This is a genomic window from Kitasatospora sp. NPDC127116, from assembly GCF_042677365.1.
Taxonomy (GTDB): Bacteria; Actinomycetota; Actinomycetes; order Streptomycetales; family Streptomycetaceae; genus Kitasatospora; species Kitasatospora lactacystinica.
Map to the genome: position 1 here is coordinate 1 of NZ_JBHXTL010000042.1, position 56,520 is coordinate 56,520.

The following is a 56,520-nucleotide window of genomic DNA, read 5'->3' on the forward strand; positions in this document are numbered from 1 at the left end:
CCGCCGCCGCGCATCCGGGAGCCCCCGGGGGTGCCGCCGCCGCGGACAGCGGCGCGCAGATCGGCACGGAGGCGCGCGCCGCCTCCGCCACCTCCGCCACCTCCGCCATCTCCTCCGCCGCCGATGTCGCGCACCTCGCGGCCAAGGACGAGAAGAAGAAGAAAAAGGGCTTCTTCGCCAAGCTGGGCAAGTTCCTGCTGGTCGTGGTCATCCTGCTGATCCTGCTCGTCATCCTGCTGATCGTCGGGATCGTCTACGCCGCCAAGCGGATCTTCAGCCGCCGCAAGTAGCCGCGCTCCGCCAGCGTCGGTCGTGCACCGGTCGTGCACCGGCCGTTTACTGGCCGAGTACACCGCGCAGCGCGCACGGCCGCGACCCGGGCGTTCGCCGCCGCCCGCCGGGCGGTGGAGCCGGAACGACCGCCCGGGGCGGGCCACTTGACGCCGATTGGCCCTGGCCGGGGTGCCGGGGCCGCCCGAGGATGGGCGCCATGAGCGACTTCCGCACCCACGAGAGCCCCGAAGGTCTGCGCCCCGAGAGCAGGGTCGTCCACCCGCCGCTCGCCGAGGTCACCGGCAGCCGTCCGCTCGGCGTCCCGCTGCACCAGGGCCACCTGTTCGCCTTCGACACCGGCGGCGCACTCGCCGGGGCCCACGACGGACCGGACGGCGCCTTCCTCTACAACCGCTTCGGCAACCCCACCGTCCGCTCCCTGGAGCAGGCCGTCGCCGGACTGGAGGGCGGTACCGGCGCCCTCGCCACCGCCTCCGGCATGGGCGCGATCAACACCGCACTGCTCTCCCTGCTGCGCGCCGGCGACCACGTGATCGCCCAGCGCAGCCTGTACGGCGGCACCGTCGGCGCGCTGACCGACCTCACCGAGCGCTGGGGCGTCGAGGTCGACTACGTGAGCGGCGACGACCCCGCCGGGGTGGCGGCCGCGCTGCGGCCCCGCACCCGGGTGCTGCTCCTGGAGACCGTCTCCAACCCCACCACCCGGGTCACCGACCTGCCCGGGCTGATCGCCGTCGCCCGGCACGCCGGGGTGGTGAGCGTGGTGGACAACACCTTCGCGACCCCGCTGCTGTGCCGCCCGATCGAGCACGGCGCGGACATCGTGATCCACTCCGTGACCAAGTACCTGGGCGGGCACTCGGACGTGCTCGGCGGGGTCGCCGTCTTCGCCGACCCGGAGCTGCACCGGCGGGTCTGGCGGCGCTCGCTCGAACTCGGCGCCTCCGCCGACCCGTTCGCCGCCTGGCTGACCCTGCGCGGCATGCAGACCCTCGCCCTTCGGGTCCGCCGCCAGTGCGAGACCGCGCTCGACCTGGCCGGCCGGCTCGCCGCCCACCCCGCGGTCACCGCCGTCCACTACCCGGGCCTGCCCACCGACCCCGACCACGACCTCGCCCGCCGGCTGCTGCCCGACGGCCACGGCGGCGTCCTGGCCTTCGACCTGGCCGGCGGCCGGAAGGCGGCCGGCACGTTCACCGAGTCCGTCCGGCTCGCCTCGCTGGCACCGTCCCTGGGCGACGTGCACACCCTGGTGATCCACCCGGCCAGCACCTCCCACCGGCAGCTGTCGGACGAGGAACTGGCGGCGGTGGGCATCGGGCCGGGGACGGTGCGGCTGTCGGTGGGCATCGAGCACCCGGAGGACATCTGGGCGGACGTCGCGCGGGCGCTGGCGAAGGTGTGAGCCCGAGCGGTGCGGCCGCCGGAGCGGGTGAGTGCGGGCCGGCCCGGGCCCCGTGCTCGGCGTCCGGGGCGCCGCCCGGGTCCGGAGCGCGGTGGAGGCGGGCGCGCCGCCCGGCCCGTCAGCGCTGCCGGGGCCGGGCCACCAGGAGCGCGATGTCGTCCTCGGCGGCCCGGGCCGGCGGCGGGGCGAGGGAGCGCAGGACGGCGTCGAGCAGGTCGTCGAGGTCTCCGGCGGCGGGCAGCCGCAGCGCCGCGAGCCGCTCCAGCGAGACGTCGATGTCCTCGCCCCGGCGCTCGACCAGGCCGTCGGTGTAGAGCAGCAGGGCCTGCTCCGGCAGGAGCGGGTGGGCGGTCTGCTCGTAGCCGCCGAGACCGGTGCCGAGCGGCGGGCCGGTGGGGACGCGCAGCAGCTCGGTCGGCCGGCCGGGGGTGATCAGGGCGGGTGGCAGGTGGCCCGCGCTGGAGAGGGTCCAGCGGCCGCGGCCCGGGTCGGCGAGGGCCAGTAGGCAGGTGGCCGGGCGGGCGGAGTCGTCGGCGGAGATGATGTTGTCGAGCTGACGCAGGATCCGGTGCGGGGGCAGGTCCATCCCGGCGAGGTCGCGCAGTGCCGAGCGGTAGTGGCTCATGTCGACGGCGGCCTCGACGCCGTGCCCCATGACGTCGCCCATGGCGAGCAGGGTGCGCCCGAACGGCAGCCGGACCGTCTCGAACCAGTCGCCGCCGACCACCGAGGCGCTCCCGGAGGGCAGGTAGCGGGAGGCGAGGACGAGGTTCTGGTGCGGGTTGCCGGGTTCGCTCAGCAGCGCCCGCTGGAGTTCGAGGGCGATTCCCTGGGAGCGGGCGAAGCGCCGGGCGTTGTCGAGGGCGGTGGCGGCGCGGGCGGCGAGGTCGCCGAGCAGGGCGGCCTCGTCGGGGGTGAAGGCCGGGCCGGCGGCAGTGCGGCCGAGGGTGAGCAGCCCGATCAGGCGGCCCCGGGCGGCCAGCGGCAGGACCAGCAGCGAGGCCGTACCCGCCGGACAGCTGTCCTCGGGGCCGGGCTCGGTGAGCACGGCGACACCGCCGGCCAGGCTGCGGGCGGCGGCCGAGCCCTCCCGGTGGCGGATCGATTCTCCGGACCGGGGCAGCTCGGCGAGGGCGGCGGCCAGCGCGGGCACGGACCGGGCGCCGGCGCGGCGCAGCCGCTGGGGCGTGCCGTGGCCGGCCCGGGCTGGTTCGGCCTCGGGCGGCAGCAGGTCCACGACGGCGAGTTCGGCGAGCCGGGGCACGGCGAACGCGGCGAGCTCCGCGCCGGTGGTGGCGATGTCGAGGGTGGTGCCGATCCGTTCGGTGGCGGCGTCCAGCAGGGCGAGCCGGGCCCTGGCCCGTTCCAGCTCGCGCAATTGGTCGCGGGCGGGGTCGGGGTCGTCCAGGACGACGACGACCACCCCGGTGGTCCGCCCGGAGCGCCGCAGCGCCCGGTAGCGCACCCGCAGGCCGGGCGGCACGGGGGCGCCCGCCCCGTCCGGGCCTCCGGTGGCGTGCTCGCGGGCGAGGCCGTCGGCGAGCACCCGGCGCAGGATGCCGAGGGCCCCGGCGAAGGCGGTGGTCCCGGCGGCCCGGCCGAGCAGGTCCGCGCGGCGCAGCCCGGTGGCGGTGGTGAACGCCGCGTTCAGGTACTGCCAGCGCAGGCGCTCGTCGAGCAGCGCGACGCCGACGGGGGCGGCGGCCAGGACCTCGCGGAGCCGCTCCGGATCGTCGCCGCCGCTGTCACCGCCGCTGTCACCGCCGGTGATCGCGCCGAGCCGGGCGGCGAGGGCCGCCGCGGTCGCCGCCAGGGACCGGGTGTCCGGTGTCGCGGGCCGCGGACCCTCTGCTCGGTTGCCGTGCCGGAAGTGCATACGCCCATGATCACGCGCCCGCGCGCGGCACGCCCACAGGTGGGTGAAACGTTGACCGGCCGGAGACGGTGCTGTAACGGAACGCTCGGACGGCTCGGACGGCTGTGGGGCCGACCGCGGCGGACATCCGCGCGGACATCCGTGCCGCGTACGGATACGGCAGGCGAACGCCGGATGATCTCCGGTCATACTTGGGCGGCGGCGCCCGACCCCGGACGCCGCGGGCCGGGCCGGGCCCACCCGGCCGTACCGACCCGGCCGTACCGACCCGGCCGCACCGCCCCGGCCCGCGCCCGAAGACCCAGACCGGAGGAACCCGATGAGCCCCCACCAGCCGACCAGTCGCCCGGCGGCCGGGGCCCCCGGGGTGCCGTGGAACCGGCAGCGGCTGCGCAGCAACAACGAGTGGCTCCTGCTGGAGCTGCTGCGCACGGGCGGCGGCTCCTCACGCGCCCAGCTGGCCCGGGACACCGGGCTGTCCAAGCCGACGGTCTCGGCCGCCCTGGCCGAGCTGGAGCGGGCGGGCCTGGTCCGGGAGGCCGGGCGGCTGGCCCCCGAGCGGGGCCGCACCGCCGTGCTGTACGAGGTCGACCCGACGGCCGGGCACGTGCTCGGCGTGGACATCGGCCGCGCCCGGCTGCGGGTGGCGGTGGCCGACCTGGCCGGGACGGTGATCGCCCGCCGGGACGTCGCCAACCGGGGCCGCTCGGCGAACGCCGTCGCGGACGCCGTGGTCGCCGCCGCGCACGAGGCGATCGCCGAGGCGGGCCTGGCCGCCGGGGACATCGTGCACGCGGTGATCGGCACCCCGGGGGTGTGGGACGAGCAGCGGCGCGGGGTGCGCTACGCCAGCAGCCTGCCCGGCTGGGGCAGGCCGGGACTGTTCGACCGGATAGGGGAGGGCCTGGGAACGGCCGTCTCGGTGGCCAACGACGCCAACCTGGCGGCGCTCGGCGAGTACACCCTGGGTGCCGGCCGGGGCAGCCGGATGTTCGCGTACCTGCTGGTCGGCACGGGCCTCGGGCTGGGTGTGGTGAAGGACGGCGAGCTGCTGCTCGGCGCCCACGGCGCGCTGGGCGAGATCGGCCTGGTCCCGCTGCCCGGGCGGTCCGGCGAGCCGGGCGCGACCATCGAGCAGGACGCCGCCGCGGACGCCGTGGTGCGTGCAGCCCGGGACTTCGGGCTGGACGGGGAGTCCGCGACGCGGCAGCTGACGGCGAAGCAGGTGTTCGAGCGGGCCCGGGCCGGGGAGCCCGCGGCGGTCCGGGCGGTGGAGCGGGAGGCCGAGCGGCTCGCCTACGCGGTGGCCGTGATGTCGGCCGTCCTGGATCCGGACCTGGTGGTGCTGGGCGGCGGGATCGGCAGCAGCGCCGACCTGCTCCTGGAACCGCTGGAGCAGGCCCTGCACCGGCTCGCCCCGATGCGTCCGACGCTCGCGCCGAGCCTGCTGGGGGAGGAGGCGGTGCTCCTCGGCGCGGTCTCCACGGCGCTGGAGACCGCCCGCCCCGAGGTGTTCGAGCGCCGGACGGCGGGGCTGCGCTGACGGTCGACCGGCGGGGCCGGCCGGGCGGCCGCGGCGTTCGGCTGCCGCATTCGGGCTGTTGCGTTCGGGCTGTTGCGTTCGGCCCGTGGCCGGAAGGTCTCGATCTGCCAACGAGTGGGGGTTCGGTGGACGGTGCGTGTGCGGTTCCTGCTTGAATCGCACGACTCATCCATACGGAACGGAGCGTTCTCCTCCCATGCCTTCACGGATAGCCGGCCGTCGTCGGGCCGGCCTGGCCGGATTCGCCGGACTCGTCCTCACCGTCGGTCTGGCACTGACCGGGTGCGACCCGTCGGCGGCCGACGGCGGTGCCACGGCCTCGGCCACGCCGACCGTCGCCACCACCACGACCGCGGTGACCACCCCGCCGGCGGCGCCCCCCGCCCCGGCCCCGGTCAGCAGCCCGCCGGCCCAGCCGGCCCCCGCGGCGCCGGTGGCCACGCCCCCGCCGGTCGCGCCTCCGGCCCAGCCCAGCGCCCCCGCGCAGCCGCCCGTCACCAAGGCGCCGCAGCCGAAGGTGACCACCGCCCAGCCGCCGACCGACCCGGAGCCTCCGGCGGCGGCCGGCGCCGGGTGCGACATCCGCTCGGCCGCGGGCAACTGCTACGAGGCCGGGCAGTTCTGCCGCACCGCGGACCTGGGCAAGAGCACCCACGAGGCCGGCGGCCGGGTGATCTACTGCCGGATGGTCAGCGGGAAGCCGCACTGGCAGGCCTGAGGCCCGGCGGGCCCGGGGCGCTCCGGGCTCAGGCGCCGATGACGCCCAGGGTGTCCCAGAACAGGTGCTCGTAGGCCTGGAGCAGCAGCCCGTACTCGTGTGCGGCGGCCAGGGTCGGCCCGTCCAGTCGGTCCGGGCCCAGGGCGTCGGCGGCCTGCTGCTCCAGCTCGGGCGCGGGCTGGGCGAAGAAGTCGAAGAACGCGCAGGCCTCGTCGGAGAAGCCGTACCGGCTGCGCAGCGCCTGCGCGATGGTGGCGCAGTAGCCGCCCCAGGCCGCGAAGTTGGCGACCAGGGCGGCGGCCGCCGGGTCGGGGTCGCTGTTCACGGCGAGCCAGGCGAGGAAGTGCGGGTAGGCCTGGCAGCCGGGCAGGGGCGGTCGGGACTCCGGCGCGTCGCGGTCGAGGCCGACGGCGGCGCCGAGCGCGGGCAGGGTGCGCAGCGCGGCGCTCTCGCCCTCGGCCAGGGCGGCGAACCAGGCGCTGACCGGCCGGTCGGCGCTGCGGCCGGCGAGCAGCAGCAGACTGCGGCGGTCGGAGCGGATGACCCGGTGCTGCTGGGCGCAGAGTTCGGCCAGCGCCGAGCGTGGTGCGGTGCCGTCGGCGAGTGCGGTGACCAGCGGCGGGACGGTGTCGCCGGGTGCCAACCGGGCGCGCAGGTCCTGGATCTGGTCGAGGATCGGGTGGTTCACCGGTGCCTCCGGGGTGCGGTACGGTCCGCTGCCATTCCTACCGTCCGACGGTGCCGGTGCGGCGGCGACAGGCCGGGGGCGGCGCCCCTGCCCCTCCCGGCCGGTCCGTGTGCCGGGCCGGGAGCCGGTGGAGCGGGCGACCGCCCCGTACCCGATCCCCCCGGGCCGCACGCCCTACTGCGGGGTGGGGGCGGTCAGTGGGGCGAAGGTCTGTCGGAGGTCGACGACCGTGGTCGGGCCCTTCACCCAGGCGAGAGGGGCGTGGTGCACCCGGACCCCGGCCGGTTCCCGGAGCAGCGCCTCGCCGGCCGCGTTCTGCGGCCACTCCACCGAGCCGGTGGCGGTTCGCGCGGGGATGAGCCAGTAGTCGCCCCGGGTGTACTCGCCGCCCGGTCGGAAGTAGACCTGGACGCCGTCCTCCAGGTCGAGCCAGGCGCCCTCCTGGAGCTGCAGGGCGCCGCCGGCCAGCGGCAGGGCGTTCCGGCCGCGGGGCGCCCGGTGGTCCCAGCGGCGCAGGAACGGGTGACGCTCGGCCGACCGCCCGACCTCCGGCCCCGGTTCGGCGGACAGTCGTACCCGGCGCCCCGGCAGGTCGGTCTCCTCCACCTGGAGCAGGTCCGCCGCCTCGCCCCGGCTGACGTACGCGCTGTCGGCGATTTCGATCCAGTCGCCGACCGAGAGGCTGAGTTTGTCGTCGTCGCCCAGCGTGGTGAGGTCGACCCAGACGCCCTCGATCGAGGCGATCGGCAGGACGACCGAGCCGTTCTCCCGGGACCACTTGAACGTGGCGCAGCCCTCCGCCGAGCCGCCGTGGTGGACCTCCACCCGGTACAGCTGGTTCTCCGGACCCCGGTAGCCGGCCTCGGGGTGGGCCAGGCACGGGTCCTCGCTCACCCGCTCCGGCCGCCGGGCGCGCGCGGCCAGCAGCCCGCCCGGCCGCTCGTGCGCGTCGGCCCACGTGTCGAAGGCCTCCCGCACCCGGGACGCCCCGCCGTCCGGAACGCTCAACTCCGAGGCGGGAAGGGTGAGTACCTGCCAGACGAGCTTGGCCCGGGCCGCCGTGTCGGGCATCGCCGCACCGAGCGCCACCTCGCGGATCTCCGGGTCCTCGACGGCGGTGACGCTGCGCTCCCAGACCTTCAGGTAGACCAGGAACGGGAACTCGCCGGGCAGCCGGTCGCCGTCGCGCTCCTGGTCCCGGTAGGCGTCCGGCTGGTCCCAGTACGTCCAGCCGGCGGGCGCCTCCCGGGCGTCGCCGCCGTCGCCCTGGCCGCCGTCGTCGGGCACGGCGATGCCGGGCTCGGGCCGGTCGGCCTCGCACAGGATGCCGTCCACGTAGTAGCGGCCGCCGCCGATGGTGAGGTCGTCCACGTCGTGGCTGCCCGGCACGTAGCCGATCGCGAATCCCGCCGCCCCGGCCGGTCCGCCGCGGCGGCCGATCAGGTCGGCGGCGAGCGTGCGCAGCTGGTACCGCTCGATCGCCGCCTGCTCGTTGGCGTCGGCGTCGAGCTGGACCCGGCCCTGCTGGGTCAGTACCGCGGAGTAGTGCTTGCCGGGCCGGAAGGTCAGGCGCGAGAAGTCTGCGTGCACGGTTTCCCTTTCGGAGTCATCGGGGCGGGTCAGGAGACGAAGAAGATCCCGGCGTCGGTGCCGGCCGGGGTGTACTCGGCCAGCCGCGCCCGCAGGTTGTCCTCGCGCTGGGGCTGGAACAGGTCGTGGAAGGCGCCGAGTTCGGAGCGGTCCTCGGCGCCGCGGGTGATCTCCGGGGCGCACCCGGCGGCCAACTGCCCGTAGCCGGGCGTGCCGTAGCGGAGGCTGGTGAACAGCGGGCGGACCCGCTCGGCCTCCAGCTCGCGCAGCCGGGCGGCCTGCGCCGGGTCCAGCTCGCCGCGCTCGACCAGCTCGGTCACCGCCGAGCGCACCAGGTCGGGTTGGCACTCGTACCGGCGCGGGGCGCGCGAGCCCGGTGGGACGTAGCAGAACCGCAGGCAGCCGAGCGAGCGGCGGGCCGTCCGCAGCCGCCCGGTGAACACGCAGTCCTCGGCGATCGGCACCGCGTGGGTGTGCACCTCGCCGACCACCGTGGAGCGGTGGGCGTGCAGCAGCGCGTGGGCGTGTTCGCAGTCGGGCCCGGAGAGCGCGGGCTGCTCGGGTCCGGTGGCGTCCAGGATGCTGTCGGCGAGGTGGATCTCCAGCGGGTCGGTGTCCACCTCGTCGCCGACGACCTGGATCGTGCCCAGGATGCTGCGCTCGATCGTCACGCAGGCGGTGGTGTGGTCCAGCACGAGGCTGGGCTCCTGCGGCGAGTGCGGCTCGCAGTGCGGCTCCAGCGACCAGCCCGGCACCAGGGTGCAGTGCCGCAGGGTGACGGAGGCCAGCGGTCCGGTGACGTTGACCCCGCGACCGGTGATCAGCAGCCCGTCCAGGACCAGCCGCCCGCCCGGGCAGACGCCCCGCACGTTGAGTGCGTCCGGCCGGTTGCTGTACCAGTCGAGCAGCCGGATCACCGGCCGGGTGCCCTCGGCGGCGCGCAGTTCGAGGCGGTCGTCCTCCGCCAGGTCGAAGTCCAGCTGTTCCTGGTAGGCGCCGCTGTGGGTGATCTCGATGACGGCGGCGCCGCCCGCGCTGCCGTCCTCCTGGTCGGCGCGCCACTGCTGGTAGGCGTCGTTGATCCGCTCGTACGGCCCGCCGGGGCCGACGCGGTAGAGCGCCCGGTGCCGGGCCTCCGGGCGGTCGCGCGGGTACTCCCCGCCGCCGGTGTCGTCGCCGAACGCGTGGTGGTAGTCGACCCGGACACCGCGGCGCGGGGCGGAGCGGGCGCCGAAGGCGATCCGGCCGAGCACCGGGTCGACGGCGACCTGGCCGCGCTTGGGGCGGTACGTCCAGTCGCTCAGGTCGGCCACCGTGATCTCGGCGGGCGGGACCGGCTCCTGGGCGCCGTCGCGCCAGATGGCGAAGCTCTTGCCGGGTCCGTAGTAGTCGGCCAGGCGCTCGGCGAGCTGCCGGCGCCGGATCGGGGCCGGCGCGTTGTCGAGCGCCGCGAGGTGGGTGGTCGACGGCTCCGGTTCGGGTTTGGTGACCAGCTGGGCGTCGTTGCCGAGGACCGAGAAGGTGAAGAGGTTCCTGGCCCGGTCGATGCAGTAGGCCGGCGCCCGGGTGACCGGGTACGGCTTCAGCCGCCAGACGTACAGGGCGACCCCGGCCGGCGTGTAGCCGCCCTGGCGGCGGGTGGAGGCGGCCCGGCGGACGTCGGCGGTGTGCGCCTGCCCGTCGAAGGGCCCGCCGAGCAGGTCGAGTTCGGCGCCGCGCCGCACGTCGACCAGCCGGCCCCGGCTCAGCCGCCGGCGGTCGGCCGCCTCCTCGTCGGGGCGCAGCAGCCGCACCGGCTGGGTGCCGCCGAGCAGCCGGGAGAGCTCCACCGCCCGGGCCGGCCAGTCGGCGACAGAGGCGGACAGCTCCTCCAGCAGGGCGAGCGTGCCCTTGCGCCGGCGGTGGGCGACGGTGTTCGCGACGTCGTGCCGCGGCGCCAGCCGGGCGGCGAGCCGGTCGCGGGCCGCGACCCGCTCCGGGGAGGCCCCGCCGTGCAGGCCGGTGGCGAGCACCTCCTCGTAACCGGGCAGGATCCGGTAGCCGACCAGGTCGCCGAGGTAGGCGACGGCCCAGTCGGCGGCGGTCTCGACGAACCAGTCCTGGTAGCCCTGTTCGATGCCGCTGCGCACGACGTCGACCTGCTCGGCGACGGCCAGCAGGGCGCGCAGCGGCTCGCCCGCCTCGGCGTCGCGCAGCCGGTGCCACTGCGGCAGCAGCTCCAGCAGTCCGTCCGGGTCGCGGCTCATCGGACGCACCTCTCGACGATTCGCTCTTCCCCGGCCGCCGGCCGGGGGGACCCCCGTCGCTCACTCATGCGCGGATCTCCTTGAGGATCAACGTGTCGGGAAGATTCGGTGACAGCAGGGCGAGTTGGGCCGGACGGATGCCACGGAACACCGTCACCACGCGGCCGGCCGGAAGCGGGCGGGTGTCGGTGACCGCCGGGTTGAGGCGCAGCAGCTCCGCGACGGAGATGCCGTTGCGGGCGGCGATGTCGGTGAGGGTCTCCCCGTCGGGGTCCCGCACCCGGTAGCGCTGCTCGTCGAAGCGGGCGAGCCGGGCCGGGACGGTCGGCTGCGGCTGCGCGAGCTGCTCGGACAGGTGCTCCAGGCCCTCCGGGGTGAGGCTGCCGGGCACACCGGTGAAGGCGTCGACGTCGACCCGGTCCACGCCGGGGACGGCCTGGGCGACGGCGAGCACCTCGGACAGGTGGGCGCTCTGGCCGAGTTGGCGCCCGGCGTAGCCGAGGCGGTCGAGCAGGGCGCGGCGCAGCGCCGGCTCGACCAGGTCCCAGGAGTGGTCCGGGTCGACCTTCACGTTCACGGCGACGATCAGCAGGACGAGTTCGCGCAGCGCGACCTCGACCGGCAGCTTCGGGTCCCCGTACGCGGTGAGCGAGGAGTGCAGGGTGCGGATCAGGTCGGAGTCGGCGGTGAGCGGGATGTCGTCCACCCCGGCCACCGTGACGTGGACGAGCTCCCGCCGGCCGTCCGAGAGCCGGGTGGCGCCGGCGCGCCCGATGCCGGCCCGGGAGCGGGTGAAGTCCTCGTAGTCGGGAACCGAGACCAGCCGGTCGAGTGCCGTGACGGCGAGCGGGATGTTGCGCCTGGCCGGACCCGGGCCGTCCGGGCCGGCGCCGCCGGTGGCGGGCAGCGGGTTGACGACGGCGGAGACGCCGAGCGGGCGGGTGGTGAGCTGGGTGATCCGTCCGGCGCCGACGTTGCCCGACTCGCCGATGCCGATCCGGTAGCGGGCGCGGACGTTCTCCCGGCCGGTGGGCAGGCGCGAACCGTGCACGCCGTCGCCGAAGGTGACGGTGGTGCGGCCGTCGGCCGCCGTCGAGGTGACGTAGACCCGTTCGTCGGCGCCGCGCCCGGCGAGGCTGTCGACCTCGTGCCAGCGCACCCCGTCGACCCGGATCTCCAGGGTGCTGCGCGCGCCCCCGGGGGTGTCGGCGGCCAGCCAGGTGAGCGGCGACTGCCAGAGCGTGAAGCGCTGGCCGGGGACCCCGGCGTCGCCGCTGCCGACGGCCTCGTCGCGCGTGGCCCCCTGGGTGGCGCGGACCACGTTGCCGAGGACCTGGACGGTGTCGCGCCGGTAGCGGTAGGCCAGCGGGGCACTGAGCGTGATCGCGGTGCGGACGGTGTCCCCGGGCAGGTACGGGTCGACGCTCTGCCCGACACCGGCGATCATGGCGAGTTCGGTGCCCCGGACCCCGGTGGTGTTCGGGATGTCGGTCCGCTCGCCGCTGACCGCGATCCATCGGCCGGGGGTCAGCCCGTCGTAGAGCCGGGCGAGTTCGATCCGGTCGCCGTGGACCTCCTCGGTGACGGGCTCGTCGGCGAGCCGCAGCGACTCGCCGCGGGCGTAGACGGTGGTGTCCCGGATGTCCGAGAGCTGGGTGTCCTTCTCGTCCAACCACGGCTGCTGCAGCGACAGTTCGGTCACCTTTCCGGTGATGCCGAAGTCGGCGCGGGAGATCACGCGCACGTCGGTCACCCGGGTGATGACCTCGGCGAGGTCGCGGCTGCCCGGGATGCCGCCGTCGATCCCCTTGCGCGGGCGCTGGATGACCACCCAACTGCCGGGCGCGATCTGGTCGTAGACGGCGTCGAGGGTGAGGACCGTGCCGGAGACCGGCTGCAGCTTGGTGGTGAACACCACCTCGACCGCGGTCGGCGACTCGTCGGTGGCGGTGTAGCGGTGGACCCGGACGTTCAGCTCGCCGGACTCGCCGGTCTTCTCCTGGCCCGGTTCGAGCTGGTGGTCGAGCGCGGGGCCGGGCCCGCCGTCCACCGTCACGTGGATGCGGCCGTCGGCCTGCGGGCGGGACACGAAGACGGTGCGTTCGGGCAGTTTGGCCAGGAACCTGGCGCTGACCCCGGCCTCCTGGTCGGGAGCGGGCACCGCGGCGCGCACGGCGGCGGCGTGCGGGTTCGGCGTCGGTGCCGGCGGCTCGGTGGTGACCACCTTGACCTGTCCGGGGCCGAGGGTGAAGGTGTGGTCCCACGGCAGCGAGAAGCCGTCGTGCGTCAGGCTGCCGGCCTCGACGTACGTGAAGTCGGCGGTCCTCGGGACGGTGCCGGCGGTGTCGAAGCCGATCCGGACTCCGATCAGCGTGCTGCCGGCGAGCGGCCAGTCCACGTAGCGGTCGATCCGGCCGTCGTTGCCGTAGACGGGCTTGAGCGGCGCGGTGGCGCCGAACGGGGTGGCGACCACCCGCATCGCCTGGATCTCGTGCACGGCGAGCGGCACCGTCAGGTCGACCCGCCGCCAGGCGGGGTAGAGGCCGTCGCGCAGCCGGGGGTCGAGTGCGGACAGCAGCTGCACGCCGAGGTCCGAGCCGGGCGCGAACAGGCGCTGCGGGTCGCGGGTGAGGTCCCGGGCGCTCAGCGGGGGCCGGGTGGGGGCGGTGCGCAGCGCCGCCAGCACCGAGCCGAGCCCGCGGACGGCCGGGTCGGCGGCTCCGGTGCCGGGAGGGTTCGGCCCGGGCTTGTCGGGGGCCTGCGGCGGCTCCAGCTGGTGGGCGCGGTCGCGCAGGCCGGACAGCTCCTCGCCGAGGCGTCCGAACCAGTCGGCCACCGGCTGCTGGGAGTGCGCCAGTTCGGCGGCCTCGGCCGCCCGGGCCATCACCGGGGTGAGCCGTTCGGCGAAGTCGGCCGGGGTGCTCAGCGGGCCGGACGGTCGGTCGAGGTCGGCGCGCAGCGGGGCCAGCACCTGGTCGTCGAAGTCCCGGATGATCCGGCTGTGCCCGGGCCTGGGATTCGGGGCGCCCTCGGAGACGGTGATCCGGTCCGCCAGTTCGGCGCGCAGGTCCTTGAGGGTGCGCAGGTCCCGGGGCAGCCCGATCACCGTGACGTCGTTCTCGCGGTCGAGCCGCACCTCGGGCACCAGCCGCATCACCCGGTGGACCGGGTCGGCGGCCTTGTCGGCGCTGAAGACGAACAGCAGCCGGTCGCCGGGCTTGATGTTGTTGGCGGTCCCGGCGGCGAACAGCTCGGCCCGCCCGCCGGGGTTCAGCTGTCCGGGTGTCAGCTGGTACGGGCGGCGGCGCAGCACGGCCAACTCGTTCCAGGCCGAGCGGGCGGCGAGGTCCTCGGCGGTCTCGAAGGACTGCGGGTCCTCGCCGGGGCCGGGGACGCTCTGGCTGCGGGCGCCGCGCGGGACGACGACGGTCGGGTCCTCGGCGGCCCGCGGGTCGTGGTCGAGGGTGTAGGCGAGGTAGGTGTCGGCGGCCACGCCGGGCCGGGGCCGGTGCCCGACGAGGCGGCCGAGCAGGGTGAGCGACTCCTCCTCGACGGCGGTGCGCAGGTAGCCCTCGTTGGCGATCCGCTCCGAGTAGAAGGTGAGCACGTCGGCGAGCACGGCCCAGGAGTCCAGCAGCGCGATCGCCGGGTCGTCCGGGGTGCGGACGGTCAGGTCGCGCAGCGCCGGGTAGGCGGGGCCGGACAGCCGAGCGAGCAGGCTGTCGAGGAACTCCCCGTAGCGGCCGACCCGGTAGCCGATGGCGTCCAGCCCGGGCGGGTTGAACAGCGGGGCCGGGGTCGCGGTGGCGGTGCCCGAGCAGCCGCAGGTGCACTGGCCGTTCATCGGCCGCCTCCGATCACGATCGAGAGCCGGCCGTTCTCCGGCCGGTCGGGGTCGTTGTCGCAGCCGGCGATCTCCAGCGCGCCGAGCCGCAGCAGCCCGTCGGCCAGCTCGCCGTCGTCCCGCCCGAACTGCCGTCGCAGCCGGGTGACCCGGGCGCTGACCACGCCCGGCACGGCGGCGGCGACGGCGACCAGCCGGGAGACCCGGACCGGCTCGCCGAAGCCCAGCGCGTCCGGGTGGAAGAAGCCGAGCCGTCCGTCCGGCAGGGCGCGGCTGCCCAGCACCCGGCGCAACTCGGCCAGCACGTGGCCGCGTTGGTGACCGGGGGCGGCGCAGACCTGCAGTTCGAGGTCGAGCGGTACCACCAGGGCGGGGCGGACGACCAGGTCGTGGCCGATCCGGCGGTACGCCTCCAGGCCGTCGCCGACCGCCGCCAGCAGGACGGTGTCGGCGGTGGCCTGCCCGTACGGCTCGACGGCGACGTGGACCTCCTGGACGCTGCCGGTCCAGCGGAGTTCGGCGGCGGCCCGCCGGACGCCCGGCAGGGCTGCGGCCAGCTCCGCGTAGTCGGCGGCGGTGACGGCGCGCAGCCGGGTGCGGCTCAGCGCGAGCGGGGCCGACTGCCGTACCTGGTCGAGGGGTTCAGGATCGGTGCCGCCGCTCGCGGGCATCGGGTTGCGGACCCGGAGCAGCGCGTCCTGCGGCGGTGTGACGGTGCTGCGTCCCTTCGCGTGGGGCGGCTGGTCCCGGCAGACCACCAGGTGGTTGACGGCCTCCGCGCCGACGTTGCCGGCCGTGCCGTTGCCGATCCGGTAGGCGACCCGCAGCTCCGCGCCGGGCCGGGGCGGCTGACCGTGCCGCCCGTCGCCGAAGCGCAGCGCGAGGCGGCCGTCGTCCTCCGGCTCGCCGACGAAGTGCCGGTCGCGCGGGCCGTCCGGGAGCAGGTCCCGGCGGGGCGTCCACTCCTGGCCCCCGGCGGTGGCCCGGACGGCCGGCAGTGCGGCACGGGGGTCCTGGACGGCGATCCCGGACGCCGGGCCGGCCGACGCGGGGGAGTCGGGGTCGAGCCCGGAGGCGTAGCGGCCGCCCCAGCTCTGGGTCACCTCCCAGACGCCGGGCCGCCGGAGCACCCCGCCGGCGCGGGCCCTGGCGGTGAGCACGTCGAGGCGGCGTAGCTTGGCGGCGAGCAGGCGGGTGCGGCGGGCCAGCAGTTCGCGCAGTCCGGCGGCGGGCCGCTCCGCGAGGCGCAGCTCGTGCACCGACTGGGCCCCGAACAGCACGGTCAGTTCGGCGAGTTCGGCACGGGAGAGGGGGTGGCCGCAGTCCGCCCGGTGCCACATCTCCTCCAGCCGCTGCCGGACCCGTTCGGGGATGCCGGCGAGCAGGACGGCCTGCCGGGCGCAGACGTGTGCCCGGTCCGGGTAGGCGGCCGCCTGGGTGACCGGCGCGTAGCGCAGCACCGGGCGGAAGGGCTGCGGCAGGACGGGGTAGCGGGTCTGGTCGAGCAGCGTCTCCAGCGTCGCCGCCTGGGCGTCGGCGGTGGGCGGCTCGACCGCGGCGCCCTGGCCGTCCTCGCCCTCCGCGCTCGCGCCCGGCGCGAGCTGGATGCTCAGCCCGGCCCGCCGCACCGCCGCCTCGCCGAGCAGCGCGTACAGCTCGCGGACCTGTCGCGGGCCGAGCTGGCGGCCGGTCCTGGTCCGGTCGAGCAGTTCGTGGATCGCCTCCGCCGCGGGGCTGCCCGGGACGCGGTCCGCGCAGCCGGACCCGCCCGGACCGCAGGACGCCACCCGGACCGGCTCCGGCGGCACGGTGAAGGTCTCCGGGGCTCCGCCGCAGAAGGTGAGCGAGCGGCCGTGGTCGACCAGCACGACGTTGCCGCGGGCGACGCTCACGTCGGGGATCGGGCCGCAGTCGCTCCCGCCGCGCGCGGACAGGCAGACCGGGAAGGTGAGCGCGTCCTCCGGCGCCCACTCGACCTCGACCACGGGCTGCTCGTACAGCTCGTCGACCAGGTGGGTGACCGAGGTGAGCCGGACGGCCTGGCGGTGCGCGGGGTCGGCGTCGGCGGCGGCGCCGGTGCGCGGGCCGAGCACCTCCTCGACGATCAGGAGGTCGCCGGGGCGCAGCGCCAGGTGCCGGGTGCGGTCCTCCGGCCGGTCGGCCTCGTGCCAGTCGTCGCGCAGGGTGGCGGAGGTCGCGCCCGTCGGCAGGACGCAGTCCTGGTCGCCCCAGGTCCAGAACCGGATGGTGTTGTGCGCGGGGTGCAGCACCAGGTCCGTTCCGCCGAGCGGCTCGAACACCTCGACCGCCGCGGTCCGGGTGAGCGCGTCCAACTGCTCGTCGGGGATCACCGTGGACAGTTCCGGGCGTTCCTGCGGGCCGAGCCGGCTGACGTCGACGGCGGCGAAGCGGAAGGTGCCGGGGTGGAGGGTGAGCGGGCGGTCCGTCGCCAGGGTGACGAACGCCCGGGCGTTGCAGCCGTCGTGCACGGCGTAGTCGATCAGCCGGACGTGCCGGCGCACCGACACCCGGCGCCGGGCCGTGTCGAGGTACGCCTCGGTGGCCACCGCGTCCTGCTGGTAGGAGAGTTGGTCGGCGGTGTAGGCGAGCAGCTCGACCAGGGTGACGCCGAGGTCGGGCAGGTGCCGCTCGGTCCAGCCGGGGGCGGTCAGGCTCATCCGGTCCAGCACGAGCCGCCGCAGGCTCTCGTAGTCCCGGGCGGTGCGGTCGATGACCGGGGCCGGTCGGACGGCGGGCGGGCAGTCCTCCTCGGTGCGGCAGTCGTAGGGGGAGGGGCACTCGGCGCCGAAGGAGAACCCGGTGCTCGCGTACCTCGGGTCGAAGCCCGGGTACGGGCGGGGGCCCGGCCGGCCGTGGGCGTCCGCCTCGACCACGGTCAGTCGGTAGCGGGAGGTGTCGCCGGTGCGGTCGAGGGTGACGTGCATCCGGTCGTCCAGCTCCGGGTCGTCCGCGCGCTCGATGTCGACCGCGACGGCGCGCAGGCCGGTGATCCGCCGGCCGCCGTCGACGCGGATGTTCTCCGGGCCCAGTTCCTGCGGCGCCCGGCCGAGGAAGGTCACGCTCAGCGTGCGCCGGTCGTCCTCCAGCTCGGCGCCGTCCACGCCCAGCAGGTGCGCCGCGCGCACGTCGGCGCGCCGCAGTTCCGTCCCGCACCGTGCCGTCGGACGTTCGGATCGCCCGGTCATGCCGCCACCCCGCCCTCGAAGACGTCCTGCCGCTGGGTACCGGTCCGGCGCACGACGTACGCCAGCTCGACCCGCACCACGTTGTCCTCGCTCTCCACGTCGAGCGCGGCGACCTCGATGACGTCGCCGAGCCACCGCTGCAGCGCCGCCTGGACGGACAGTTGCAGGGTGGCCGCCAGCTCCGGGCTGTTCGGCGCGAAGACCAGGTCGAGCAGTCCGCAGCCGAAGTCCGGGTGCATGACCCGCTCGCCCGGGCTGGTGAACAGCAACTGCTCGATCAGGTCGCGCACGTGGTCGTCGTACGCCGCCTCGGCAGTGCGCCCGCGGCTGTCGATCCGGAACGGGAACGCGATGTCGGTCCGGGCCGGGCCGGGCAGCGGAGCCGTCGGCCGGGCGCCGGGCCCGTCGAGCTGTGCGGTGCTCGTCGGGGTGCTCATACCCCCACCGCCCGCTGCTGGACGACGGTCACGACCGGCGGCCCCTGCGGGACCTGCTCGGCGCTCTGGCACAGCCCGACGGCGGACTGCGGCAGCGCGGGGGAGCCGTTCACCCGGATCCGGGCGGACGGCACCACCCAGCGGATCGTGACGCAGGGCTGGGGCTTGCCGGCCACGGTGAACGGGCAGCCGGTCACGGTGTACAGGTCGGCCGTGCTGGTGACGGCCTGGCCGGCGACCAGCACCCGGGCCTGGGCGGGCAGGGCCGTCGCCTGGGCGCCGTGCGGGCAGGTCACCGTCGCATTGACGTGCAGCAGATTTCCGGGCACGAGTCTCTCCCCCGTCAGGTCACGCTCAGGGCGTCCTGGTTGATGGAAACGGTGGCGCCGACGAGCGAGATCGAGGCGCCCTGACCGTTGCTGATCCGGATGCCCGAGTCGTTGATCACGATCGAGGCCCCGCTCGGTGTGCGGAGGGTGATCCCCGTGGTCGGGTCGTCGGACAGCACGATCACCCGCCGCCCGGTGGTCTCCAGCACCTGGTTCGGCACGCCCGGCGGGCCGGTCGTCGCCTCCGCCGGCACCTCGGAGGCGGAGCCGTACCAGCAGCCCGTCCAGATCGGATAGCTCTGGTCGCCCTGCTCGAACTCCATCCACACGCCCGCCCCCACCGGCGGGACGGCGTAGTGCCCCATTCCCGGGCCGGCCACCGGGAAGCAGGGCATCGCCCAGGTCGACGCTACCTCGCCCAGCACGTCGGGCACCTGGGCCTGGATGCGGCCGATCCCGAGCGGGTCGACGTTGTTCACCACCGTCCCCCGGAACTTGCCGAGGTAGCGGGTCGGTTCGGCCATGTGGGCAACTCCTGCTGCAGCGTCAGGGGATGACGGTCGGCTGGAGGGCGATCAGGCCCTCGCGGGTCAGTGTGAAGTTCTGGGTGTACGAGCCGCGCTTGAGGTTGTGGGTGACGCTCTTGACGAAGTACAGGCCGTCGTAGGTGAGTCCGGCGCCGCGGACGCCGACCAGCTCGCGCGGCCGCAGCACGTGGCCGTACCGGACGACGTCGAGCTGGCCGGAGCCCGAGACGGCGTCCGCCGACTGCATCGCCTTGGCGATGGTCTCGGCGACGGCCTGGGAGCTGTCCTTCTTGGCGGTGTCGGCGATGACCTTCTTCTTCAGCGCCGGCGCGGGCCTGAGCGCGAGCGGCGGACGCAGGATGCTGACCTCCGGCACCGGCAGGACGGCGGACACCTTGGTCGCCGGGAACTGGACGCGGGCCTCCGGCTCCTCGCGGGCGGTCCCGTCGAAGGCGAAGGTGAGCTGGTCGACGTTCGACAGCGCGTCCATGTTCACGTTCAGCGCGTGCTGCGGCACACCGAGCCGGATCTCCGGTCCCCAGTAGCCGCGGCTCATCCCGGGGGCCGGGCCGGGGTCGAGGTAGAACACGTAACCGTTGGCCTTCGCCAGCTCGTTGACGTACCCGAGGTCGGTGCCCTTCTGGAAGTCGATCCGCCGGGTCGGCATCGGCGTCTGCGGCACCAGCTCGGGGATGACCAGCGGCACGATGCCGTACTGCCCGTACTTGGCGATGATCGCGGCCACCCGGGCCGCCGGGGACATCGCGGGGAACGGCACGCCGGCCTGCTCCTCCAGGTCCATCAGCACCGTCAGGTCCTCGCCGGTGACGGTGAGCGTGGACTGCCCGGGCTGGTTGCTGATGCCGACCTCCTGGCGGATGATCACCCCGTCCATCAGCACGGTCGGGGTGCCCGTGACGGTCACCACCAGCACGACCCTGATCTTCGGGTCGAAGAAGCCGCCCGGCAGCAGCGCGGTGTTGATCAGACCGTGCTTCGACAGGTCGAAGGCCAGCTGGAACCCGCTGCGCTGCCCGGAGGCCACCGTGACCTGCGCCGACAGCAGCGCGTCGGTCACCGGCTGCGGCACCGGTACCGGGAGCTGCGGGCCCATCAGCAGGCTCAGGTGGATCGACCCGATCGGCCCGCCCCCCGTGACGGCCGAGGCGTCAGCCATTTCCCACCCCCGGCCCGGGCACCGCGCCGGGTAGCGCGATGGTGATCCGCCGGCCCGGGGTAGCGGTCAGCTCCCGCGGATCGAGGACCGGATTGGCGTCGGCGATCCGCCACCACTGGTCGGCGCTGCCGAGGTAGCGGTAGGCCAGCAGGTCGGGGCGGTCGCCGGCGCTGACGGTGTGCTCGGCGAGCGGGGTCAGGCCGTCCGCACTGGGCAACAACCGCCGCTTGAGGAAAGGGACTTGCCGCCCGTCCGGCTCGGTGTGCAAGCCGACCGGGACGCCGTGGTACCGGCTGGTCAGCGGGTACGGCGAGGGCGCGGGCAGCGCGTTCAGCGGGTCGTTGACCGTCATCAGAACCCCCCTCCGAGGCCGAGCGCGCTCAGCCGGCCACCGGCCGCCGTGCCGACCAGCCGCTCCTTCTGCGCCAGGTGTGCGAGGTACAGCTCCGCCCCGCGGTGCCCGGTCGGCAGATCACTGACGGTCAGGACGCGCAGGCCGATCGCGACGGCGGCCCTGATCGGACTCAGCTCGATGTCGAACGCCTCCTCGGTGATGGTCAGTTCGGTCAGCCGCACCGGCAGGATCCGCTTCCCACCCCAGGTGAAGAGGGTCAGCGGGGCCTCGATCGGGGTGATCTCCAGCGTCCCGAGCGCGGCCAGCGCCTGATTGCTCCGCAGCTGCGCACTGGCCGGCTGCACCAGCAACTCCAAGGTGGCCAACTGCGGATGGATCCCGTTCGGCGCCGGCACCTCCAACTGGTCGGTGGCGTCCAGCTCCGCCGTGAACTTCCAGGTCTCCACGGCTGGACCCTTCAGCCGCAATGCCTCCGTCCGGTCCCCGCTCCCGTCGGCTCCTGCCACCTGCGGGGCGAGCGACCGCTCCAGGCTGTCGGGGTTGAACTGCAGCACGACGATCCGCTGCGGCGTCCCCCGCTGCGGATCGACGATGACCAGCCCGGCCCTGATGGGCTTGGGGGCGTCCATGTACGTCACGTCGCGGCCATCTCCTCAAGCACGGACCGGGCGATGTCGGCCACCTCCTCGTCCTGCTCCTCGTCCAGCAGTTCCTCCAACAACGGCGCGTAGGCGGGCCACGGCTCGTACGTGATCGCCCACACGGCGTTCTTCCGGACCTCCGGCCGATCGCTCCGCAGAGCGCGGCGGACGCTCCGGAAGAATTCCTCGTCGAATTCCACCGGTGCTCCCAGCCCCAGGCGCAGGACCTCCGCCGCGTAGGTGTCCGGATCCGCCTCGGGGTCGGCACTCCGGACGAGTTCGGGGAGCCGCCAGGTGTTCAGCGTGGACTCCGCGAGTTCCACCGTGCTCCGGATGACCTTCTCGTCCGAACCGGTGATCATCACATAGAAGAAACCGGAGAGGAGATCCTCGCAGTAGGTGAGGGCGATGGCCGGGCCGACGTACCAGGAGATCTGGCGGGGCGTCCATTCCTCGGGGTCCGCGGGAATGTCGATGCGCCGCGGCCAGCCGATCAGCGCGGCCAGTTCCTCCACGGCGGATTCGTCGGCGTCGTCCCGCAGGACCAGCCGTCGGCTTCGGTCGAAAATCTCAGTCATCGGTCGATCACCTCGGGGAGCTACTTCAGTCCGTACAGGTGGAAAAGCTTTTCGCGGATCCGGCCCTTGAGTTGTTCGAGAGTGGTGATCTCGCTTCCTTTCTCGGTCTTGATGTCAAGGGACTTGATCCACATCTGGATCACCAGGATTTCACGGTTGGCCAGCCCCTGGACGTTCTTTCCGTTGAAGGCCTTCTCGCTCGTGTCCGCACCCGATTCACGCTCCTTCGCGCGCTGCCGGTCGAGCGTCCTGGCCTGCTCCATGGCACCTCCCCCCTCCATCGGGAGGTACTTCAGTGCCTCGGCGACGGGCATCGCCTCGCCTCGGTGGACCCGCAGGCCGGGGAGGCTGGTCTTCGGGTCGGCGGTCGGGGCGACCCCGGAGACCCGGCTGCCCTCGGCGGCCATCTGCAGCAGCATCCCCGAGTGGATGATCGACCGCTCGTTCCGGTGGACCTCCTTGCCCATGATCAGGCTGCCGAGGAAGGCGGCGTCGCGCCCCACCTGGCCGTCGACCCGGCCGCCGGCGGCCATCGTCCGGACCCCCTCGACCACCTCGCGGTTGTGGTCGGGGTCGTTGAGGATCCGTTCGGCGATGCCCTCCTTGAACGTGCCGGCACGGTTCTTGCGGCCCCGGTAGCGCAGATGCTCCTCGGCCTGGCCGTTCTCGTGCTGCCGCTTGATCACGGCCCGCTGGAGGCGCTGGGCGCTCTCGACCGCCCGGAGGCTCTCCTGCTCCTCCTTGTCGGCACCGGCCGCGATCCGCTTCTGCTGGGCGTTCCGCATCTTGTTGGTCTCGCGCAGCACGGTGTGCGTGACGGCGGCCGGGGTCCGGTCGGGCCCGTCCTCGAACTCGAACACGTCGTGTGCGCTCTCGTTCGTGTACTCGAAGCCCGCCATGCTCGGGCCCTGATGGTTCATGAACCGGGCCATGGAGGCGAAGCCGACTCCCTGCGGGACTCCGAACCGCCGTTGGTCCGCCGCGGAATCGTCGTCCTTCCGGTGGATCCGATTCGCACCGCTGACGGTCCGGGAGTGGTCCAGGATCTCGGCGGACAGCTCGTCGAGCATCGCCAGCAGGTCCCGTTCGTCCAGGGTGAGCGCGTCGGTGAGCTTCACCTGCGGATTGAGGGTGGCCGTGACGGCGAAGTTCCTGTCGCCCTCGATGCCCAGGCTCGACAGCCGGTACCACGTGCGCATCGCGGCGAGCAGCGCCCGCAGCACCGGGCCCCGGACGCCTCGGTGGAGCAGGCGCTGGATCCGTGGCCGGATGCGGGCGGCGATCAGGTCGAGGCGGTTCTGCTTCGCCTGCGGCGAGTTCTCGTGGGCTCGGCGCTGGGCGCGTTGCTGCTGGCGCTTCCGCTGCCAGGCACCCAGGCGGTCGCGCTGCTTGCGGTAGGCGTCGCGGAGCCTGTGCGCGCCGTTGGTGAGGGCGCGGCCCAACTTGCTGTTGAGGAGCTTGCGGCCGAGGGTGCGGGCGGCCGTCCGCACCCGGTTGAGGGCGGCCTTGACGGTCTGGCGGGAGGCGTTGAGGGCACGGCCGACGGGGGAGACGGGGTGGCGGCGGGAGGCGGGCCTCGGGCGGGCGACCTCGCGGCGGGGGCGTCCGGAGGTGGTCGACGGGTGGTGCTCCGCGTGGCGGACGGTCTGCCGGGCGGGGCCCGTTCGCGCGGGGCGGGTGCGGCCGGGGGAGGGCCGCTCGCGCAGGGACCGGGTGGCCCGGCGCAGGCCCGCCCGGGCCTTGTTGACGGCCCGGCCGGCCGTCTTGCGGCCGCCCCGGCCGGCCCTCGCCAGGCCCTTGAGGATCTTCTGCGCGATCCCCTTGAGCTTGGTCCCGACCGCCTTGCCGGCCCCCTTGAGCTTGCTGAGCAGGAAGTTGGAGATGAAGTCCAGCAGCGCGACCACGCCCGCCGCGACCGCGTCGGCGAACAGGCACGCGGCCGAACCGGACTTGACCGCCTTGAGGAAGGTGACGAACTTCCCGATCGCGGCGACGATCTTGCTGATGGTGTTCCACGCCGCCACCAGCCCCTGGATGATCGCCATGATCGCGCCCGCCGCCGGCACGATCAGCGACACCAGCTTCTCGATCACGATCGAGACGATCATCCCGGGCAGCGAGGCGACGATCGCCTGCCAGGCCATCCGCCCGATCTGGGCCATCGAGATGCAGCCCTTGACCAGCACGTTGACGATGGTGGAGGTCAGGCCGACCACCGACTCGACCTTCTCGTTGAACCACTGCTTGACCGCGCTCTTGATCGCACCCCACAGGTAGTGCTGGATGCCGTCGATCGCGGCGCTGCCGAGTTTCTTCAGCCAGCCGCCCGGGTCGGAGGCGATGTCGCCGATCAGGACCGCGAACTCGCCGAAGACCGCGATCGCCTTCTGCACGAAGTCGATGGCGTCCATGACGGTCTTGCGGACCGCCTCGATCGCGGCCTTGAGTCCCGCCTCCAACGCGTTGATCAGCGCGTTCAGCCCGGCCGCCAGCAGGTCGAGCAGCTTGTTGACGGCGTTCTTGAGCTTGTCCGCCCACTCGTTGACCTTGGCGACGGCCTTGTCGCGCCACTCCTCGATCTTCTTGCGGAACCTGTCCCGCAGTTCGGGGAAGGCCGCCAGCAGCACGTCGCAGATCCTGATCAGCGCGTCCGCGAGCTTGTCGATCAGGTCGACGGCGAACTTCCGCGCCTGGTCGATCGCCCAGTTCGCGAACTTCCGGAAGCCGTCGATGATGTCGTTGATCAGGCCGCGGAAGAAGTCGAAGACCTTGGTGACCGCCTCGACCAGCGCGTCGAAGGCCGCCTTGACCTTGGACTTGACCCAGCCCCACCAGCCCTCGGACTCCTCCTTCTTGCGGTCCTTCTCCTTCTGGGCCTTCTCCTCGGCCTCCTTCCGCTTGTCCTGGATCTTCTGGTTGTCCTGCTGCTGACGGTCCTGGACGTCCTTGTCGGCCTCGGTGCGCTTCCTGCCGATCTGTTCGGTCCTGTCCTGGTGCTCCGAGGCGGAGTCCTGGTCCGCGGTGGAGACCTTCCGGTCCTGCTCGGTGCGCCACTGCTCGCGCTCGGCCCGGACCCTCTCCGCGGCCTCGCCCCGCTCGCCGGCCTGGGCCTCGGCGTTGTCGGCCACCGCCTGGTCGGTCTCGGCCTGGTTCTGCCGCCGCGCCTCGGCCTCGCCCTGCTTCCGCTCGGCCTGGGCGGAGCCCAGTCGACCCTGCCCCTGGCCGACCGCGGCCTGGATCTGCGGGCCGCGTTCCTGCTGGGTGACGATGCCGATGCCCGGCTTGGTGTCGGTCGCGCCGCGCGCACCGGCGCCCCCGCGCCCGCGGCCGCCCCCGGGGACGGAGGCGGTGAGGGTCTCCTTCGGCACGTCCGGGTAGATCCGGTCCTCGCCCATCGGCTTGGCGGCGTCCTCCCGGCCGACGCCGAGGATCCTGGTCGAGCTCTCCTTGAGCTTCGTGGCCTGCCGGTCGGTGCGCGCCGGGTCGCTCTCCCCGGTCAGCTCGACCTTGGGCGCCGGGCCGACGGTGGTGTTCAGCGCCGGGTCGGACGAGGGCACGCCGTCGACCGCGACCTGGGCCTGCTGGACCTCCTGCGGCGAGACCTGGTTGCCCGGGTCGTCGGCGACGTGCGGCGGGGCGACCCGGTCGCCGGGATTGCGGCCCTCGACCTTCTTCTCCTCGGCCCGCTGCTGCTCGCCGTCCGCGCCCGGCGGGCCGACCCGCTCCAGCCGCTCCGTCACCGCCTCGGCGGGCGGCGCGGCCTCGGGCGTGCCGGACCGGGTCTGCGGGGCTCCGGACGGGCGCCGGACGGTCGGCGGGGCGGCCTGCAGCCGGGCCCGCTGCTCGCCGACCGTACGGTCCACCGAACCGTCCACGCCGTCCAGGGTGGTGGCCATCCGATCGGGCGGCAGGCTCGCGGCGGTGGCGAGCGCGCTCTGCGGGTCCTGGCCGGAGACGTCGGGCGGGACGGGCTTCTGCTCCTGCTGGGCCGGGGCGCCCGCCGCGCCGCCCCCCGCTGCGCAGCCACCGGCTCCGGCACCGTCCGGTTCCGCCTCGGTGGTGGGCTGCTGCGGGCCCGCGCAGGCGCCGCCGCCGGACTCCAGGGAGGCGTCCGGGGCGGGCCGGCCGGCGAGTCCGGCGGGCGCCTCGGCCTGCTCGGCCGCCGGACCGGGGGCGGTCTCGGCGGCGGTCCCGGGAGAGTCCGCGCCGGGTGCCGCTTCGGGCCCGCCGGTGTCCGGACCGGCGCCGTCACCGCCCGGGCCGTCCCCGCCGACCGGCCCTGCCGCGGTGGGCGCGGCCGTGCGCTCCGCGCCGCCCGGCTCGGGCGAGCCGGCCGGTTCGGGGGCCGGTCCGGCCTCGCGCGCCTGCTCGGCGGGGGTGTCGGGCCGCTGCGGTTCCACCGGGGCGGGCTCGGCGGCGGCCGGCGCCGGGGCGGCCGGGTTCGCGGTGGCTTCGGGGCCGATCTCCTGCTCGACCGGCTGTTCCGGCTGGAGGTCGCGGGCGCTGCGGTCCTCGGCCTCGGGGGCGGGGGCCGGTTCGGGGGCGGCCGGCGGTGCCGCCCCGGGCTGCGCCTGCTCCGGCGGTGCCGCCGCAGGCTCCGCGTCCTCCTCCGGCCGGGCGTCCCGCTCGGCCTGCACCTGGTCGGCCTTGGTCGCGGGCGGTTCCGGGAACTCCGGGGCCTCGGCGTTCCCGGCCGGAGTGCCGTCCGGTGACAGGCTGATCCGATCGGCTGTCGGGACGGCCGACATGTCGAGGTCGGATGAGGGCAGGAAGTCCTCGGGCGAGATCTCCGGCCCGGCGTCGGCTGACGCCGGCTGCCGGTCCTGCTCCTTGCCCGGTCCGTCCTGGACCTCGGACTCCGCGTCGGGTTCCATGCCCAACGGCCGTTCCTCGTCCGGGGTTTCGGCCTTCTCGTGGTCTCCCGCCAGCAGCCCGTGCCGAGCCAGTGGACCGTCCTCGGCCCGGGCGACCGCGTCCAGGCGCTCGGGCTTGACCGGCGCGGGCTGCGGCAGCGGACGGGCGGCGGGGTCCTGCGGCTTCGTACCGGCCGAGGGCTGGGCGGCGGGGTCCGGCTGCCCGGCTTCGGGAGAGTCCGGTACGACGGCGGCCACGGGCTGGGCGGCGGCCTCCTCGGCCGGCGCGGGCGACTGCTCCGGGCCCGCGTCCGGGGCCGCCTCGACGGTCGACGGCTGCGCCTGCCCAGGAGGCTGGGCCTGATCGGCCCGCGGCTGCGCGGCCTCGGCCTCCGGGGGTGGCGCCTGCTCTTCGTCCCGCCGTTCGTCCTGCTGCTCGCCCCGCTCCTCCGGGCGTTCCGCGTCACCGTGACCCTTGCGGCGCCCGCGCCGCCCCTTCGGGCCGTCCGGCTGCCGTGCCTCCTCGTCGAGTTGCCGCTGCCGGTCCTGCTCGCCGCGGTCCTTCCGGTCGGTCCGCTCGCGGTCGTCGGTGGTCCGGTCGGCGGCATCGGTGACCGGTTCGGGCGTCTGCGCGCCGTCCGGGTCGGCCGGGCGGTGCTCGGCGGCCTCGACCAGCTCCAGTACCCGGGTGTAGTCCGAGGAGGGCAGCCGGATCTCCAGGCGCTCCAGCACGGAGGCCTGCAACTCGGGGGCGAAGCGCGCGAGTTGCCAGCGGACCCGGCCGGCGGAGTCGGTCGGGTCGCCGCGCAGTGAGCGCAGGATGCCGGCCGCCAGCCGGTCGACCAGGGTGGCCGGGTCGAGCCGCTCGGCGCGGAACCGGTCGGCGTCGACGGTCGCGTAGCGCAGCCACCCCGGCGTGGCACCCGGCGTCGCCGCCGTCGGCCGGTCGTCGCGCGCGCCGTGCTCCGCCTCCCGCTCGATCGCGTCCTGCGGCAGGCTGACCGCGCCCAGGTCGCGGCCGGCCCGCAGCGCGCCGAGCGGGTTCGGGACCTGGACGGTGTGCAGCAGCTCGTGGGTGAGCAGCCGCCGGCCGTCCTCGGCGGCGGGCCGGTACTTGCCCTCGCCGAAGAAGAGGTCCGGGCCGACGGCGACGGCGTCCGCGCCGATCAGCTCGGTCAGCGCGGCGGAGTCCCGGTCGGTGTGCACCCGGACCCGGCTGAGGTCGTGCCCGAGCCGCGCCTCCAGCTCCCGGCGCACGCCCGGGTCGAGCGGCTGGCCGGCGCCGGAGACGATCTCCTTGGGCTCGGGCGTACGGGCCTTCGGCGCCCGGGTCCTGCGCCGGGCCGCGCCCCGCTCGGTGTCCGGTGCGGAGTCCTTGGTCGCGAGGGCGGGTCGAGTCATGTCCGCCCCCGTCCCGGCGGCCGGCCACCGCCGGACAGCCCGGCGTGCACGGCGCGGGCGAGCGCCTCGCCGAGCCGCTGCGGTGAGGCGCCGGCCGGGAGCGGCGGCAGCCCGGAGAGCAGGTCCAGCGTGCGGTCGCCGCCGACCGCGAGCGGCACGCCGCGCGCCTCGACCAGACGGGTCAGTTCGCTCCGGAACGCCGCCGTCAGCCGGTCGTGGTCGACGTGCGCGAAGCCGTCGAGGACCAGCTCGCCGATCTCGACCTCGATCCGCCCGGCGCCCCCGTGCCCGGGCTCGGCCCGTTCGGCGCCACCGGGCTCGGCCCCGTTCCGCCCGGCGCCGTCCCTCCCCGTCGCAGCCCCCTCGGTCAGATCCATCCGCCGACCTCCGAGGGCGTCAGCGAGCGCTCCAGCTTCAGGTACTCGGTGCGAGCGGCGGCCAGCAGGTGCCGCATCTGCATCGGACAGTCCTCGTCGGCGGCCAGGAAGGCGGCGGACAGCGCGATGTTGCGGATGGAGCCGCCGGCCACGGTGAGCTGGGCGAGCCGCTCCGGGTCGAGGCCCTGGCTGGGGGTCTCCTCGGGGATGACCCGGCGCCAGATCTCGGCGCGCTCCGGCACCCCGGGGAACGGGAAGTCGACCACGAACCTGATCCGCCGCATGAACGCCGGGTCCAGCGCCTTCTTCATGTTGGTGGTGAGCACGGCCAGGCCCCGGTAGGCCTCCATCCGCATCAGCAGGTAGCTGACCTCCAGGTTGGCGTAGCGGTCGTGGCTGTCCTTGATCTCGCTGCGCTTGCCGAACAGCGCGTCGGCCTCGTCGAACAGCAGCAGTGCGCCGCCGCGTTCGGCCGCGTCGAAGACCCGTCGGAGGTTCTTCTCGGTCTCGCCGATGTACTTGCTGACGACCTGCGAGAGGTCGATGACGAACAGGTCCACGCCGAGCTGCCCGGCGACGACCTCGGCCGCCAGCGTCTTCCCGGTGCCCGACCCGCCGGCGAACAGCGCGGTGACGCCGAGGCCGCGGCGCAGCACCGACTCGAAGCCCCACTCCTGGTAGACCGTGCCGCGCCGGCGGACGTGGGCGACGATCTCGCGCAGGATCGAGCGCTGGCGCTCCTCCAGCACCAGGTCCTCCCAGCCGGCCCGCGGCTCGACCCGCCGGCCCAGCTCCTCCAGGGACATCCGGGCCTCCGTCAGACCGGCGTGCCAGGCCAGCGGGCCGACGTCCCGGCCGTCCTCGGCCGCCCGCCGCGCCGTCGCCGCGGCCGCGCGGATCACATGGCCGGGCAGCGAGAACTGCGCGGCCAGCGCGCGGATTCCGCCCTCGGTGACCCCCGGCGCACCGTCCAGTTCCGCGGCCCAGATCGCCAGCTGCTCCTCGGGGCCGAGCGCGGGTACGGCCAGCCTGGCCCGGTCCGGGGCCCCCTCCGCCGGGAGCTCGTCGCCGGAGACGACCAGCGGCACCGCCAGGCTCGCGAGGAAGGCCTCCGTGCCGTTCGGGGACCGCGGGTGCTGCCGGCCCGGCTCGCCGCCCTCCACCAGGAGCGCGGCCGGGATCAGGATCGCCTCCCGCTGCCACAGCCGGGCGAGCTGCTCGCGCTCGGCGGGCTCGGTGGGCAGGTCCTCGCGGTGCGCGGCGAAGAGGCCGAGCCCGGCGCGGTGGGCCGCCGCCGCCGCTATCTCCCAGCGGGTGCGGCGGTCGGCGCCGGTCAGTTCGGTGTGCGGCGGGCCGGTCAGCCCGGCCGCGGTCCACCCCAGGGCCAGCTCGGCCGCGCACCGCTCGTGGGGCTCGGGCAGCTCGCCGGGCGGCCCGACCCGGGTGAGCAGGCCGTGCAGCCGCACATCCAGGTACGGCACGCCGACCAGGAAGTGCAGCACCCGCTCGTCGATCCGCAGCCGGGAGGTGGTGAGCGCGGTCTCGTCGTCCAGCTCGACCAGCCGGAAGCGGCGCAGCGGGCCGACCGGGGTGAGGGCGCTCCAGTGCGGCTGGTCCAGGGCGGCGAGGGCGAGCGAGTAGGTCGGGTGGGCGCGCCCGGGGTCGCCGCCGGCCGCGGCGCACCGGGCGGCGGCGGTGGGGTCGATCACGGGCGCGGCGGCCAGCACGAGGACGTCGCGCTCGAAGGGGGTGAGCCCGAAGGAGGCGCTGAGCGCGTCCAGGGCGGTGGTGGGCTGGCGCCGTCCGCCCCGGCGGCCGGTGGGCTGGTCGGACGACGCGGGGTCACCCGCGTCGCGGCCGGCCGCGTGCGCGTCGACGCGGTCGAGCACGGCGGCGACCGCGGCCGACAGCGCCTGCCGGTGCGGCTCGTCCGCCGGGCCGTCGCGGCCCTGCCTTCGACGCGTGCTCATCCGGGTCCCCCGTCCTGCGGTCAGTGCGTCAGGTCCACGACGGGACCGTTGAACGATCCGTCGCTCGACACCGTCAATTCGCTGGGCACGCCGTCCACCTGAACTCGGGTCAGGTACGCGGTCGGGCGCACGCCGACGACCGGCACCCGGACCTCGTACGGGTCGGTGCGCGGTTGCGGCGGCGCGGGCGCGCGGAACTGGTGGCTCGCCCCGCGCCGCCCGGCGGGCGGGTGCAACTCGTCCAGCAGCAGCAGGACCTGCTGGTCGTCCCGGAGCGGCAGGTCCAGCCGGACGTCCAGCCGGGCCGAGACCCCGGAGGGTCCGTCGGCGCGGTCCGCCGTGCCGATCGGCCCGTCGATCCGCGGCTGCCGGGCGAAGGTCTGCGCGTTGGACTCCAGCGCGAGGTGGTCGGCGGCGGGCCTGCCGTCCAGCGCCAGTCCGTGCAGCACCTGCACCTGGTACACGCCGGGCGGCAGGTCCTCCGGGACGGCGACCACCAGCCGGTCGTCCCGGACGCCGCCCGGGTCGACCGGCACCCGCCGCTCGCCCAGCCGGGCCACGACCAGGTCGGCGCGCAGGCCGGTGCCCTCCAGCACCAGTTCCCGGTCCTTGGTCACCGGCCCTTCCCCGGGAGCACCGGGGGACCCGGCGGGCCGGGACAGCACTCGCTCCACGACCGGCCCGCGGGACGGCACGGCCCGCACGGTACGGCGCAGCACCGGCTTGCCGGCCACCGGATCGACCCTGCCCTCCACGAGGACGGCGGCGGCCTGGTAGGTCACGGACAGCGCGTACGGCGTCTGGAGCAGCGTGCTCCACAGCTTGGACAGCTCCTCGACGTCCATCGTCGTGGGCGTGAAGCGCACCCGCTGCGGCGAGGCGGCCAGGTCCGTCCCCACCAGGAACGGCTGGGCGGCTGCCTCCTCGATCAACTGCCGGGACAGCACCGGCTGTTCGGTCAGTGCCCGGACCACGCAGCCGAGCAGCCGCTGGCCGACCAGCTGGGACTCCTCGCCGTAACAGCTGATCAGGTAGTGCAGGTCCAGGGCGGCGGCCGGCCGGGCCAGCACCGTGCCGTCCGTCGCGCGGGTGGGCGCGTCGCGGTTGCGCAGCGAGGCGTTGGCCGTGACCTGGTAGAGGAAGACGGTGATGGTCGGGTCGGTGGGCGGTTCGGTCGGCGGCTTGCGGGCGCCGACCTCGACCGCGAACGGGATGTCGGGCGAGAGCGCTCGGGTGATGAGCTGCCGCAGCGCCTCGCTCACGGTGGCGATCGCGAGGTGGTTGCTCACGGGCCCGTCCCCTCGGTCATGTGCCGCACCCGCCCGCTCATGAGGTCTCCCGGTCGAGGTACTTGTCCAGGTCGAGGGCCGGGCCCGGGCGGGCGGCCGCCGGCTTGGGCGGTCCGGCCGGGGTGCTCCGGGCGGCCGTGACCTCGACCCGCCCGATCCGGACCTGTACCACCCGCTCGACCGGCCGCTGCCGGCGTCGGGCCCCGGTCCCGTGCGCCTGGCCCGGAGCAGCTGCCCCGGCGGCCCGCCGTACGGACGCCGGTGCGGCGGCCGGCCGGGCCGGTGCGGGCGGTGCCGCGGTCGGCGGCTCGGGGGCGGCCGCCAGGTGCCGTGCGGTGACGGGCGTCGGTACGGCTGCCGGGCGGGCGTCCGTACGGCGGGCCGCCGGCTCGACGGCCGGTGCGGCACCGGGGGTGACCGGCGGCGCGATCAGCAGCGGCGTGCGCGGCAGCGGAAGGACGGGTGCGACAGCCGGCCTGTCCTCACCGACCACCGCCCGCAGCGCCCTTTCGACCGGCGCCGCGGGCGGTGCCGCCGGCGGCCGGGGGAGTGGCACGGGAACGGGTCGTCCGCCCGAGCGGCGCGGCCCGAACGACTCCTCGTCCACGACCGGCGGCGCCGGAGCGAGCGCGTCGAGCCGTTCGAACGGCCCCGGCAGGCGCGGGCGCACCCGTACCCCGGTCCGGTCCCCGCCCGGGCCGCCCTTCGCCACCAGGCGGTCGAAGTGGTCAGGCATCTGCACACAGCTCCAGGTAGTAGCGGCGCCGCAGTGGGCTGAGCGCCAGGATCTCCGCCTCGCTCCAGCCGTAGGCGGTGGCCAGGAGGTGGACATGGAGCAGGGTCGCCCGGGCCCAGTCGTCCAGCTCCTCCCAGAGGTAGGAGGCGATGTCCAGCTCGGCGAGGGCCTGCTCGCCGCACTCGGGGCAGCCGAGGTGCAGCCGGACGTCGGCGCAGGGGTCGGCTGCGGCGGCGGCCTCGGCCACGCGCCGCTGGACCGGTTCGGGGAGCTGCCGGGCGGCGACCGGCTCCCCGCCGTGCTCGGCGATCAGCACGCACCGCTCCAGCACCACGGCCCTGGCCCGGTCCGCGGGGGCCTGTTCGGCGGCGGCCAGATCGCCGGGGGTGGGCAGCCGGAAGCCGACCTGCCAGCCGTCCAGCTCCACCCGCAGCGGGCCGTCCGCCGGCCGCGCGGCACCGACCACCTCCCCGGAGTCGAAGGCGAACTCCATCTCCTCCGCGCAACTCGGGCAGCTGACCCGCACATTGAGCCGTTCGCCGAACAACTCGGCGCGCAGGCCGTACAGTTCGGCGTCCCGATGGCCGAGCGGAACGGCCAGCAGCTCCTCCGCCCCGGCGCCCGGACGGGCGACGGCGTGCAGCAGCAGGGCCCGCCCGGTGCGGCCGGCCGCCAGCCCGGCCTCCCAGGCGGCCAACAGGGCGGCCTCGCCTGCGAGTTCCATCGGTCGGCCGCTCAGGCCGGCTGCTGGAACGAGGGCTCTTCCGGTTCGGGCGTCTCCTCGTCCCGCTCCCAGCCCTCCACTTCCAGCTTGAGGCTCTGGATCGCCACCGCGTTGGCGTTGGCGTCCAGTTCGCCGAGCACCTGGTACTCACTCGGCCAGGCGCGGTACAGCTTGTGGGCGACCGCCACCTGCCCGGCCTCGTTGAGCACCTGGATCACCAGGTCCTTGCGGAAGTCCCGCAACGAGACCTCCGCCCCGCGGCCCGCGCCGACCATCCAGACCTTGTTGGCCCAGCGGTCGAACTCCGGGTCGTGAGTGACCCCGCGCTCCAGGGTGACCGCCTCGAAGTCGGTGCGCCCCGGCGACTTGCGCGGCGCGCTCGGATCGCCCCCGCTGCGGTGCTTCACCACCTCGGTGGTGCGCTTGAGCGGGCTGATCTTGCTGATTCCGGCGACGACCCGACCGTCCCAGACGACCAGGAACTTGAAATTCTTGTACGGATCGAACCGGTGCGGATTGACGGTGAACTCGACCATGGAGATCCTAAACCTCGAACTGTCCGGCGAGCTGCTCGATCTTGACGATCACGAATTCCGCGGGCTTGAGGGGCGCGAATCCGACCACGACGTTCACCACACCGCGATTGATGTCGTCCTGCGTGGTGGTGTCCTTGTCGCACTTGACGAAATAGGCCGAGCGCGCCGACGTGCCCTGGAACGCGCCCTGCTGGAACAGCGAGTGCAGGAACGCGCCCACGTTCAGCCGGATCTGCGCCCACAGCCGCTCGTCGTTGGGCTCGAACACGACCCATTTGGTGCCGCGGTAGAGGCTCTCCTCCAGCATCAGCGCCAGGCGCCGCACCGGGACGTACTTCCACTGCGAGCTGAGCGCGTCGGCGCCCGCCATGGTCCGCGCGCCCCAGGCCACCGGGCCCACCACCGGGAACGTCCGCAGGCAGTTCACCGCGAGCGGGTTCAGCAGGCCGTTCTCCCGGTCCGTCAGCGGGACGGTCAGCGCGCGCACCCCGGGCAGTCCGGCCTCGGTGCCCGCGGGCGCCTTCCACACGCCCCGCTGGCCGTCGGTGCGCGCCATCACGCCGGCGATGGTGCCCGACGGCGGGAAGCTGCGCAGCCGGCCGGTGAGCGGGTCGACCAGCTCCAGGTGCGGGAAGTACAGCGCGGCGTGGTCGCTGCGCACCGAGTCGAAGGCGGACAGGCCCGCCCGGGCGGCGTCCAGAGTCGTCCACGCCTGCGGCGAGTCGACGATCAGGAACATCCGCTGCTCCGCGCAGAGTGCCTGGGCGGCCGAGACGACCGTGACCGCGTCGTCCACGCTGGCGTAGCCCGCCAGTTCCGGCAGCACCAGCAGGTTGACGTCCGGCACGTCGCGCAGGGCCTGGATGCCGGTCTTGCCGGCCTCGCTGCCGATCAGGTCGGTCATGCCGGGGGCCGCTCCGTCCTGGCCGCCGGCGAGGGCGAGGACCGGCGGGTTGACCGAGCCCTCCAGCCCGAGGTTGTTGGCGGCCTCACCGAGGAAGCGCACCACGTCGGCCGGGTCGGTGGAGCCGGCGACGACCTGGAGCTGCCGCCCGAACACGCTCACCCGGGTGCCCGCGAAGGCCCGCTTGCCCGGGGCGTCGGGCAGGGCCCGCAGCTTGCGCTCCAGCAGCAGGGCGAGTTCGGGGACGGTGGTCGGCGCGGTGCCGTCCGCGGCCGGGTCGTAGATCTTGACGGTCCGCGAGACGTCGGCGATCTTCACCTGGATCTCGTGGGTGAGGTCCGGCAGGGTGGCCGCGAAGGGCTTGGAGACGGTGCCCACCGGGTCCGGCCGGCTCTCCGCGAGCACCTTGACCCGGACGACGGTCGAGCCGCTGTTCACCACCGTCTCGGCGAACCGGGGGCTGGCGGCCCGGACCGACAGGTCCGCGAAGGACTCCCGGACGGCGCCGGAGGTGTCGAAGACCTGGAGGTTGAAGGTCTCGGCCGGGGTCGGCGTCCGGTAGTCCACGGCGACCCGCAGCCCCCCGCCCCAGAGTCCCGGCTCGACGGCCGTGACCTCCAGGGCCGGGGTGGCGGTGGAGGACTGCGTCGAGTTGAGCGTGACGCCCGCGGCGGCGCCGGTGCCGGCCGCCGCGACCCGGACCACGACCCCGACCGAGCCCCCGTTGAGGAAGAACTGCTGGACGGCGTAGCTGACCGGGCTCTGATCCGCGAGTCCGCCGAAACGGCGTTCGAAGTCCGCGAAACTGGTGATGGTGACCGGCTGGTCGAGCGGGCCGCGCCGGGTGGCCCCGACGAAGGCGGTCACCGAGGTGCTCACCGCGGTGATGGTACGGACGCCGCTGGGAAGCTCTTCGATGTAGACGCCCGGGTAGGTCGGTGTCGTCGGCAAATTCCCCCTCCGTTCACTTCGTGCATCAAGAGGCCGTGGAATGGGATCCGGATGCATTGGTGGCAGGCTCAGTCTCAGATTCAGGTGACAATTCGTCAAGACCTGAACGTGAAAGGCTAATTGTATTACTGGGCCTGATTTCGGGGTTGCGGAATATGGTGGTCCGCAACCCTTGTGCGGGTGCCCGTCAGCCGCCTTCTGGCAGGTTCCGGTAGTCGGGTCGGGCCGGCGTGGGGTCCGGCGGCGTCGCTGCGGGCGCGGGCGCGGGCGCGGGCGTGGGCGTGGGCGTGGGCGTGGGCGTGGGTGCGGGCGTGGGCGTGGGCGCGGGCTCCGGCGCCGGTGCGGGCGTGGGTGCGGACGGCGCAGGCGCAGGTGCGGCGGGTGCGGGCGCGGGTGCGGCGGGTGCGGGCGCGGGTGCGGCGGGTGCGGGTGTGGGCGCGGGGACCGCCGGCTGGTAGGACGGCGGCCGGGCGGCCCCCAGGAACCAGCCCCAGCTCGCGCCGAACCGGTGCTCCAGGAACCGGAACGCGGCGTAGTAGACCGTACCGAAGCCGGTGACCAGGGCGGAGGTGACGGAGGCGTTGTCCAGGTGGATGCCGAGCCGCGCGGCCTGCACCACGAGGAACGCGACGATGTAGGGCACGCACGTGCGCCACAGGGACAGGGCGAGTTGGTACATCTGTCCTCCTCGGCCGGTGTCAGCCGACGACGGTGAAGCCGTGCGCCTGGCCGAGCCGGGTAAGCGAGTTGATGCCGGGTATGCCGTCCGCCTGCTGCCCGCTGTACCCGTACCGGCGCTGCAACTCGGCGTAGGCGTCGACGGTCTTCGTGCCGAACGAGCCGTCGGCCCACTGCCGGTCGAGCAGCCCCTCGGCGACGAGCGCCCGCTCCACCGTGTACACGTCGTCCGGGTACGTGGTGGCGCCCTGGGTCGCGTCCGGGTCCTGGCGGGCCGCCGCGACCACCCTCGACTTCGACACCTCGGCGAGCGGGACGGCCCCGCCGAGCAGCCGGCGCAGCGAGGCCTCGCCGGGCACGCCGTCCGCGTCCCCGCCGGAGTAGCCCAGACTGCGCTGGAAGTCGGCGTAGTTGAGGGTGTCGGCGTCGGTCCAGTCCGGGCCGGGGCCCTGGTTGTAGTGCGAGCCGAAGTTCGCCGCCACCAGCGCCTCGCCGACGAGGGTGACCTGCGGACCGTGCGCGCCGTAGCCGTACGGCAGGCCGCCGACGCTGTTCCGGTACCGGGCCGGGGTCGGGTCCGGCTGGGGCGCGGGCTGTTGGGGCGGGGTGACCACCGTGCCGGAGGGGCGCGGCGCACCCGACGTCACCCAGGCGTACAGCGCCGGGCCGGGGCAGTCGGTCGAGTAGCCGTCCTGGTGCCCCTTGATCTCCGGGCCCGCCGGGCCCCGCTGCTCGCAGTACTCGATTGCGTCCCGCAGCCCGTTGAGCTGGTCCGGGGTGGGCACGGTCGAACCGGAGGCGCCGACCAGCCCGCACACCGCGTAGTGCGCCTCGTTGAGCGGGACGTCGCCGTTGGCGCTGTTGCGCCGGTTCAGCCCGCGGCCCTCGAACACGTGGCCGTGCTCGCAGACCACGAAGCTGTAGCCGATGTCCGACCAGCCGTCGTCGTCCATGTGCGAGGCCTGGAGGCGCCGTACGTAGGCCGGGCAGGTGTCGTGGCTGTCGAAGGTGTACGCCGTGCCGAGATAGTGCACCTTCACTCCGGCGCGCGGACCGGCGTACGGGATCGAACCGTTGGGCTCGCGCCAGGGCTGCGCGCCCCACTGGTCCCGGGGCACCAGCTGGAGCCCCGGCCAGTCGGGCTGCTGCGGCCCCGGGGTCGGGGTCGGCGCGGGAGGCTCGGGGTCCGGGGTCCGGCCGGCGCCGGCCCACGCCCGCAACTCGTCCAGCGAGCCGTTGAACACGTCCGCGTCGAGCGGGTCGTCGCTGTACTGGTGGAAGCGCCAGGACGCCTGGATCCGCGGCGAGCCCGCGGGCACGTAGTCCGCTATCCACAGGAAGTCACCGGCATTGTCGTCCGTCCGGAACCAGTAGTCCCGGTTGGTGTAGAGCCCGACCAGGCGGTCCGGGTAACGCTGCTTGACCGCCGCCAGCCACCGGTTCTTCGCCTCGGTCGCGTCGCCGTCGCCGACCGACTGTCCGTACGGCTCGAAGTCCAGCACCAGCAGCTCGCCCGCGGGCACTTGCCCCACGACCCGGCAGAAGTGCTCCACCTCACCGTCGACCGGGTTCTCCGCGTGCAGGAAGTGGTAGTGCCCGACCACCAGCCCGCGCCCCCGGGCGTCCGCGAGCTTGTCGGTGTACCCCGACTGGCCGGTGTGGCCGCCTTCGGTGGCCTTGATGAAGACGAATTCCGCGTCCCCCGGGATGCCCGACTGGAAGTCGGAGACGTCATAACCCTTCGCGTATGCCATCAGGATGCTCCCCCTTTGCGCCGATGGCAGCCACGGCCGACCGGCCCCATCCCCCGGGGCGCCGACGCCGGCCAGAGCGTCATGTTCACTCCACATGACAACTGACTGAGCGTCAACTCTCTTGATTTGAAGGTGTTCTGTTGATTCTGCGGGCCTCCTGCGAGTGGTCCGTTCGGCAGACCTGTGCCACTGGCACATTTGCCGGACGACACGCCGAAGCGAGGGTGTTCAGAGGGGCCTGTCCGGTGGTCAGGGGCGCGTGGTCGGGCCGGCCGGGGTGGGAGCGGGTGCGGGGCGGTCCTGGCTGCCCCGTTCCGTCAACGGGTGAGCCCTGCGCATGCCGTGGCAGCGGTGCGGGTGGCCGGCGCTCGTGAACGATGCGGCAGGGTCCGCGACGGCCTGCAAGCCCATCGCGCCCCCGGCCGGGCTGTGTGCCGGGCCGGGAGCGCGATGGGGCGGGCGGCGGGCGTGCGGGAACCGGGAAGCGCGCCGGCGTGTCAGGAGTCGGTGCACGCCTTCCCGATGTCGCCGGCGGCGTCGGTGATCGGCTTGAAGTCGGGCTGTTTGCCCTTGGAGACCCGGTCGATCGCGTCGTTGACGGCCTTGGCCAGCCGGTCGGCCGCGGGGTCGATCTTGTCCCCGCCGTCCTGGCGGATCTTCTTGGCGTCGTCGGCGACCTTCCGCAAGGCCTCGACGGTGTGGTTGCGGCGGCTCTCGTCGGTGATCTGCCCCATGTTGATCGCCGAATCGGCGAGGTCCTGGACGTCGCCGGTGAGGCTGATCGCCCGCTTTCCGCAGTCCAGGGCCTTGTCGGCGTCGCACGCGGTGAACAGTGGGGCCGCGAGGAGCAGCGCGAGCGTGGTGGCGGCCAATCGGTACGGCTTCCTTGTCATGTCTCTATCCCTCCCGCCGTATCAACGCCGTTCCGCCGTGCGGAGGTTCCGGAAGACCGGGTGAACCGTTGGGAAAGTCTTTGCCCACCGTGGAAGGTGAGGTTCCGTCATGTGAGGGAAGGCGAGCGGGCGTTCACCCCACGGGCGCCGTGCGTGGGGTGAACACCTCTCCCGGTCCTACCGGTCGGCGGACCCGGACAGCTCGCGCACCAGGCGGGCGATGGTCGGGGCGGCCACGGCGTGGGCGTCGGCCGCCCGCAGCACGGCGCCGCCGATGGCGTCCAGCTCGGTCGCCCGGCCGGCCTCCACGTCGCGCTGCATCGAGGACTTCATCGCCGCGGGGAGGCGGTCGAAGGAGGTGAGCAGCGCCTGCGCGTCCGCCGGCGCGCCGACCGCCCGGGTGACGGCGGTGATCTCGTCCAGCACCGCGAGGAGTTCGGCCCGGTGCTCGGCGCGCACGGCGCCGATCCCGCTCGCGTGGCGGGTGGTGAGCAGGGCGAACGGGGCGAGGAAGGAGAGCTTGCCCCACAGCATCGCCGTCTCGTCCTCGCGCAGCGTCACGTCCAGCCCGGTGTGGCGCAGCCGTTCGGCGAACCCGGCCACGGGGGAGGCCGGTTCGGCGGTCGGGCCGAGCTCGACGGCGGCGAACGGACTGGTGTGCTCGATCCTCCCGGGCGCCGTCCGGGTGGCCTCGACCCGGATCGTGCCGGCCACCACGCGCCCGGCCGGGTAGCGTTCGCGCAGCAGCGCCATGTGGTCCAGGCCGTTCAGCAGCGGCACCACGATCCCGGTGCCGAGCACCTCCGGGGGCATCCGGTCGATGGCGGCGGCCAGCGCCGTCTCCTTGACCGTCACGAAGGCCGCGTCGACCGGCTCGCGCAGCTCGGTCGCGGCCTCCACCCGGGCGGTGAAATCGCCGAACCGGCCGCTGCGGACGTGCAGTCCGTCCCGCCGGACGGCGGCCGCGGTCTCCTCGCCGGCCAGGCAGACGACCCGGTGGCCGTCGCGGGCGAGTAGCCCGCCGATCAGTCCGCCGACGCCGCCCGGCCCGAGGACGGCGACGGTCAGAGGGGTGGTGGTCATGGTGACTCCCGTGGGTGGGGGTGGGTGGGTGAAAGGAGGGGGAGGCGGAGGGGCGGGCCCGGCTACGACGCCTCCCAGAAGAACCGGCCCTCCAGGCCGTCCGGGCTGAGGAAGCCGAAGCCGTTGCCGTAACCGAAGTTGAGGAAGTACGGATCGCCCTCGTCCGGGGCGTCCGCGAGGGCGAAGAGGTACTGCCAGGGCGCCGGGACCCGGGCCCGGCCGTTCGCGTAGGACGGGTCTCCGCCGAGGTGGTCGTACACGTGGTCGCCGTCCGGGAAGGGCACCTCGGGGCCTTCGTCGCGCCGGTACCGCTGGAAGGCGGCCCGCTGGTCCATCGCCCGGTCGACGTGGTCCGACAGCGGCACCACGTCCAGGTGGTACTCGACGGGGGTCCGCTCGCCGTCGGCCTCGCAGCGCCAGAGCGTACGGCCCCGGGTACCGGGCGGGCCGATCACGGCGAACGGCGGGATGCGCCCGCCCGGCTGGACGAGCAGCAGGCCGTCGCCCCGCTCCGGGTCGAGGCCGCCCATGATCTCGCCCTCCTCCTCCAGGAAGAGGTACGCCAGCCGGCCGGGCTCGCCCGGGACGGGGAACTGCCCGATGAACACCAGCGGTTCGCCGGTGGTGGGGTCGAGCGGCCAGGTGGGCTCGGCCAGCCAGTACGGCTCGCCGCCGAGCTTGGGGACCGGTGCGGTGATCGGTCGCTCGGCCGGGCGCGGGGACAGCCGGCGGCGGGGCAGGTAGGCGGCGTCGTGCGGACCGGTGGCGGTGCCGGTCGGGAGGGGGATCATGCGGCGGCCTCGGTGGGTGCGTCGTACTCGGTGGGTGCGTCGTGCTCGGTCGGTGCGTCGTGCTCTGCGGGGGCGGGGAGGGGGAGGGGGCCGGAGGAGAACGGCTCCTTTCGGTGCGGCTCGCGGCCCGGGGCGGACAGCCGGAGGACGCGGTCGGGCAGCAGGTCGATGGTCACCGGATCATGATTCCCCGTCGGGCGGATTCGAGGGGAGGCGGGGTGGGGACGGGCGGAAGAGGCCCGAGGGGGCGTAGCACCACCTGCGGGGTTCGGTTTTCCGAACCCCGGATTCGGGTGCCAGCACAATCGATCTCCCGGCCCCGGACGCCCACGATGGAGGGCATGAACGGGATGACGACAGCCGCCACCACGGCGGCGAACGACGGGATGACGGGCGCGGCCCTGAGCGCGGTCGGGCTGCACCGGGAGTACGGGCGCGGCGCGGCGGCCGTGCGGGCGCTGCGCGGGGTGTCGGTGGGCTTCGCGCCGGGGACGTTCACGGCGGTGATGGGGCCCTCGGGATCCGGCAAGACCACCCTGCTGCACTGCCTGGCCGGGATGGACCGCCCGACCAGGGGCACCGTGCGGTGGGGCGACACCGAGGTGTCCGGGCTGCCCGAACGGCGGCTCGCGGAGCTGCGCCGCACCCGGGTGGGGTTCGTGTTCCAGGCCTTCAACCTGATGCCCGCGATGACGGTCGCGCAGAACGTCGAGCTGCCCGGGCGGCTGGCCGGGCGGCCGCCGGAGCGGGGCGCGGTGCGGGAGGCGCTGGCCCGGGTCGGGCTGGCCGGGCGCGAGCGGCACCGGCCCGGGCAGCTGTCGGGCGGTCAGCAGCAGCGGGTGGCGATAGCCCGGGCCCTGGTCTCCCGGCCGGAGGTGCTGTTCGCCGACGAGCCGACCGGCGCACTGGACCGCGCCACCGGGCAGGAGGTCCTCGGCCTGCTGCGCGCCGGCGTCGACGTCGACGGACAGACCTGTGTGATGGTCACCCACGACCCGGTCGCCGCCGGGTACGCGGACCGGGTGCTGCTGCTCGCCGACGGCCTGCTGGTGGACGAGCTGATCAGGCCGACGGCCGCGCAGGTCGGCGAGCGGCTGAGCCGGTTGGGCGGGTGAGCGCCGTGAGCAGTCCCGTGCTGAGCCTCTCGGCGGGGCAGATCCGCCGCCGCCCGGCCTCCTTCGCCGGGCTGGGAACGGCGCTGTTCCTGGCGGTGGCGGCGGTGACGCTGTTCGGGTCGCTGGTCGCCGCGCAGGTCACGGCACCGGCCGCGGTGTCGCGGACGACGGTGTCCGGGCCGGGCCTGGTGCTGATCGCCGGCGCGTTCGGCGAGATCGCCGTCCTGGTCGCGCTGTTCGTCGTGGTCAACGCGCTCGGCTTCACGCTGCGCCAGCAGCACCGGGAGCTGGCGCTGCTGCGCACCGTCGCGGCGACGCCCCGTCAGGTCCGCCGGGTGGTGCGCGCGCAGGTGGTGGCGACGGCCCTGCTGGTGGCCGTGCCGGGCGGCCTGGCGGGCTTCCTCGCGGCCCGGGCCTTCCTCGCCGCGCTCCAGCGGCGCGGCATGGCGGCACCCGGGCTCCGCATACCCGGGGCGCCGGTGCCGGCGCTGGTCGGGTTCGGGGTGGCCCTGCTGGTCGGCCTGGCGGCCACCGCGGTCGCGGCCCGCCGGATCACCCGGCCCGCCCCGGCCGTCGCGCTGACCGAGGGCGCGGGCGGGCCGCGGCGGACGGGCGCGCTGCGGGTGCTCGCCGGGGTGGCGGTGCTCGCCGGCGGCGGGTTGCTGCTGCGACTGGCCGCGAGCCGGCCGGCCGGAGAGCTGGACAAGGCGGGGCAGGCCGCGCTGCTCGGCTCGCTGGTGCTGCTGGTCGCGGTCGGACTGCTGGGGCCGGTGGCGGCGAAGGGCCTGGCGGTCGTGCTCGGCGCCCCGGCACGGGCGCTCGTGCCCAGGGCCGGCTGGCTGGCGGACGCCAACCTCCGCGGCTACGCGGCCCGGCTCTCCTCGGCCGTGGTGCCGGTCGCGCTGCTGGTCGGGCTCTGTGGCACCATGCTGACCCTGACCAGCACCGCGGAGCACGTGGCCCGGGCGACGGGTGCCGAGACCAGCGTCACCAAGGAGAGCGACATCTGGCTGCGCGAGATGGAGCTCGGACTGCTGGTCTGCTTCGCGGCGGTCTCCACGGTCAACACCCTGGTGGCGCTGACCGCCGAGCGGCGCCGGGAGTTCGCGCTGCTGCGCCTGGTCGGGGCGACGCGGCGGCAGCTGTTGCGGATGCTCTCCGTGGAGGCGGCCCTGACCACGGCGATCGGGGTGCTGCTCGGTGCGGCGGTGGCGGCCGTGGCGTCGGGGGCGTTCAGCCTGGCGGTGACGGGCTCGGTGGTCCCGGTGGTGCCGGGCGCGGCCTGCGCCCGGGTGGTGCTGGGCGCGGCGGTGCTCACGGTACCGGGGATCGTGGGCACGGGGCTGTGGGCGGTCGGCGGCTCGGCGGTGGCGTCGACGGGCGGGGAACGGCGGTGAGACGAGGGAGGCCGAGGCGGGCGTCGACGGTGGGCGGGCCGCTGGGTCGGTGCCGTGGTGGTTCGAAGGGCCGTCCGGTTTGAGGGGCAGGTGGGTGCGGTGGCTCCGGAGGTGTCTGGTGGATGCTGGAGGCCGGCCGGAGGGTGAACGGTGAGGTGGACGGTGGCTGAGCGGTGGCGGTACCGGTCGGTGAGCGGCGGCGAACTGGCCTTCGCGGTGCTCGGGTTGCCGCTCGGGGTGCTCGGCGGGGTGTACGCCGTCGCGGTCCTCTACGCCGGGGCGCTGCTCTCGCTCACCGTGCTGGGCCTGCCGTTCGTGGTCGCCGCGCTGCTCGGGGCGAGGCGGCTCGGCGGGCTGCACCGGTGGCTGGTCGGGAGGCTGCTCCGGGAGGAGGTGCCCGCGCCGCCGCTGTTGCCGCGCCCGTCCGGGGTGTTCGCCCGGGGCCGGGCGGTGCTGACCGACCCGGTGGCCTGGCGGACGCTGCTCTACCTCGTGTTGCGGTTGCCGCTGGGCGTGCTCGGGTTCCTCGCCGTGGTCGTGCTGCCGCTCGGCAGCGTCTGGCTGGTGGGCTTTCCGCTCTGGGTGCGGATGATGGAGCCGGGCCCGCGGTCGATCGGCCTGCTGGACCTGGGAGCGGTCCCGATCGGCCTCGCGGTGCTGGCCGTCGTCCCCGCCGCGGTGCGCGCCCTCGGCGGAGCGGACCGCACGCTCGTCCGTGCCCTGCTCGGGCCGGTGCGCTCCCAGCAGCGGGTGCGTCAGCTGGAGAACGCCCGGGCCACCCTGCTGGCCGAGAACACCGACCGGCTGCGGCGCCTGGAACGCGACCTGCACGACGGCACCCAGGCGCAGCTGGTCGCGCTCGCCATCACCCTGTCACTCGCCGACGACGTCCTGGCGGCGGGCGTCCCCTCCGCGGGCGGACCGGCCGGGGGTGCTCCCACCGAGGGTGTTCCCACCGGGAGTGTTCCCTCCGCGGGCGGACCGGCCGGTTCGGGCGGGCCCGACCTCGGGCGGCTGCGCACCCTGGTCGATCGGGCCCGTGGGCAGACCGACGACACCATCGCCGGCCTGCGCCGGCTGACCCGGGGCATCCACCCGGTGGCACTGGACGGCGGGTTGGCCCAGGCCCTGCCGGGGCTGACCGCAACCTCTCCGGTGCCGGTCGACGTCCGGCTGGACCTGCGGGAGCGTCCGGAGGAGGTGATCGAGCGGGCCGTCTACTTCTGCGCGGCCGAGCTGTTGACCAACGTGGCCAAGCACAGCGAGGCGCGGTCGGCGGAGCTGACCGTCACCGCGGCCGACGGGAGGGTCCGGCTGACCGTCCGCGACGACGGGCGCGGCGGCGCCGCGATCGGCGCGGGCACCGGCCTGGCCGGCCTGGCCGAACGGCTCGCGGCGGTGGACGGGACGCTGCGGGTGGACAGCCCGCCCGGTGGGCCGACGGTGGTCGGTGCCGAGCTGCCCGGCCGGCTCTGACGGGGGCGCGGGCGTTGCCTTCGGGGCCATTGCCCTCCGGGGCTGCCGGCCTCGGGGTCGCCGACCTTGGGGCGTCGTCGTTCCGGGTCCGTCGACTCAGGAGGCGCCGCTCTCCGCGAGGTAGGCGAGCACGGCCTTGACCCGCCGGTTGTCGGCGTCGGTCGCGGGCAGGTCGAACTTGCCGAACACGGCGGCCACATGCTTCTCCACCGCCCGCTCCGAGACCGTCAGCAGCGTGGCGATCGAGCGGTTGGAGTGCCCCTGCGCCATCAGCTCCAGCACCTCCCGCTCGCGCGGGGTGAGCGCGTCCACCCGGCTGCGCCGCCCGCCGTGCATCAGGCCGTTGACGATCTCCGGGTCGAGGGCCGTGCCGCCCGCGGCGACCCGGTGCAGGGCGTCCACGAACTCGGAGGTCCGGGCCACCCGCTCCTTGAGCAGGTAGCCGATGCCCGCTGCGCCGGCCGCCAGCAGCCGGGCCGCCCAGACGGTCTCGACGTGCTGGGAGAAGACCAGGACGCCGACCTCGGGCAGGGCGGTCCGGATCTCCACCGCGGCCCGGATGCCCTCGTCGGTGTGGGTGGGCGGCATCCGGATGTCCACCACGGCCACGTCGGGCCGGTGCTCGGTGACGGCGGCCACCAGCTCGGGCGCCGTACCGGCGGTGGCGACCACCGCGCACCCACGGGCGGTGAGGAGTTCGACCATGCCGTCCCGGAGGATCACCGAATCCTCGGCGAGGACGACGCGGAGCTGATTGTCGATCATGCCGTCATTATCCGGCTCTCCGTTCCCGGGAAATCCTTCAGTCCAGACTGGACGGTCCAGACTCGCGGTCGGTGTGCTGGCGGGCGTCTCGCAGGGGCTGATCGGGCTCGGCACCCAGACCGCCCTCTACCACCAGGCGGACCCGGCCGCCATCGCCTCGGCGGCCGGGCTGCTGCGCACCTTCATGTACCTCGGCGCGATGGCGGCCTCGGCCGCGAACGCCGCCTTCTTCCCGCACGGTGCCACCACGGGCGGGCTGCACCGCCTCGCGCTGTTCATGCTCGGCGGCGCGGTCCTGCTCTTCCTCCTCACCGTGCCCGACCGTTCGCTCGGCCGGCTGGGACGGCCAGTACGGACTCGGGGGTGACGGATGATCAGCTCTCCTCCACCGGGGTTCCGCGCCAGGCGTGGAGTCCCGGGGCGAGCTCGACCACCTCGGCCGGATAGGCCTCCCGGACGAGCTTGAGCAGCGCGCGCTGCTCGTCCAGCCAGTCCGGTGCGGGGGAGAGGACGACCCGGAGCGTGACGCCCGATTCCTCCGCGTCCGAGACGGTCACCCAGAGCCCGCCCGGCCGCGCGGGCTCGATCCGCAGTTCCGGGCCGTGCTCCTCGTCCAGCCAGCGGACCGCGGCGCCGCGCCCCAGCCGCTCCAAATCCGTCTCCCACTGGGTGAGATGGCGGTCGGTCACCAGCGTGACGAACTGCCCGCGCACCGAGTCGGCGGTGACGGTGATCTCGCAGTCCAGCCAGTCGTGTCCGAGCAGGGAGCCCGGTGCGTGCCGTCCGAGCACCCGTACCCGGACGTTCCGGCCGCCGGTCCGCCCGTCGCGGCCGGGGGCGTCGTCGGTTCCGGGGCGGTCGGTCAGTCTTATCAACTCGTTCTGCTGCGAAGCGACTTCGCTCACGGCGTGCTCCTGTTGGCAGCGGATCAGGGGCTGACATCCTTGCGCAGGTGTTCGCCCCGGTGCCAGCCCGGAATCGGGATGTTCCGGTCGTCGCCGACGGGCGGGAAACGCCCTGTGCCAGGGGGCGCGCCCCGGCAAGCGTCGTCGGCACGCGGACGGCCTGCCGGACGCGGACGGCCCGCCGGTCCGGGTAGGTGGGGCGGGCCGTCCGCGTGGCGGGGTGGCGGGTGCGTCCGGTGGTGCGGCGGGTGCGGACCGCTGCTCGGGCCGTACCGGCTGCCCGGTCGGCGCGGCGGTGGCCGTCGGGTCAGCGGTGGTCCGGGTGGCCGGTGAGCACGGTGGTGAAGATCGGTTCGCCGTGCTGGTGGCCGGTCACGGTGGTGGTGAGGCTGTCCGGCTCCTCGCCGGGGGTGTGCCGGGCGGTGATCGTGGTGGGCGCGTCGTGCTCGGCGTACCGGTGGAAGGTGGTGGCCGCGGCGGCCGGGGTCACGGTGACCGGGCTGCTCAGGGCGTTGGCCGCCTGCCGGGCCGCCTCCAGCAGGACCATGCCGGGGATGTGGTCGTTGGCGTGGTCGAAGAGGATCGGGTGCCGGAAGTCGGGAGTGAGGTGCCAGCTGTCGGGGGCGTCGGCCGGGGTCAGGACGACGTCGCTCGGGCGGAGTCGGCCGACCCGGGCCGGCGGGAGCGGCTCGGCGGTCACGGTCGGCGCCGCGGGGTGCTCGGCGTCCTGGCGCCCCCGGCGCAGCCGCTGGTAGGTGGAGTCCGGGACGGTGGTGAACCGGGCGTACCCGGTGGCGGCGAGCTGGGCGCCCCGTCGGACGACGGTTTCCAGCGTGAAGTCGACCGTGGTGCCGGAGCGGCGCGGCTGGGCGAGGAGCTGGATCTCCAGGGTGAGGTCGGTCGGCGCCGCTCCGATCGGCAACTGCCGCGGCCGAGTGGTGTAGTCGAGGTTCCACATCATGAACTTGTGGTCGAGCGGTACGCCGAACCGGGTGTGGGCAAGGTAGAGGCCGGCCTGGCGGATCGTTTCAGCTGCTTGCATCGGGTCGTGCCGGGTGCCGTCCGGCGTGCAGAAGAAGGTGTGCGCCCGCGGCCACTGCGCGGTGACGGCGAAGGCGGTGTCGGTCAGCTGTTCGCTGCCGGTGATGAAGACCTCGGCGTGGCAGGCCCGGTGCACGTACTCCTTGGCGACGGTGCTGGTCAGGCGAGGCGCCGGAGCTGCTGCTGCGGCCGGGCCGGGGATCGTCCGGGAGTCCGGGCCGGTGGCGAGGGCGGAGGCGGGCGTGCGGAAGGCAAGCAGAGTCATGGGGAGCGCTCCGAAAGGCCGTGATGGGCGGGGTGGGCTGCTCAGGGCTCGTAAGATACGTACCTACCGGTTTGGTTTTCAAGGAGCCAGAACAAAGGTTCGTCGGCGGCCGAGCGTGTTCGGTCGGGCACGGTGGGTGTGTGCCGGTCGCCGCCCCGAGATCGGGTTCACCGGGTGGGCCTGCTTGACCTGTGGGAATGTCGACGGCCAAAGTTGTCAGGTTCATTGCTATGACTGGATCGTTCGTCGTCCCCCCGGGCACAAGTGGGAGCTGTTGTTCCGGATATGGGGGCTGGCGGCGAGATGTCGGCCATCTGTTCGTCCCATACCGTCCACGCGGTTTTAGTCCGCTTGAGGACGGCCCTATGTGACCTGGGATGCAGGGACCCCCGTCGACCGCGGCGGGTAAGATACGGGGTGTTTGGTTTTGTTTGCCGAGCGTTTCGGGTGGGGTGGTTGCGGTGGTGCGACAGGAGCGGGCGGTCCGGACGCGTCGACTGATCCTGGAGGCGGCGGCGTCGGTCTTCGACGAGTACGGGTACGAGGGGGCGACGATCGGCGAGGTCGTGGCCCGCGCCGGGGTGACCCGCGGCGCGGTGTACTTCCACTTCGCCTCCAAGCGGGAGCTCGCCCAGGGGGTCGTGGAGGAGCAGTTCGGCCGGGACGAGATCCCCGAACGGCAGTGCAAGCTCCAGGAGTTCGTGGACCTGGGGATGGTGGTCGCCCACCTCATGCCGCGCGACCCGGTCCTGAGCGCGGGCGCGCGGCTCTCCCTCGGCCAGGACGTGTTCGGAGACTTCAGCGGCGGTGCGGCGCCCGGCTGGATCCAGCGGGCCGAGAGCGTGCTGGAAACGGCGGGCCGGCGCGGTGAGCTGCTGCCCCAGGTGGTGCCCGCCGAGACGGCCTGGCTGGTCACCGGGGCCTGGACGGGGGTGCAGATCCAGTCCCAGAAGATGTCCGGCCGGGCGGATCTGGAGCGCCGGATCTCCGCGCTGTACCAGCATGTGATGCCCAGTATCGCGGTGCCCGGGGTGCTGGCCACGCTCGACCTCGCGGTGGACCGGGGCGCCCGGGTGGTCGCGGAGCTCGCGGCGGCCCGGGTGGCGGAGTCCGGCACGGGCGGGGCGGGCGGCCCGGCCGGGGCGGGTGCGGCCGGCGTCGGACCCTCCTGAGTCGGGCGCTCGGGACGGCCCGGGTGGTCCGTGCGGGCCTCGTCCGAAGCGGTTCGGGGTCGGACGGGCGGTCCGGCGTCCGGTTCCAGTGGGGATTGCTCCGCCCAAAAACAAACAGCGCGTTCGGTTTTGTATTGACAAACCGTCTGTCCTGTTTTTGGATGGGCTCGGGTGCTCGACCGACCTTCCAGCGGACCTGCGTGGACGGTGAGCAGCGGAGCACCCGCCCGGCCGGCGGCCGTCGGGGCCGCCGATCCGTCTGGATATGGGGTGGTCGTCGTGGAGATCCGGGTGCTGGGGTCCTTGGGGGTCCGACTGTGCGGGGCGTCGGTGGTGCCGTCGGCGCCGAAGCCGCGGCAGGTGCTCGCCCTGCTGGCGTTACGGGCCGATCAGGTCGTGCCGGCGGGAGTCCTCGCCGAGGAGCTGTGGTCCGGCCGCCCGCCACGCAGTGCCCGCACCACCGTGCAGACCTATGTGCTCCAACTGCGCGACCTCATCGACCGGGCGCTCGCCCAGGGCGACGGCGGCCCGGGGGCCTCCTGCGCGAAGGACGTCCTGGTCACCTCGGCCGGCGGCTACATGCTGAACAGCGGCGGCGGACTGGTCGACCTCCAGGAGTTCGACCGCCTCGCCGGGCACGGCTACCGCGCCATGGACGGGGGCGACTTCCCGCTCGCCGCCCGCCAGTTGGCCGACGCGCTCGCGCTGTGGCGCGGCCCGGCCTTCGCCGATGTCCCGGTCGGCGGCCAACTCGCCGTCGAGGCCAGACGGTTGGAGGAGATCAGGCTCTGCGCACTGGACCAGCGGATCGAGGCCGACCTGCGACTCGGCCGGCACCGGGTGCTGCTCGCCGAACTCACCGTCCTGATCGACCGTTACCGAACCCACGAGAGCCTGCACGGCCAGTACATGATCGCGTTGCACCGCTCCGGCCGGCGGGGCGAGGCGCTTGAGGCCTACCAGCGCCTGCGGAACACCCTGGTGAGGGAGTTGGGCATGGAGCCGTCCGCGGCGCTGCGGCGGCTCCAGCGCTCCATCCTGCTCGCCGGCCCCGAACGCGCGGACCAGGAACAGCCAGTCGCGCTCGCGGACGGCGCCGGCGCCCGCACCGCCCGGCTCACCCGGGTCGGCTGAGCCGGGCCGGACGGGCCGGGCCGGCCGACCCGGGGCGCGGCGCCGGCGTCCGGCGGGACGGGTGGGGACGGGCAGGGGCGGACTGCGACGGGCCCGGTGGCTATTCGGCGAGCACGCCGGTGTTCTGGCAGGCGTGCAGCAGCCACCGACCGTCGTCCTGCCTGGTCATGACGTACAGCGGTGCGCCCTCCGAGTCCCCCTCCGGCGACCGGTAGACCTGGCGGACCTTGACGGCGGCCACGTCGGGGCGAAGGAACTGGATGTGCACCGGCTCGTACGTGACGTCGCCGTCCCAGGTCGCGGCGGGCAGCACGGCACGGGTGAACTCGGCGATCGCGTCCAGGCCGAGGAGGACCTTGCCGTGCGCGGTGGTCCAGATCGCCTCGGGGTGGAACAGTGCGAGGAACGCGTCCGGGTCCTTGGCGCGCTGGGCGCGTTCGACGGCGGCCACGACCCGTTCGATGGCCTGGATGTCCGCCTCGGGGGCGGCCTGCGCGTCAACTGCTGCTTCGGTGTTCATGTGGATCACTCTGGCACCTCAAGTGGCCTTGAGGTCAAGCCGGTCGGGGCGTTCCGGTGCGCAGCCCCAGGTAGTCGTCGAGGCGGGCGGAGGCGGTGAGCATCGCCAGGCCCCGGGTGGTCAGGCGCTGTTGCCAGCCGTCCAGGGCGGCGGCGAGCTCGCCGGTGCCGCCCGCGGTACGGATCTGCCGCAGCACGGTGGCGATGTGGTCCAGCAGGTAGCCGCCCCGGCGGAGCAGGTGGGCGAGTTCGGCGTCCCGGACGTCGGCGGGGAGGTAGCGGCGGTGGCCGGTGGTGCGGTCCCGGGCCGGGGTGAGGATGCCGGCGGCCTCCCAGGCCCGCAGGGTCGCGGGGGTGACGCCGAGTCGGTGTGCGACCTCGCCGACGGAGCGGGGGCCGGGCGCTGCGGGGAGCCCGGTTCCGGCGGCGGCGCCGCCGGTCAGGTGGCCGACGGCCTCGCGGACGGCGGCGAGGGTCTCCCGGTCGCGCAGCAACTGGGCGTGGCCCCGGTCGAGTTCGGTGAGGGCTTCGCCGATCCGGTCGGCGTGGACGGCGGTCATGACCGAGCCCGCGGTCGCGTACCCGTACGCCGGGACGAGGGCGAGGTAGGCGCGCAGGGCGGCGGCGTGCAGCTCGGTGTAGATCCGGTATCCGGTGGGCGTGCGTTCGGCGGGCGGGAGGCAGCCGTCGCGCTCGTAGTTGCGGATCGCCTGGGTCGAGATGCCGTGCTCGCGCGCGAGGTCGGAGGGTCGCATGGTCGTCCGGTCGTCTCCCGTTCCGGGTCGGGTGGGGCGAGGTGGGGCCGGGTGAGGCGGGGTGTGCGAAGCCGATCGACCGTTCGGGCTGTTTGAGGCTTTCGTCGGCGGCCTGGCGGCAGAAGCGGGAAAAGTCTCAACCGTTCCTTCAAGGATACGCTTGAGGTCCATGAACCAGGACGTGTATGACTTCATCACTCCCGCGTGCGAGCTTCTGGGGCTGGGCGAGCCGACGCACCAGGAGCCGGCGTTCGGGCTGGTCCGCAACGAGCTGTTCGCCGGGCTGGTCGACCGGGGCTTCCGGTCGATCGCCCTGGAGACCGACCGGGTGGCCGCCCTCGCCGTGGACGCCTACGTCCGGGAGGGTGTCGGCACTCTCGAATCGGCGATGCGGAAGGGCTTCACGCACGGCTTCGGGGAACTCGTCCCCAACCGCCGACTCGTCGCCTGGATGCGGGAGTTCAACCGGCAGCGGCCGTCCGGGGAGCGGCTGGCCCTCCACGGCTTCGACATCCCGACCGAGAACACCAGCGCCCCCAGCCCGCGCCGCTACCTCGAACACGCCCGTGACTACCTGGGGCTCGATCTCGACGTCGCCGGTGCGGCGGGTGAGGACGAGCGCTGGAGCCGTACGGAGGCGGTGACGGACCCGGCCCAGTCGCCGGGCGACACCGCCGACGCCGCCCGGCTGCGCTGCCTCGCCGACGACCTTCTCCTCCAACTCCACATGCGGGCACCGGAATTGATCGGATCGACCTCGCCGGCCGAATGGTACGAGGCCCGCGCCCGGCTGGCCGCCGGGATCGGACTGCTGCGCTACCACGCCCAGTCGGCGGTCCGGGGCCGCACCCCGAGCGCCCGGATCAGCGCCCTGCTCGGCGTGCGGGACGCGCTGATGGCGCAGAACCTCCTCGACATCCGCGAGATCGAGGCCCGGCGCGGACCGACCCTGCTCTTCGCCCACAACCGGCACGTGCAGCGGAACCCGAGCGCCTGGGCGCTGGGCGAGCTGGACTGCCGGTGGACCGGCGCGGGCCACACCGTCGGCACGCTGCTGGGCGAGCGCTACGCCTTCGTCGCCGGGAGCCTGGGGCGCAGCGAGGCGATCGGACTGGCCGAGCCGGCGCCGGGGACGTACGAGGCCCACCTGCGGGGACGCGGTGCTGCCTGGGAGTTGACGGACACCGCGCTGCCGGCCGACGCCCGTACCCGCACCGACACCGTCCCGCGACAGGGCTACTTCCCGCTCGACCGGGAGGTGCTCGACGGCGCGGCCGCGCTGCTGCACATCGCCGACGGCGCGGCGGTGACGGCCGGAGCCTGAGCGGCCGCCGGCCCGGGGTAGGCCCGCCGCAGGTGGGCCACCAGGGCGGCGGTCGGCGGCGAGGAGGGCTGTCCGGTCGGCCAGGCGAGCGCGATCCGGACCCGGGGGACGGGATCGGTCAGCGGACGCACCCGCAGACCGGGCAGCGGGCCCGGGTCCGGCAGCACGGCCACGCCCAGGCCGTGCGCTGCGAGCTCGGCCAACTGTGGTGGCGCGGCCGCCTCGACGCCGACCGTCGCCTCGACGCCGGCCTCGGCCAGGGCGCGCTCCAGCGCCGTGCGCAGGCCGGTGCCGCGCGGGGTGCTCACCAGGGGGTGTCCGGCGAGCGCCGCGACCGGCAGCGCGTCCCGGCCGGGGGCGGCAACACCGGCCCCGCTTCCCGAGCCCCCGGCGGAGCCCGCGCCCGTGCCCGTGCCGTTGACGGAGCCCGCCCCCGAGGCGTCCGCGAGCGGATGGTCCACCGGACAGGCAGCGACCAGCGGGACCTCCAGCACCGTGTGCAGCGCCAGCCCGCTCAGCGACGACCCGCCGTCGTCGCCCTCCCGCCCGTTCCCCGGGGTGGGCAGGCCGACGACGGCGAGGTCCAGCCGGCCGTCGCGCAGCGCGGAGAGCATCCGCGCGGTGGTGTCCTCGGTGAGCGAGAAGTCGATGCCGGGGTGCTCCTGGCGGAACGCCGCGAGCGTGGTGGCGAGTCCCGGGAAGGTCCCCAGCTCGGACGGCGGGGTCAGGGCCGCCCCGGCGACCATGCCCAGGCGCACGTGTCCGCGCCGCAGCCCGCCGAATTCCTGGGCCGCGCGGCGGGCCGCGGCCGCGGAGGCGAGCGCGGCCCGGGCGTGCGGCAGCACCGCCTCGCCGACCGGGGTGAGCCGTACGGTGCGGCCCGAGCGGTCGAGCAGCGGGTGGCCCAGCTCCCGTTCCAGCTGCCGGATCTGGGAGCTCACCCCGGGCTGGGTGAGGTGCAGCAGCCGCGCGGCCCGGGTGAAGCTGCCGTGCTGGGCGACGGTGACGAAGTACTGGAGCTGCCGCAGTTCCATAACTCCCGATCATAAGTGCCAGAACTTCCCGGTCTTGGACGGGTGTGCGGTTCCGGCCGCAGGCTGGGCGCATGGAAACCGTGCCGCAGAACCAGGACACCGGGCAGATCCACTGGATCCGCGAGCAGATCGCGGCCGAGCGCCGGGAGCTCGCCCGGGTGTTCGCCGACCTCGCCCCGGAGGAGTGGAACTCGCCCTCGTTGTGCGGTGGGTGGCGGATCCGCGAGGTGGCCGCGCACATGAGCACCGGCTTCCGGCACTCGACGGCGCGCACGCTCCTCGAACTCGCCCGCTCCGGCGGCAACGTCCACCGCATGGCCGACCGGATCGCCCGCCGCGACGCGGCCGCCATGACCGAGCGCGAACTCGCCGCCGCCATGGCCGACCACGCCGACCACCCCTGGCGTCCGCCGGTCGGCGGCCCGATCGCGGCCCTCGCCCACGACGTCGTCCACGGCCTCGACATCACGGTGGCGCTCGGCCTGCCCGTCCGGCTGCCGGTGGCGCGGACGAAGGCCCTGCTGGCCGGTGTCTCACCCCGCACCCTGCGGTTCTTCGGGGCCCGGCTGGACGGCGTCCGGCTGGTGGCGACGGACACCGCCTGGGCGTACGGCGACGGGTCGCTCACCGTGACCGGGCGGGCGGAGCACCTGCTGCTCCTCGCGTACGGGCGCCGGGTGCCGGAGGGCCTGCTGGCGGGGCCCGGCGCGGGACGCTTCACGGCCGACGCCGCGTAGCGGCGGATTGGCGTACAGGCGTACGGGCGAACGGCACGCTACCGGCGGTCGGTGTTCAGCCACTCGGTGAGGGTGGCGTGCATCAGCTCGACCTGGGCGCGGTCCGGGATCACCGTCGCCCGGGAGCCCGTGCCGTCCGTGCCGTCCGCGCCGCCGGTGCCGTCCGCGTCCTCCGGGTCGCGTGGGGCGGGCCCGCCGAGGCCCAGCCGGACGTACTCCACCGGGAGAGGCCAGCCGCCCTCAGGTTCGGGAGCGTCGCCGAACCGGACGTCCGGGTGGGCAGTGGGTGGGGATCACGCCGAGTTCCAGCCGGTGCCCGGCGGCCGTCGTGCGGGTTCCGGGGGCCCGTGACTACGATCGGAAGAAGTCCTTCCGGATGGTGGTGAGACGGAAGCCAGGTCGCCGATGGCCCCGAGGTCCGTGCAGTGGCCCCCGTACGTGCGGGTCGCGCCGTGGTTGCTGACCGCCGGCGGGCTGGTGTGGAACGCGCTGGACCCGACCGACTACTGGGGCGATCCGCTGCTGGCGGCGGCCGCCGTGCTGGCGGGCGCGCTGCTGGCGCTGCGGGACACCGTCGCGGTGGGGGCGGCCAATGTCCTCGGCATCCTGCTGCTGTCCACCCAGGACGGGTCGATCGGGACCGGGGCCGGCTTCCTGGAGCTGGCGAACACGGCGTTCGCGGCGCTGCTCGGCATCGGGGTGAACCGGGTGGTGGCCCGGCACGGGCGCCGGCTGGCACGGGTGCGGTCAGTGGCCGAGGCGGCGCAGCGGGCGGTGCTGCCGGAGCCCCCCGCGGAGGTGGGGCGGCTGTCGGTCGCGGCCTGCTACCGGGCCGCTCAGGACGAGGCGCTGATCGGGGGCGACGCGTACGCGCTGCAGGTCACCCCGTACGGCGTGCGCGGGCTGATCGCCGACGTGCGGGGCAAGGGGCTGCACGCGGTCGGGGCGGTCTCGGTGCTGCTGGGCGCCTTCCGCGAGGACTCCCACCGGTTGCCGGACCTGGCCGCGCTCGCGGACGCGCTGGAGGACTCGCTGCTGCGGGAGAGCGAGCGGATGAGCGAGGAACTGCGGCTGGAGGGGTTCATCACCGCGCTGCTGGTGGAGTTCCCGCCGGGGGAGGAGAGCGTGCGCACGCTCGACTGCGGGCACCCCGGCCCGTACCTGCTGAACCCGTACCCGCGGGGCGCGGGCGAGCCCCCGGTGCGCCGGTTGGACGCGGCGGATCCGGGGCTGCCGCTGGGGATGGGCGGACTGGGCGTGGCGCGCCCGGCGCCGGAGAGCCGGCCGTTCCTGCCCGGGTGGACGCTGCTGCTGGTGACCGACGGGGTCACCGAGGCCCGGGACACGGCGGGGGAGTTCTACGACCCGGTGCTCGGGCTGGCCCCGCTGGGGCCGTTCGCCGGGCCCGGCGAGGTGCTGGACGCGCTGGTGGCGGACGTCGAGCGGTGGACCGGTGGGCCCAGGGACGACGACATGGCGGTGCTGGCGATCACCCGTCGGGCGGAGGCGGGGACAGAGGCGGATGCGGAGTCGGACGGCTGACTGGCGGCCGTCGGTCGGTGGTCGGCAGTCGGTGGAACGGGGGCGGCGAACCGGTCGGCGGAACGGGGGCGGGACGGGTGGCGGACCGGGTCGGGCACGGGTGGTCCGTGACCGTCCGGTCACCTTGTCTACGGCTCGCTACGGTCACGCCGGTATCACGATGAGATGACGGTCGGACTGCACTCCATGGAATCCGGCCAAGTTGAGCGTCTCCGTCCGGTGGCTGGAAAGACGGCGTCCGAATACCGGACAAGGAAATGGACGGACGGGCCCGGAGCCGGTCGGAGTGCCCGTCGGCCGGTGCCGCCTAGGCCGACGGACGCCGCGGGCGGCGTGAGGGCAGGAGAAGCGGCCATAAGGAGCGCGCAAAGGCGGGCCGGGGGAGTGGCGGGATTCGGCCGACCTGCGTTCCGTCCGGAAACGGACCTGGTGCTTGCCCCGTGTCGAAGGGGTGACCGAGAGTCGCACCGATGAACGAGAAGCCCAGCCCCCGCCAGGCCCGTCTGCTCGGCCACCGCGACTTCCGGCTCCTGCTGACCGGAGCCGCGGCGGCCCAGACGGGCAGTCAGGTCACCCTCGTCGCCCTTCCTTTGGTGGCCGTGATGGTGCTCGACGCCACGCCGTTCGAGGTCGGTCTGCTGACCGCCGCCGAGACCGCCGCCTTCCTGCTCGTCGGCCTCCCCGCGGGCGCCTGGCTGGACCGGATGCGCAAGCTTCCGGTGCTGATCCGGGCCGACGTGGTGCGCTGCCTGGCCGTCGGGTCGATCCCGCCGGCCGCCGCCCTCGGGGTGCTGACCATGCCGCAGCTCTACCTGGTGGCGCTGGTCACCGGGGTGGCGACGGTCTTCTTCGACGTCGCCCACCAGTCCTTCCTGCCCGCCGTCCTGCCGCGCGAGCAACTGGTCGGCGGCAACGGCGCCCTGGAGACGGTCCGTTCCTCGGCGC

47 protein-coding genes and 1 pseudogene (1 of these 48 only partly in view) are annotated in these 56,520 nt (G+C 74.7%); 14 read left to right on the forward strand and 34 right to left on the reverse strand.

The genetic code is table 11. The annotated features are described in order from the left end of the window. A pseudogene (locus ACFVHV_RS18740) lies at positions 1-290 on the forward strand (hypothetical protein); the annotation flags it as partial. Between the two features lie 200 nt (positions 291-490). After that, on the forward strand, positions 491-1,699 hold the full coding sequence (locus ACFVHV_RS18745; protein WP_380352191.1) for a trans-sulfuration enzyme family protein: 1,209 nt from the start codon (positions 491-493) through the stop codon (positions 1,697-1,699). Between the two features lie 118 nt (positions 1,700-1,817). Here ACFVHV_RS18745 and ACFVHV_RS18750 read toward each other — a convergent pair whose 3' ends face one another. Beyond that, on the reverse strand, positions 1,818-3,575 hold the full coding sequence (locus tag ACFVHV_RS18750; RefSeq protein ID WP_380352193.1) for a SpoIIE family protein phosphatase: 1,758 nt from the start codon (positions 3,573-3,575) through the stop codon (positions 1,818-1,820). Positions 3,576-3,894: 319 nt separating this feature from the next. Between ACFVHV_RS18750 and ACFVHV_RS18755 the strand changes: the two genes are divergently transcribed. Together ACFVHV_RS18755 and ACFVHV_RS18760 are read left to right on the forward strand one after the other, a co-directional pair. Then, positions 3,895-5,118, forward strand: coding sequence for an ROK family protein (locus ACFVHV_RS18755; protein ID WP_380352195.1), 1,224 nt, complete (start codon positions 3,895-3,897; stop codon positions 5,116-5,118). 196 nt (positions 5,119-5,314) lie between these two features. Next, a complete protein-coding gene (locus ACFVHV_RS18760) occupies positions 5,315-5,836 on the forward strand; it encodes a hypothetical protein (protein ID WP_359900751.1) in 522 nt (173 codons plus the stop codon). A gap of 28 nt (positions 5,837-5,864) precedes the next feature. Here ACFVHV_RS18760 and ACFVHV_RS18765 read toward each other — a convergent pair whose 3' ends face one another. From ACFVHV_RS18765 to ACFVHV_RS18890, 26 genes are all read right to left on the reverse strand, one after another. Further along, positions 5,865-6,524, reverse strand: coding sequence for a transcriptional regulator (locus ACFVHV_RS18765; protein WP_380352197.1), 660 nt, complete (start codon positions 6,522-6,524; stop codon positions 5,865-5,867). 174 nt (positions 6,525-6,698) lie between these two features. Next, a complete protein-coding gene (locus ACFVHV_RS18770) occupies positions 6,699-8,114 on the reverse strand; it encodes a DUF6519 domain-containing protein (RefSeq protein WP_380352199.1) in 1,416 nt (471 codons plus the stop codon). A 29-nt stretch (positions 8,115-8,143) separates the two neighbouring features. Next, positions 8,144-10,360, reverse strand: coding sequence for a hypothetical protein (locus tag ACFVHV_RS18775; RefSeq protein ID WP_380352201.1), 2,217 nt, complete (start codon positions 10,358-10,360; stop codon positions 8,144-8,146). 64 nt (positions 10,361-10,424) lie between these two features. After that, positions 10,425-14,204 carry a putative baseplate assembly protein gene (locus ACFVHV_RS18780; protein ID WP_380352202.1) on the reverse strand — a complete coding sequence of 1,260 codons (3,780 nt, stop codon included), beginning with the start codon at positions 14,202-14,204 and terminating at the stop codon, positions 10,425-10,427. Further along, on the reverse strand, positions 14,201-17,410 hold the full coding sequence (locus ACFVHV_RS18785; protein WP_380352204.1) for a putative baseplate assembly protein: 3,210 nt from the start codon (positions 17,408-17,410) through the stop codon (positions 14,201-14,203). Before ACFVHV_RS18785 ends, ACFVHV_RS18780 begins: the two co-directional genes overlap by 4 nt. Further along, a complete protein-coding gene (locus tag ACFVHV_RS18790; protein WP_359900769.1) occupies positions 17,407-17,847 on the reverse strand; it encodes a GPW/gp25 family protein in 441 nt (146 codons plus the stop codon). The genes ACFVHV_RS18785 and ACFVHV_RS18790 overlap by 4 nt, the downstream gene beginning before the upstream one ends. Then, positions 17,844-18,176 carry a hypothetical protein gene (locus ACFVHV_RS18795; RefSeq protein ID WP_359900772.1) on the reverse strand — a complete coding sequence of 111 codons (333 nt, stop codon included), beginning with the start codon at positions 18,174-18,176 and terminating at the stop codon, positions 17,844-17,846. Before ACFVHV_RS18795 ends, ACFVHV_RS18790 begins: the two co-directional genes overlap by 4 nt. A gap of 14 nt (positions 18,177-18,190) precedes the next feature. Continuing rightward, a complete protein-coding gene (locus tag ACFVHV_RS18800; RefSeq protein ID WP_359900775.1) occupies positions 18,191-18,700 on the reverse strand; it encodes a phage baseplate assembly protein V in 510 nt (169 codons plus the stop codon). Positions 18,701-18,722: 22 nt separating this feature from the next. After that, the gene (locus tag ACFVHV_RS18805) at positions 18,723-19,880 is read right to left on the reverse strand and encodes a hypothetical protein (protein ID WP_359900777.1); all 1,158 of its coding nucleotides are present in this window, start codon (positions 19,878-19,880) and stop codon (positions 18,723-18,725) included. Then, a complete protein-coding gene (locus ACFVHV_RS18810; protein ID WP_359900780.1) occupies positions 19,873-20,232 on the reverse strand; it encodes a hypothetical protein in 360 nt (119 codons plus the stop codon). Before ACFVHV_RS18810 ends, ACFVHV_RS18805 begins: the two co-directional genes overlap by 8 nt. After that, positions 20,232-20,864, reverse strand: coding sequence for a hypothetical protein (locus ACFVHV_RS18815; RefSeq protein ID WP_359900889.1), 633 nt, complete (start codon positions 20,862-20,864; stop codon positions 20,232-20,234). The genes ACFVHV_RS18810 and ACFVHV_RS18815 overlap by 1 nt, the downstream gene beginning before the upstream one ends. A 5-nt stretch (positions 20,865-20,869) precedes the next feature. Then, a complete protein-coding gene (locus ACFVHV_RS18820) occupies positions 20,870-21,454 on the reverse strand; it encodes a hypothetical protein (RefSeq protein ID WP_359900783.1) in 585 nt (194 codons plus the stop codon). 20 nt (positions 21,455-21,474) lie between these two features. Next, positions 21,475-27,708 carry a DUF4157 domain-containing protein gene (locus ACFVHV_RS18825; RefSeq protein ID WP_380352207.1) on the reverse strand — a complete coding sequence of 2,078 codons (6,234 nt, stop codon included), beginning with the start codon at positions 27,706-27,708 and terminating at the stop codon, positions 21,475-21,477. Continuing rightward, positions 27,705-28,085, reverse strand: coding sequence for a hypothetical protein (locus tag ACFVHV_RS18830; protein ID WP_359900789.1), 381 nt, complete (start codon positions 28,083-28,085; stop codon positions 27,705-27,707). Before ACFVHV_RS18830 ends, ACFVHV_RS18825 begins: the two co-directional genes overlap by 4 nt. Further along, positions 28,076-30,055 (reverse strand): ATP-binding protein, encoded by a 1,980-nt coding sequence (locus ACFVHV_RS18835; protein ID WP_380352209.1) that lies wholly within the window; start codon positions 30,053-30,055, stop codon positions 28,076-28,078. Before ACFVHV_RS18835 ends, ACFVHV_RS18830 begins: the two co-directional genes overlap by 10 nt. A 20-nt stretch (positions 30,056-30,075) precedes the next feature. Next, entirely contained in the window at positions 30,076-31,344 is a 1,269-nt protein-coding gene (locus tag ACFVHV_RS18840) for a DUF4255 domain-containing protein (RefSeq protein WP_380352210.1), read from the reverse strand. A 37-nt stretch (positions 31,345-31,381) separates the two neighbouring features. Then, positions 31,382-32,080, reverse strand: coding sequence for a hypothetical protein (locus tag ACFVHV_RS18845; protein ID WP_380352212.1), 699 nt, complete (start codon positions 32,078-32,080; stop codon positions 31,382-31,384). Beyond that, the gene (locus ACFVHV_RS18850) at positions 32,073-32,804 is read right to left on the reverse strand and encodes a hypothetical protein (protein ID WP_380352214.1); all 732 of its coding nucleotides are present in this window, start codon (positions 32,802-32,804) and stop codon (positions 32,073-32,075) included. The genes ACFVHV_RS18845 and ACFVHV_RS18850 overlap by 8 nt, the downstream gene beginning before the upstream one ends. Positions 32,805-32,815: 11 nt before the next feature. After that, positions 32,816-33,340: a phage tail protein gene (locus ACFVHV_RS18855; protein WP_049649365.1), complete on the reverse strand. Its 525-nt coding sequence runs from the start codon at positions 33,338-33,340 to the stop codon at positions 32,816-32,818. Between the two features lie 7 nt (positions 33,341-33,347). Next, positions 33,348-35,195, reverse strand: a complete 1,848-nt coding sequence (locus ACFVHV_RS18860) for a phage tail sheath C-terminal domain-containing protein (protein WP_359900804.1) — start codon at positions 35,193-35,195, stop codon at positions 33,348-33,350. 187 nt (positions 35,196-35,382) lie between these two features. Continuing rightward, positions 35,383-35,874 (reverse strand): hypothetical protein, encoded by a 492-nt coding sequence (locus tag ACFVHV_RS18865; RefSeq protein WP_380352216.1) that lies wholly within the window; start codon positions 35,872-35,874, stop codon positions 35,383-35,385. A gap of 19 nt (positions 35,875-35,893) precedes the next feature. After that, on the reverse strand, positions 35,894-37,627 hold the full coding sequence (locus ACFVHV_RS18870; protein ID WP_380352218.1) for a peptidoglycan-binding protein: 1,734 nt from the start codon (positions 37,625-37,627) through the stop codon (positions 35,894-35,896). 497 nt (positions 37,628-38,124) lie between these two features. Continuing rightward, positions 38,125-38,520 (reverse strand): hypothetical protein, encoded by a 396-nt coding sequence (locus tag ACFVHV_RS18875; RefSeq protein WP_380352220.1) that lies wholly within the window; start codon positions 38,518-38,520, stop codon positions 38,125-38,127. A 177-nt stretch (positions 38,521-38,697) separates the two neighbouring features. Continuing rightward, on the reverse strand, positions 38,698-39,603 hold the full coding sequence (locus tag ACFVHV_RS18880) for a ketopantoate reductase family protein (RefSeq protein WP_380352222.1): 906 nt from the start codon (positions 39,601-39,603) through the stop codon (positions 38,698-38,700). Between the two features lie 62 nt (positions 39,604-39,665). Then, complete coding sequence (locus tag ACFVHV_RS18885; protein ID WP_380352223.1) at positions 39,666-40,394, reverse strand: hypothetical protein; 729 nt, start codon at positions 40,392-40,394, stop codon at positions 39,666-39,668. After that, positions 40,391-40,570 (reverse strand): hypothetical protein, encoded by a 180-nt coding sequence (locus ACFVHV_RS18890; RefSeq protein WP_380352225.1) that lies wholly within the window; start codon positions 40,568-40,570, stop codon positions 40,391-40,393. The genes ACFVHV_RS18885 and ACFVHV_RS18890 overlap by 4 nt, the downstream gene beginning before the upstream one ends. A 174-nt stretch (positions 40,571-40,744) precedes the next feature. Between ACFVHV_RS18890 and ACFVHV_RS18895 the strand changes: the two genes are divergently transcribed. From ACFVHV_RS18895 to ACFVHV_RS18905, 3 genes are all read left to right on the forward strand, one after another. Then, entirely contained in the window at positions 40,745-41,509 is a 765-nt protein-coding gene (locus ACFVHV_RS18895; protein WP_380352254.1) for an ABC transporter ATP-binding protein, read from the forward strand. A 5-nt stretch (positions 41,510-41,514) separates the two neighbouring features. Beyond that, positions 41,515-42,906 (forward strand): ABC transporter permease, encoded by a 1,392-nt coding sequence (locus tag ACFVHV_RS18900; protein WP_359900823.1) that lies wholly within the window; start codon positions 41,515-41,517, stop codon positions 42,904-42,906. Positions 42,907-43,068: 162 nt separating this feature from the next. Beyond that, positions 43,069-44,382 (forward strand): sensor histidine kinase, encoded by a 1,314-nt coding sequence (locus tag ACFVHV_RS18905; RefSeq protein WP_380352227.1) that lies wholly within the window; start codon positions 43,069-43,071, stop codon positions 44,380-44,382. A gap of 96 nt (positions 44,383-44,478) precedes the next feature. Here the strand turns inward: ACFVHV_RS18905 and ACFVHV_RS18910 are convergent, their stop codons facing one another. Next, positions 44,479-45,147, reverse strand: a complete 669-nt coding sequence (locus ACFVHV_RS18910; RefSeq protein WP_380352229.1) for a response regulator transcription factor — start codon at positions 45,145-45,147, stop codon at positions 44,479-44,481. Positions 45,148-45,220: 73 nt separating this feature from the next. On the opposite strand from ACFVHV_RS18910, the gene ACFVHV_RS18915 reads away from it, so the two are divergent. Then, entirely contained in the window at positions 45,221-45,514 is a 294-nt protein-coding gene (locus ACFVHV_RS18915; RefSeq protein WP_380352231.1) for a hypothetical protein, read from the forward strand. A gap of 7 nt (positions 45,515-45,521) precedes the next feature. Here ACFVHV_RS18915 and ACFVHV_RS18920 read toward each other — a convergent pair whose 3' ends face one another. Both ACFVHV_RS18920 and ACFVHV_RS18925 read right to left on the reverse strand, forming a co-directional pair. Continuing rightward, positions 45,522-46,052, reverse strand: a complete 531-nt coding sequence (locus ACFVHV_RS18920) for a DUF5959 family protein (RefSeq protein WP_380352232.1) — start codon at positions 46,050-46,052, stop codon at positions 45,522-45,524. Positions 46,053-46,359: 307 nt separating this feature from the next. Further along, positions 46,360-47,358, reverse strand: coding sequence for a ScbA/BarX family gamma-butyrolactone biosynthesis protein (locus tag ACFVHV_RS18925; protein WP_359900840.1), 999 nt, complete (start codon positions 47,356-47,358; stop codon positions 46,360-46,362). A gap of 461 nt (positions 47,359-47,819) precedes the next feature. On the opposite strand from ACFVHV_RS18925, the gene ACFVHV_RS18930 reads away from it, so the two are divergent. Continuing rightward, positions 47,820-48,530 carry a ScbR family autoregulator-binding transcription factor gene (locus ACFVHV_RS18930; protein ID WP_380352234.1) on the forward strand — a complete coding sequence of 237 codons (711 nt, stop codon included), beginning with the start codon at positions 47,820-47,822 and terminating at the stop codon, positions 48,528-48,530. Between the two features lie 279 nt (positions 48,531-48,809). Beyond that, positions 48,810-49,664: an AfsR/SARP family transcriptional regulator gene (locus ACFVHV_RS18935; protein WP_359900894.1), complete on the forward strand. Its 855-nt coding sequence runs from the start codon at positions 48,810-48,812 to the stop codon at positions 49,662-49,664. Positions 49,665-49,764: 100 nt separating this feature from the next. On the opposite strand, the gene ACFVHV_RS18940 is transcribed toward ACFVHV_RS18935, so the two are convergent. Together ACFVHV_RS18940 and ACFVHV_RS18945 are read right to left on the reverse strand one after the other, a co-directional pair. Then, positions 49,765-50,184 carry an SgcJ/EcaC family oxidoreductase gene (locus ACFVHV_RS18940; RefSeq protein ID WP_359900846.1) on the reverse strand — a complete coding sequence of 140 codons (420 nt, stop codon included), beginning with the start codon at positions 50,182-50,184 and terminating at the stop codon, positions 49,765-49,767. A gap of 34 nt (positions 50,185-50,218) precedes the next feature. After that, a complete protein-coding gene (locus tag ACFVHV_RS18945) occupies positions 50,219-50,938 on the reverse strand; it encodes a TioE family transcriptional regulator (protein WP_380352236.1) in 720 nt (239 codons plus the stop codon). Between the two features lie 169 nt (positions 50,939-51,107). On the opposite strand from ACFVHV_RS18945, the gene ACFVHV_RS18950 reads away from it, so the two are divergent. Beyond that, positions 51,108-52,262, forward strand: coding sequence for an erythromycin esterase family protein (locus tag ACFVHV_RS18950; RefSeq protein ID WP_380352238.1), 1,155 nt, complete (start codon positions 51,108-51,110; stop codon positions 52,260-52,262). On the opposite strand, the gene ACFVHV_RS18955 is transcribed toward ACFVHV_RS18950, so the two are convergent. Then, positions 52,175-53,296 (reverse strand): LysR family transcriptional regulator, encoded by a 1,122-nt coding sequence (locus tag ACFVHV_RS18955; protein WP_380352239.1) that lies wholly within the window; start codon positions 53,294-53,296, stop codon positions 52,175-52,177. The genes ACFVHV_RS18950 and ACFVHV_RS18955 overlap by 88 nt on opposite strands. Positions 53,297-53,367: 71 nt before the next feature. Between ACFVHV_RS18955 and ACFVHV_RS18960 the strand changes: the two genes are divergently transcribed. Next, complete coding sequence (locus ACFVHV_RS18960; protein ID WP_380352241.1) at positions 53,368-54,033, forward strand: maleylpyruvate isomerase family mycothiol-dependent enzyme; 666 nt, start codon at positions 53,368-53,370, stop codon at positions 54,031-54,033. A gap of 38 nt (positions 54,034-54,071) precedes the next feature. On the opposite strand, the gene ACFVHV_RS18965 is transcribed toward ACFVHV_RS18960, so the two are convergent. Continuing rightward, positions 54,072-54,254 carry a hypothetical protein gene (locus tag ACFVHV_RS18965; protein ID WP_380352243.1) on the reverse strand — a complete coding sequence of 61 codons (183 nt, stop codon included), beginning with the start codon at positions 54,252-54,254 and terminating at the stop codon, positions 54,072-54,074. A 184-nt stretch (positions 54,255-54,438) separates the two neighbouring features. On the opposite strand from ACFVHV_RS18965, the gene ACFVHV_RS18970 reads away from it, so the two are divergent. Both ACFVHV_RS18970 and ACFVHV_RS18975 read left to right on the forward strand, forming a co-directional pair. Beyond that, positions 54,439-55,575, forward strand: a complete 1,137-nt coding sequence (locus tag ACFVHV_RS18970; protein ID WP_380352245.1) for a PP2C family protein-serine/threonine phosphatase — start codon at positions 54,439-54,441, stop codon at positions 55,573-55,575. A 470-nt stretch (positions 55,576-56,045) separates the two neighbouring features. Then, on the forward strand, positions 56,046-56,520 hold the 5' portion of the coding sequence (locus ACFVHV_RS18975; protein ID WP_380352247.1) for an MFS transporter. The gene runs 851 nt beyond the window's last position; the window shows 475 of its 1,326 coding nt (coding positions 1-475); its start codon is at positions 56,046-56,048; its stop codon lies beyond the right edge, outside the window.

What these genes read in the sequence shown, in the direction of transcription:
- ACFVHV_RS18745 (WP_380352191.1), top strand. Translation starts at nt 491, where the DNA reads ATGAGCGACTTCCGCACCCACGAGAGCCCCGAAGGTCTGCGCCCCGAG.
- ACFVHV_RS18750 (WP_380352193.1), bottom strand. Translation starts at nt 3,575, where the DNA reads ATGCACTTCCGGCACGGCAACCGAGCAGAGGGTCCGCGGCCCGCGACA.
- ACFVHV_RS18755 (WP_380352195.1), top strand. Translation starts at nt 3,895, where the DNA reads ATGAGCCCCCACCAGCCGACCAGTCGCCCGGCGGCCGGGGCCCCCGGG.
- ACFVHV_RS18760 (WP_359900751.1), top strand. Translation starts at nt 5,315, where the DNA reads ATGCCTTCACGGATAGCCGGCCGTCGTCGGGCCGGCCTGGCCGGATTC.
- ACFVHV_RS18775 (WP_380352201.1), bottom strand. Translation starts at nt 10,360, where the DNA reads ATGAGCCGCGACCCGGACGGACTGCTGGAGCTGCTGCCGCAGTGGCAC.
- ACFVHV_RS18780 (WP_380352202.1), bottom strand. Translation starts at nt 14,204, where the DNA reads ATGAACGGCCAGTGCACCTGCGGCTGCTCGGGCACCGCCACCGCGACC.
- ACFVHV_RS18785 (WP_380352204.1), bottom strand. Translation starts at nt 17,410, where the DNA reads ATGACCGGGCGATCCGAACGTCCGACGGCACGGTGCGGGACGGAACTG.
- ACFVHV_RS18790 (WP_359900769.1), bottom strand. Translation starts at nt 17,847, where the DNA reads ATGAGCACCCCGACGAGCACCGCACAGCTCGACGGGCCCGGCGCCCGG.
- ACFVHV_RS18800 (WP_359900775.1), bottom strand. Translation starts at nt 18,700, where the DNA reads ATGGCCGAACCGACCCGCTACCTCGGCAAGTTCCGGGGGACGGTGGTG.
- ACFVHV_RS18805 (WP_359900777.1), bottom strand. Translation starts at nt 19,880, where the DNA reads ATGGCTGACGCCTCGGCCGTCACGGGGGGCGGGCCGATCGGGTCGATC.
- ACFVHV_RS18810 (WP_359900780.1), bottom strand. Translation starts at nt 20,232, where the DNA reads ATGACGGTCAACGACCCGCTGAACGCGCTGCCCGCGCCCTCGCCGTAC.
- ACFVHV_RS18815 (WP_359900889.1), bottom strand. Translation starts at nt 20,864, where the DNA reads ATGGACGCCCCCAAGCCCATCAGGGCCGGGCTGGTCATCGTCGATCCG.
- ACFVHV_RS18820 (WP_359900783.1), bottom strand. Translation starts at nt 21,454, where the DNA reads ATGACTGAGATTTTCGACCGAAGCCGACGGCTGGTCCTGCGGGACGAC.
- ACFVHV_RS18825 (WP_380352207.1), bottom strand. Translation starts at nt 27,708, where the DNA reads ATGACTCGACCCGCCCTCGCGACCAAGGACTCCGCACCGGACACCGAG.
- ACFVHV_RS18830 (WP_359900789.1), bottom strand. Translation starts at nt 28,085, where the DNA reads ATGGATCTGACCGAGGGGGCTGCGACGGGGAGGGACGGCGCCGGGCGG.
- ACFVHV_RS18835 (WP_380352209.1), bottom strand. Translation starts at nt 30,055, where the DNA reads ATGAGCACGCGTCGAAGGCAGGGCCGCGACGGCCCGGCGGACGAGCCG.
- ACFVHV_RS18845 (WP_380352212.1), bottom strand. Translation starts at nt 32,080, where the DNA reads ATGCCTGACCACTTCGACCGCCTGGTGGCGAAGGGCGGCCCGGGCGGG.
- ACFVHV_RS18850 (WP_380352214.1), bottom strand. Translation starts at nt 32,804, where the DNA reads ATGGAACTCGCAGGCGAGGCCGCCCTGTTGGCCGCCTGGGAGGCCGGG.
- ACFVHV_RS18855 (WP_049649365.1), bottom strand. Translation starts at nt 33,340, where the DNA reads ATGGTCGAGTTCACCGTCAATCCGCACCGGTTCGATCCGTACAAGAAT.
- ACFVHV_RS18865 (WP_380352216.1), bottom strand. Translation starts at nt 35,874, where the DNA reads ATGTACCAACTCGCCCTGTCCCTGTGGCGCACGTGCGTGCCCTACATC.
- ACFVHV_RS18870 (WP_380352218.1), bottom strand. Translation starts at nt 37,627, where the DNA reads ATGGCATACGCGAAGGGTTATGACGTCTCCGACTTCCAGTCGGGCATC.
- ACFVHV_RS18875 (WP_380352220.1), bottom strand. Translation starts at nt 38,520, where the DNA reads ATGACAAGGAAGCCGTACCGATTGGCCGCCACCACGCTCGCGCTGCTC.
- ACFVHV_RS18880 (WP_380352222.1), bottom strand. Translation starts at nt 39,603, where the DNA reads ATGACCACCACCCCTCTGACCGTCGCCGTCCTCGGGCCGGGCGGCGTC.
- ACFVHV_RS18885 (WP_380352223.1), bottom strand. Translation starts at nt 40,394, where the DNA reads ATGATCCCCCTCCCGACCGGCACCGCCACCGGTCCGCACGACGCCGCC.
- ACFVHV_RS18895 (WP_380352254.1), top strand. Translation starts at nt 40,745, where the DNA reads ATGACGACAGCCGCCACCACGGCGGCGAACGACGGGATGACGGGCGCG.
- ACFVHV_RS18910 (WP_380352229.1), bottom strand. Translation starts at nt 45,147, where the DNA reads ATGATCGACAATCAGCTCCGCGTCGTCCTCGCCGAGGATTCGGTGATC.
- ACFVHV_RS18925 (WP_359900840.1), bottom strand. Translation starts at nt 47,358, where the DNA reads ATGACTCTGCTTGCCTTCCGCACGCCCGCCTCCGCCCTCGCCACCGGC.
- ACFVHV_RS18940 (WP_359900846.1), bottom strand. Translation starts at nt 50,184, where the DNA reads ATGAACACCGAAGCAGCAGTTGACGCGCAGGCCGCCCCCGAGGCGGAC.
- ACFVHV_RS18945 (WP_380352236.1), bottom strand. Translation starts at nt 50,938, where the DNA reads ATGCGACCCTCCGACCTCGCGCGCGAGCACGGCATCTCGACCCAGGCG.
- ACFVHV_RS18950 (WP_380352238.1), top strand. Translation starts at nt 51,108, where the DNA reads ATGAACCAGGACGTGTATGACTTCATCACTCCCGCGTGCGAGCTTCTG.
- ACFVHV_RS18955 (WP_380352239.1), bottom strand. Translation starts at nt 53,296, where the DNA reads ATGGAACTGCGGCAGCTCCAGTACTTCGTCACCGTCGCCCAGCACGGC.
- ACFVHV_RS18960 (WP_380352241.1), top strand. Translation starts at nt 53,368, where the DNA reads ATGGAAACCGTGCCGCAGAACCAGGACACCGGGCAGATCCACTGGATC.
- ACFVHV_RS18970 (WP_380352245.1), top strand. Translation starts at nt 54,439, where the DNA reads ATGGCCCCGAGGTCCGTGCAGTGGCCCCCGTACGTGCGGGTCGCGCCG.